The organism is Porticoccus sp. GXU_MW_L64, from assembly GCF_052983295.1.
The window spans coordinates 1-56,489 of sequence record NZ_JBRKJK010000006.1; the positions used below are offsets into that span (position 1 = coordinate 1).

Consider the following 56,489-nt stretch of genomic DNA (forward strand, 5'->3'; position numbering starts at 1 on the left):
TTTTGGGCAACACGTGCTGCAGCACCAGCGCCATAAACGTCTCGCCGGGCAAGGAGCGGGTTTTGAGGGTGTTGGTGGCACTGTCTTTGTACTGGAACGTCACCGTCTGCCCATCGTCAACGAGGATGTTGCGATCACTGATGACACCGCTTGAACCAGGCAAAGCACATGGAGGTAAGTTCCCTCCCCTTGACCCATATCATGTTGCCGACAGCCGACAGCCCGTAAGGTCACACTACCGATGTCCGCGCTGACCTGCCATGATTCCTCAACCGTCCACCCCACAACTGGCTGCTATTCCCGTCAACTACCACTTTGTGACCAATCCCCCTGCCTGTCACAAACCTCTGGAGCGGATACAGTTGTCGGCAGACCGAGGGGAGTTTGGCCTTTCGTTTTCGATCAACGGCAACGATTGCCAGCAACAACTGGAATTATTGCCCCGTGAACTGGCCCTGTACAAACAACAATTGAGAGACACAGCCGTCAGCCAGATATGGCTTACCGGCGGCCAGCTGCACAACATCGCCCCCGCCGACCTCACCTGTTTCTGCTACCTGATCAACAATCACCTGCGCGGCAACACCCACAAGGCCATTTATGGCATCGAAATAAACCACGACCATATTGACCCAGAAACCCTTGCCCTGCTCCACGGCCTGCATTTTCGCCGCCTGAAAATCCGCTTCGACTACAGTGCGGAACTGGACAAAGGGGGCTGGATGCAGCGGGTGGACAACACCATATCCACCCTGGACAACGCCGGGTTCAGAGATATTATCTGTCAGATCAACCTGGCAAATTTCAGCGGCCCCGATGCCCTTAATCGCCTGCTGCTCAGCCTGCAACTGTACAACCCGCAACAGATTGAACTGGTGGGCATACCGGAAGACTCGGCGCACGCCCCTATTGAAAGCCAAAAGACCTACCTGAACCTGCTCAAACGCGCTCAACAAAGGGGCTATCAAATATTGGGCAATCAAGTGCTGGCCGCCCCCGACAGCCGTCTGCAGCATTTATATCAGCAGCGGAAACTGCGCTTTACCCCCTGGGGTTACTGCTCTGATCAACTGACAGGCTGGCTGGGACTGGGTTTGTCTGCCCAGGGCAATACCGGCAACCTGTACTACCGCAATTGTGGTGATCTGAATTGTTACCGCACAAAACTGGAAAATGGCTCCCCACCCCTGCACTGGTACGGCCAGCTGCCGGAGCAGCGGGCTGGCACGGAAAGCATCGTGCAGTCCCTGCTGTGCTACGGCGAAGTCAGCAATGATCAACTGACCCGCCTTGCCGGTGATGGCCACCAGCACGCCTCTGCTGCCATAGCCCGTGCCTGCGAACGCCTGTGGCTGGAACCGAATCAGCAACAGTGGCAATTGACCTCATCAGGCCGAGTGGGGCTGCGGCAGCTCCTCCGGGACCTTCAGCAGACAACTCTCAAACCATAGCCAGTCAATTGGCAGGATAACGGTTGGTGAACACGGAATTACCCCCTATAATTCCCTGCAAATCAACACTGTGGACGCCAGATGAATAATCCAGCCGTAGACCAGAAGTGCCCCCACAGCCAGGTGAGCTGTGGCGACTGCCGTATGAACGCCCTGTGTCTGCCCCTGGCACTGCAAAATGACGAAATCGACCGTCTGGATAACATCGTGCAGCGCGGTCGCCCCTTCCACAAGGAAGACCACATTTACAACGCTGGCGGTGATTTCAAATCCGTTTACGCGGTACGCAGTGGCTGCATCAAGTCTTACTACATCAACGACGATGGCCAGGAGCAGGTCACCGGTTTTCACCTGCCGGGGGAGATTTTTGGCGTCGATGGCATCGGCCACAGCCGCTACGTAAACTCTGCTATTGCCCTGGAAACCTCTGCCATCTGCGAAATCCCCTTTTCCCGGCTGGAGGAATTGAGTATGCAAATCCCCTCCCTGCAACGGCACTTTTTCCAGCTGATGAGCCGGGAAATCACCAACGACCAGCAATTGATCACCCAACTCAGCAAAAACAGCGCTGAAGAGCGCATTGCCACCCTGATACTCAGCATCTCCAGCCGCAACGCCCGCCGCAAACTGTCCAGCACCCAAATTCGCCTGCCCATGTCACGAGCAGATATTGGCAATTATCTGGGCCTGACTGTGGAAACCGTCAGCCGGGTATTCAGCCGCTTCCAGAAACAGGAAATTCTGGCGGTGGATAAAAAGGAAATTGAAATACTGGATGTGGATAAACTGCGGGAATTGTCGAACGGCTAAACACTGAACGAGATTGCCACACGGCGATGACGGATTACTTTTCTCCCGTCATTGCGAAGGAGCGGAGCGACTGCGGCAATCTCCATCCAATTACGACATTCTCTCGATCCCTCTGTCACACCAAACGAGATTGCCACATCGCCTACGGCTCCTCGCAATGACGAAAATGTGGTTCTTACTGCGTCATTGCGAGGTAAGCGATTTCAGAACTTGTAACCCACCGAAATCATAAACACCACCGGATCAATATCCACTTTCTTGGCCAGCGCGCCCAGACCCTCAAGCTGGAAAGTGGCATCCGCGTCGATATCCGCGTACCAGACGCCCGCATTCACCAGCCAGTTGTCATCGATGCTGTAATCCACACCCACCTGGGCAGCAATACCAATGGAATCGTCAATATCCAGTGTGGTTGGCGCCACACCTTGCAAGGTGCTGGATGCCTGCTCCGAGAAGAACAGCGTGTAATTCACACCCAGGCCCACGTAGGGCTGCCAGGCACTGCTGTTATCCATAGGGAAGTACTGCACACTCAAAGTCGGTGGCAGGTGTTTGGTGCTGCCGGCGTTGATAACGCCAAAACCCAAAGCGCCGGTATCCGAGGTAATGTCGTGCTCAAAGGGCGTGGCAGCCAGCAATTCAATGGCCCAGTTGTCGGTGAGCATATAGGTGGCGGTAATGCCAAAAGACTCGTCGCTTTCCACCGATGCTGAGGAATTTGCAATGTCTGCACCGTCCAGCGCCAGGGGGCCGCTACCGCTGCCCGGTTGTACCGATGCAACACCGGCACGGACAAAAAAATCACCGGCTTCGTGAGCGGTTGCAGCGGTGGCGCCCAGTAACAGAGCACCCCCCAGAGCGGCGTTGACAGCCAGTGACAGAGCTTTGCGATTTTTCATGGTTCTTTCTCCAGAAGATGATCAATATTTCTGGCGTCATTAAACTGCCGATAGGAGTTTTGGTAATTGATCTGGATTAAAAACCCGCTATAAAAAGTACTCGAAAGAGGTACAAATATTTTCACTTTTTAGCGGTCAAAGGCAGGAACAATAACAGGAGAACTGTATGTGTCGTTTTGCGCTTTATCTGGGTAATCGGTCCATTCCTGTGAGTGCCCTGGTGACGGAACCGGAGCACTCGCTGATTCACCAGAGCTACCAAAGCCGCGAACGCAGCGAGCCGCTGAATGGCGATGGCTTTGGCGTTGCCTGGTACGCGGATAAAGACCCGCAGCCCGCCCTTTTTAAAGACATATCCCCCGCCTGGAGCAATACCAACCTGCGCCACCTGGCCAGGGTCACGCAAAGCCGCTGCATTCTCGCCCACGTACGCGCCGCCACTGCCGGGCTGCCAGTGACCTACACCAACTGCCACCCGTTTGCCGAACAGCAGTTAAGTTTTATGCACAACGGTGAGTTGAGTTGCTTTACCCACAAGCGCCGACAGTGCCTGGCCATGCTGTCCGACCGCGCTTATCGGGTGATCAAAGGCACTACTGATTCGGAATTTCTGTTCGCCTTGTTTTTGGACAACTACTGGCAGCTGCAGAACGACGAGCCATTACAGCGGCTGCAACGGGCCATAACAGCCACTATTCAACAGACCAGGGAGTTGTGCGATAAAAACGACTACGGCACCAGCACCCTCAATCTGGTGGTTGCCGACGGCAGCCGGGTTGTGGCCAGCCGTTACACCGATGGCACACCGGAAGAAGCCAATTCGCTGTACGTGCAGTGCGGCGGCAGCTATTGCTGCAAGAACGGTCATTGCAGTATGGAAAGCAAAAATGACCAACACCGTGCGGTGATTATTACCTCGGAAGGGTTAAACGATGATCCGCAGTGGCAGCAGGTGCCGGTAAATTGTTTGGTGACAGTGAGCGATGGGCTTGAGGTGGAGATAACAGAGATTTAGGGTTGCAGATTGCTCAGATTCTAATAATGCGGCACAGGGATATGCCGCCGCTGGCGAAGCCAGCGCAAGATCAATAAAATCAAGCACTTCCGCGCAAGTGCGTTACTTTCTTTTATGTGAAAGTATTGCCGGGTTAATAGTCGGACTACTTTTTACGTCGCAGCGGTGTAAAGCCTTCTTCTTTGGTGCTGTCGTGCAGCGGTTTTTTCCCTGTGCGGCGTCTGGCAAGCGGTTTTTTAACACCACCGGTTTTGGCACTTTTCTTTGCCAGCTTTTTCTTTTTGCTACCCGCCGCCTTGCCAGAGGCCTTGAGTTTTTTGGGCCCCTTGTATTTACCGGTCAGCCCTTCCACCGTGCGGCGTTCAAAACGGATTTTCAGATAGCGTTCGATGGAGGACATCAGGTTCCATTCGGTGGAGGTAATAAACGATATCGCCGTGCCCTGCTCCCCGGCGCGACCGGTGCGGCCAATGCGGTGTACGTAGTCGTCACCGCTGCGGGCCATATCAAAATTCACCACCAGGCCAACCCCCTGCACATCCAGGCCGCGAGCCGCCACATCGGTGGCCACCAGCACGTCCAGTTGACCGCGACGCATTTGCTGCATGACGTGGTTGCGTTCGTCCTGCAACAAGTCGCCGTGCAAAATACCGGCGCGCAAATCGCTGTTGTACAGCCAACCCGCCAGTTTTTCCGCCCCCGCTATGGTGTTGGTGAACACTACAGTTTTTTGCACATTCTCCTGGGCAAGCAGTTTCAGCAGCAGTTTTTGTTTGTGCTCGATGTCATCCGCCAGCACAATTTGCTGCTGAATACTGCTGTGGCGGGAGCGCACATTGTCCACGGCTATGGTCTGCGGGTTATTCAGCACAGCATCCGCCACTTTGCGAATACCGCGATGCTTCAGAGTTGCCGACAGCAACAGGGTCTGGCAATCCGGATTACAGGCATTGGCAATGGTCAGCACATCGTCGCTAAAGCCCATATCCAGCATGCGGTCGGCTTCGTCCAGCACCAGCACTTCCAGATCGGAAAAATCTGCCGAGCCTTTTTCCAGGTGTTCGAGAATGCGCCCCGGCGTGGCGATAACAATTTCCGGATTTTTGCGCAACATGGCTTTTTGAAAGCGAAACTCCTGGCCACCGGTAATCACATCCGCCTTCAGGTGGGTCATTTTTTTCAGCTTGATGCAGTGCGCCAACACCTGCCGCGCCAGCTCCCGGGTGGGGGTCAATACCAGCGCCCGAGTGCCGGTTTTGGGAGCATCGGTTTGCAAAAAGCGTTGCAACATGGGCAGCAGAAATGCGGCACTTTTACCACTGCCGGTTTCAGCGGTAACCAGCAAATCATCGCCTTTTAAGGCGGCGGGAATTACCTGTTGCTGCACCGGGGTGGGTTGCTTGAAGTCCTCTTTGTCCAGCGCCTGCAACAAGCGGGAATCCAGGCCATGGTTTTCAAACGCTGCAAAGCTGGAGTCGCTCACTTTTCGCCCCCCATACAATTTGGCGATGCCGGTGCCTCACCACTGCTGGCCCATTCCTCAGGGCTAAAGGTATGCAGAGCCAGGGCATGCACACCGGCAGCCAATTCATCCGCCAACAGTGCGTACACCGCCTGATGACGTTGCACCGGGCGCTTGTTGTCAAAGTCCTGTGTCACCACTACCACCTTAAAGTGGGTTTCGGAATTCGGCGGTACAGCGTGCATATGGCTTTCGTTGAGCACTTGCAGATGCTGCGGCTGGAATTCAGCTTGCAGCTTTTGTTCAATGATATGTTGTACAGACATGAGCGGGTTCAGGGCAGCGCCTTTTAAGAAAAAGAAAGGCGCGCATTATACATGTTGTTCCGGCTCTGCCAGCCATCGGCGCAATTGCTGTATGGGCAGTCGAGCGGATTTTTCTTCCGGCACTGCCAGGTAGTAAGCCTGGTCGCACATCAAATCGGCGCTGCAAGCTCGCACCAGTTGTTGGCCGGCCAACTCATCACGGACAAAATAAGACGGCAAAACCGCCACTCCCAACCCCTGCAATGCCGCCTCCAGCAACAGCTGGAAATACTCAAGCCTGGGGCCCGGAAAGTCATTTATCTGGTCGCTGCTAAAGCCCGATTTTTGCAACCACAAATGGGATGAAGATAACTCCCCGGTCTGGTGCAGCAACGGCAATTTGGCAATATCCTTGCGCTCGGTAAAGGCTTTGCCGCCGGTTTTGGCCAATAGCTGCGGCTTGCACACAGCCAACAGGGTTTCGGTCATCAGCAGTTGGCTTTGCAAACCCGGCCAGTGGCCACTGCCAAACAAAATAGCCAGGTCGTAATCCCGCGACGCCCCGTAAATCCGTGCCATATCCGTATTCAATTCGAATTCTACCGGGGGTTGCTGGCCGCCTTTGCCCATACGGGGCAACAACCAGCGGCTGACCAGGGCGGGTTCCACCGCCAAAACCAGAGGCCGAACCTGGCCACTGGCGGCGTCCCGGGAAATAGATTCCAGCCTATCCAGCAAAGGCTTTAGCTCCGCTGCATAACTCGCCCCTTCTACAGTCAGGCTTACCCCCTGCTTGCTGCGCATAAATAGTTGCAGGCCAAGGAACTGTTCCAGATTCTTGATTTGGCGACTTACCGCGCTTTGAGTCAGGCACAGTTCATCCCCGGCTTTGGTAAAACTCAAATTCCTGGCGGCGGCTTCAAAGCATTCCAGGGACATCAAGCTGGGGATATGTCTACTCATACTCGTTTACCGCTATAAATCGCACACTACACTGTAAGCATGATTTCAATATTGCTTGCTGTGACCGTATGCAGCATGGATGCTGCATCCGAGCCTACAGGGATGTACTTGCGGCGTGTCACAGCAAGCAATATTGGAATCATGCGCTTACGGAGTGCAACATTATCCATGACTTTTTGGAATGACCCTACCACAAACAATCGCTTGCCCGCCATGCTCGCTTCGCTAAAGTAACCACACCTGAAACTTCTCCGGAAACAAACCATGGCAACTTGCGGTGAATTACTGGCGAAATACTTGGAGGCCTACGGCATCGATACCGCCTTTGGCATTCCCGGCACCCACACCATCGAGCTGTACCGTGGCCTGCCACAAACCAACATTCGCCACCTTACCCCCCGCCACGAACAGGGCGCGGGCTTTATGGCCGATGGCTATGCCCGAGTCACCGGCAAGCCCGCCGCCTGCCTTACCGTATCCGGCCCCGGCGCCTACAACATCGCTACAGCCATGGGCCAGGCGTTGCAGGATTCCGTACCCATGCTGGTGATTTCCGCCGACAACAACAGCTGGGAAAAAGGCCTTGGTGAAGGCCGTTTGCACGAAACCCGCAACCTGCAAGCGGCCATGGCCGAGTGTTCGGTGTGGAGCCACACCCTCAGCCGCCCGGACGAACTGCCCAAAGTGATGGCTCGCACCTTCGCCATTTTTGCCAGCCAGCGCCCCGGCCCGGTGCACATCAGCGTACCGCTGAACGTGATTACCGCCAACGCCGATCATGTAGCGCTGGAAACCTGGCCGCTGCCCAGCCGCCCGGCTCCTTCCAATCTAGCCTTATTTGAAGCCATCCCCCTGCTAAACAGCGCCCAACGTCCGGTTCTGGCTTTAGGCGGTGGCGCTGCTGATGCAGTGCAGGCCATTCGCGCACTGGCAGAAAAACTGGATGCCCCGGTAACCCTCACCCACAATGCCAAAGGGCTGTTACCACCGGGCCACCCACTGTTGGTCAACACCAGTCCTTCTTATCAGCCGGTTCGCGAGCTGTATCAAAACGCGGATGTCATTCTCGCGATCGGTACCGAATTCAGCGAAACCGATTACGACTTTTTCTTTAACGGCGAATTTCATTTAGGCAAGGCCAAGCTGATACGCATCGATATCGACAGCACCCAGCTTACCCGCAATGTACGCCCGGATGTGGCCATTTGCGCCGATGCCCGCCACGCCATTGGCGGCCTGTTGCCCCTGATGGATCTGACGGAGCGCAATGGCGCAAACCGTACTGCACAGGTCAAAAAACAACTGGCCTCACTGAACCACAGTGGCTATCAGGCCTTTCTGGACAGCATCCAACAAGCCCTGCCCGGCGCCATCCTGATTGGCGACTCCACTCAACCCGCGTATTTTGCCGCCGCCCAATACGACGCCCCGGCACCGCGCCGTTTTGCCAGCGCCGCCACCGGTTACGGCACCCTGGGCTACGCCCTGCCCGCCGCCTTTGGCGCAAAACTGGCACAGCCGGAATTACCGGTGGTGTGCCTGATTGGTGATGGCGGTTTGCAATTTACCATCAACGATTTATCCACTGCGGTGGAAGCAGAAATTCCTGTGGTGGTGTTGGTGTGGAACAACCAGCGCTACGAAATGATCGCCCAGAATTTTGAAAGCGCGGGCATGGAGCCCATCGCCTGCGACATTCACACGCCGGACTTTTTAACCATCGCCAAAGGCTACGGCTGCCCGGCATACCGGGCTCGCAATCTGCAAGAACTGGGTGAACAAATGCAGCTGGCACAGCAACAAAAAGTGCCGACGATTATTGAAGTTTGCGAGAAAGATTTTATTTGATTTGTTTGACGTTGGAAGTTGGACGTTCGACGAATGCCGAATCGCACTTTTGTCCAGCATCCAACGGCCAGCATTGAAACGAAGCTTGAGGCCAGGAATACGCTACTGCTTGCCGTGACACGCCGTGCATACATCCCTGTAGGCTCGTCGCCAGCATCCATGCTGGCCACGGTCACAGCAAGCAGTACCGCATTCCAGGCCGGTGCCCAAGTTAAACAATAAACGGACAAAATATGACCTTTGAAACCAAAATCAGCGATGTAGCCAAACGCCTGGACGGTGATGCCAGCGACGTCTGGGCGGTGCACGATAAAGCCTGCGCCATGGCCTACAACGGTGACGATGTGATTTTGCTGTCGGTGGGCGACCCGGACCTGGACACCCACCCGGACACCATCGAACACGTTGTTGGCAAGCTGCGCGAAGGTCGCACCCACTACTCCCCCAGCAATGGCGAAGACAGCCTGCGCCGCATTATCGCCGATGTGGAAGACCGCGCCGCCCGCCGCCCCTGCTCCGTGGACGAAGTGCTGATATTCCCCGGCGCCACCAACGCCATATACGCGGTTATGCGCACCCTGCTTAATGAGGGAGACGAAGTCATTCTGGCGGAGCCCATGTACATCGGCTACCACGGCATTTTCGACAGCATTGGCGCCCGACAGGTACGCATACCCCTGAACGCCGCCGATAATTTTTCTCTGAACATGGAAAAACTGAAAGCCGCTGTCACCGACAAAACCAAGGTGATTTTTATCAACACCCCGGGAAATCCGGCGGGCAATATGCTCAGCGAAGCGGAGCTGCGAGAGTTGGCAAATTTCAGCTACCGCCATAATATCTGGCTGGTGAGCGACGAAGTGTATTCCATGATCACATTCAAAGAACGCCACAGCTCCCTGCGCAGGGCGGCTGAACGATTGGATAACATTATTATTATCGACGGCCTGTCAAAATCCCACGCCATGACTGGCTGGCGTATGGGCTGGACCGTGGCACCGGAAAGTATCAGCAAGCACCTGCTGAATTTCTCCGCCTCCACCATCTTCGGCTGCTGCCAGTTTGTGCAAGACGCCGCCGCCTACGCCCTGCAAAACGATTCGCAATATATGGAAGAAATGCGCAGCGAATACAAAACCCGCCGCGACTACGTGTGCCAGCGAATCGCCAACATACCCAAATTGAGCTGCCCTACCCCGGATGCGGGCATGTTTGTGATGATGGACATCAGCGCAGTGGCCAACGATGGCCAGGACTTCGCCCACCGATTGCTGGACGCGCAAGGGGTATCGGTATTACCGGGTATTGGTTTTGGTGAGGTGACGCGCAATTTTGTGCGTATTTCGTTGGCGCAACCCATCGAAATTTTGCAACCAGCGTTTGATCGGATTGAACGCTTTATTACTGATTTATAGCGTACCCGTAGCCCGGGTAAAGCGCAGTGGCACCCGGGAACACAGCTCAAACAAAAAACCACCCCGGGTTTCGCTGCGCTTCACCCGGGCTACTGGCTACTGGCTACTGTAAGTGCGCAATGCGCACGCTCTGTTGTCTGTAGCGCGAAGCGCGTCCTATCCCTTACCCAACCATCGACAACATAACCCCCGCCGCAACCGCCGAGCCAATCACACCGGCCACATTGGGCCCCATGGCGTGCATCAGCAGGAAGTTGTGGGGGTTGGCTTCCAGGCCCACTTTGTTGGATACCCGCGCCGCCATGGGTACGGCGGACACACCGGCGGAGCCTATCAGTGGGTTGATGGGGGTCTTGCCGAATTTGTTCATGGCTTTGGCCATCAGCACGCCGCAGGCGGTGCCGATGCAGAAGGCCACCATGCCCAGAGCCAGAATGCCCAGGGTTTCGCCGTTGAGGAATTTATCCGCGCTCATTTTTGAGCCCACACCCAAACCCAGGAAAATGGTAACGATGTTGATCAGCGCGTTCTGGGTAGTATCGCTGAGGCGCGCCACCACGCCACATTCCTTCATCAGGTTACCGAAACAGAACATGCCCAACAGGGGTGCTGCACTGGGCAGGAACAGGGCCACCAGTACCAACAGCGTCAGCGGGAAAACAATTTTTTCCGCCTTGGATACGTGGCGCAGTTGCTCCATTTTGATCTGGCGTTCTTCCGGCGTAGTCAGCGCCTTCATAATGGGCGGCTGGATAATGGGCACCAACGCCATATAGGAGTACGCCGCCACCGCAATGGCTCCCAATAAATCCGGCGACAGTTTACTGGTGACAAAAATCGCCGTTGGCCCATCGGCACCGCCGATAATGCCGATAGAGGCGGCGTCCTGAATGCTGAAATCAAAAATACCGGCAGCACTCAACGCCACCGCACCAATTACCGTGGTAAAAATACCGAACTGGGCAGCCGCCCCCAGGAACAGGGTTTTGGGGTTGGCCAGCATGGGGCCGAAGTCGGTCATGGCCCCAACTCCCATAAAGATAATCAGCGGGAAGATGCCGGATTCAATGCCTACGTGGTAGATGTAGTACATCAACCCGCCGGGGCTCTCCAGATGGCCCAGGGCGTCGTACACCGGTGCCGCTTCAAAACCGGCACCGGGAATGTTGACCAGTACAGTACCGAAACCAATGGGCACCAATAGCAGTGGTTCAAAGCCTTTTTTGATGGCCAGAAACAGCAGGCCAAGGCCCACCACAATCATCACACACTGGCCACCGGTAAGCTGCGACAGGCCGGAGTCGGCCCACAAATTGATCAGGGAGTCCATAGTTGCCTCCCTTAAGCGATGGTGGCCAGAGTAGCACCAACAGCGACCGAGTCGCCCTCCGCCACTTTGATGTCACCGATGGTTCCGGCCCGGGGTGCAGAGACTGCGGTTTCCATTTTCATGGCTTCCAGAACAATAATGGTCTCCCCTTCTGCCACTTGTTGTCCGGGTTTTACCTGCACCTTAAAGATATTGCCAGCCAGGGGGGATGGTATCGGTTCACCACCAGTCACTGGAACGGATGCTTGCGGTGTGGATGCATCGGCAGCATGACCAGACAGCGGCACAATACCGCTGACATCGCCACCGGCATTTACGGTAACGGTGTAGTCGTTACCTTCTACATTGACAGTGTAGATTTCTTCGCCGCTGTCGGTGGTGGCGACATCTTTACCAGTAGGGACGGGCTCAAAGGCCGCCGGATTGTCGCGGTTCTCCAGGAATTTCAAGCCGATTTGCGGGAACAGTGCATAGGTGAGCACATCGTCGATACGGTTATCGCCGCCCACCAGTTCAATGCCTTTTTCGCTGGCCAGCTGTTCCACTTCAGCGCTCAACTTGTCCAGCTCCGGTTCCAGCAGGTCCGCGGGGCGGCAGGTAATGGCCTCTGCGCCATCCAGCACTTTGGCTTGCAGTTCGGCATTCACCGGAGCGGGCGTGGCGCCGTACTCCCCTTTTAGAACACCCTGGGTTTCCTTGGAAATAGACTTGTAGCGCTCGCCGGTCAATACATTGAGCACCGCCTGAGTGCCGACAATTTGCGAGGTGGGGGTGACCAGGGGAATAAAGCCCAGGTCTTCGCGCACTTTGGGAATTTCTGCCAGTACGTCGTCGAATTTGTCCTCAGCGCCCTGATCGCGCAACTGGTTTTCCATATTGGTAAGCATGCCGCCGGGCACCTGCGCCACCAGAATGCGGGAGTCCACGCCTTTCAGGGATCCTTCAAATTTGGCGTACTTTTTACGCACTTCGCGGAAGTACGCGGCGATGTCTTCCAGGGGCTCCAGTTTCAAACCGCTGTCCCTGTCGGTGCCTTCCAAAATAGCCACCAGGGTTTCCGTGGGACTGTGGCCGTAGGTCATGGACATGGAAGAAATGGCGGTGTCTACATTGTCGATGCCCGCCTCGATGCATTTCAGGGCAGTGGCGGTGGACAAACCGGTGGTGGCGTGAGCGTGCAGATGCACCCGCAAATCCGTCTCCGCCTTCAGGCGTTTCACCAGCTCGTAGCCCACATAAGGTTTGAGCAAACCCGCCATATCTTTAATACAAATGGAATCTGCGCCCATATCTTCAATGCGCTTGGCCATTTCCATCCAGGTGTCGATGGTGTGTACCGAGCTGAGCGTGTAAGACAGGGTGCCCTGAGCGTGCTTGCCCACCGTCTTCACCGCTTTGAGCGCGGTTTCCAGGTTGCGCATGTCGTTCATGGCGTCGAATACACGGAACACATCCACGCCGTTGACTGCACAGCGCTCCACAAATTTTTCCACCACATCGTCGGCATAGTGGCGGTAACCGAGAATGTTCTGCCCCCGGAACAGCATTTGCTGAGGGGTGTTGGGCATGGCTTTTTTCAGCTCGCGAATGCGCTCCCAGGGGTCTTCCCCCAGGTAGCGAATGCAGGAATCAAAGGTGGCCCCGCCCCAGGTTTCCAGCGACCAGAAGCCCACCTGATCGAGTTTTTCGGCAATGGGCAGCATATCGTCGATGCGCAGCCGGGTGGCAAACAGTGACTGGTGTGCGTCTCGCAGCACCACATCGGTAATGGAAACTGGATTGTTTGCGGAAGTCGCTTCGGACATAACGTGTTTATCCCCCGGATATATCTACCAATAAAGGCGTAATGTTTAAGACAGTTATAAATTGTTATTGACGACCACGGTGTTTATCCAGCGCGGCCTGGATGATGTTCACCACGCGGGCATCCACAGTGGCGGGGCTGGAACCCGGCTGTGCATCGACCTCACTGGTCAAATCCTCTGGAGACAGGCGATTGACAAGCAGGGACATCACCGTGGTGGCAACCACCAATATGGCAAGGAATACGAATACGGTTCCCATGCCCATAAGCATCAAGTCGGTTCCCTGCTGGATAAGTGAGTCTTTCATTGGTTGCCCTGTGTTTTTGCCGAACTGGTCGGATACTGTAATTAATAACCCGCCAACCCCCTAATAGCAAAAGGTTATGGCGTGCAAACCGAGTGAATATAGCCTTAAGCTTGTCGCAAATGCAATCCCTGCCAAAGTCCAACGCAGGCATTGAGACCATGTCCGAGGAATCATGCCCGGCCTGTATTTGGTACTGGAAAAGCCCTACAATGCGGCCCTTTTTATCGCCCTACTTTTATCGCCACTACCCCAACCAATCTGACAGCATGAGCATCAAACAACAACTTTCCCAGCGCATTCAGGCGGCCATGGCTGCCTGCGACATCCCCACCGACTGCGGCGCCAATATCACCCGCAGCACCAAACCGGAGTTTGGCGACTTTCAGGCCAATGGTGTGCTGGCCGCAGCCAAACGCCTGAAGACCAATCCCCGCGAATTGGCCCAACGGGTATTGGCCGGATTGGACATCAGCGATATGGCATCAAAAGTCGAACTGGCCGGCCCCGGTTTTATCAATATCCACTTGAGCGATGAATTTTTGGGCAATCAGTTGAACGCCCTGTCCGGGGATCAACGCCTGGGCATCGCCGAGCACAGATCACAGACCGTGGTGGTGGATTACTCCGCCCCCAACCTGGCCAAAGAAATGCACGTGGGCCACCTGCGCAGCACCATTATTGGCGATGCGGTGGTGCGCGCCCTGGAGTTTTTGGGCCACAAAGTGATTCGCCAAAATCATATGGGCGACTGGGGCACTCAATTCGGCATGCTGATTGCGGAATTGGAAGAACAGCTGGGTGAAGGGGAGCAGGCAGCGCTGGCGCTGAAAGATCTGGAAAGTTTTTACCAACAGTCGAAAAAACATTTTGACGACGACGAGACCTTTGCCCAAAAAGCACGGGATTACGTGGTCAAGCTGCAAAGCGGAGACGCTCATTGCCTGGCATTGTGGCAGCAGTTTATCGACATCTCCGTGCAGCACAGCGAGGAGATTTACCGCACCCTCAATGTCACCCTCAACCACGACCACATCAAGCCGGAAAGCGCCTACAACGACGCTCTGGCCGGTGTAATTCAAACCCTGGAAGAAAAGGGCCTGGCGGTGGACGACGACGGCGCCAAGGTGGTGTTTCTGCAAGAACTGGCGGACAAAAACGGCAACCCCAGCCCGATGATTGTGCAGAAATCCGGCGGTGGCTACCTGTACGCCACCACCGATTTGGCGGCTCTGGATTACCGCTGCAACCAACTCGACGCCAACCGCATTCTGCTGTTCATCGACGCACGCCAATCCCTGCATATGAAGCAGGTAATTACCGCTGGGCGCAAAGCCGGGTTTGCCGGTGAGCAAGTCAGCTTTGAGCACCACCCTTTCGGTACCATGATGGGTGCCGATGGCAAACCGTTCAAAACCCGCAGCGGCGGCACAGTAAAACTGGCGGACTTATTGGTGGAAGCGGTTGAGCGTGCCGACAAACTGGTGGCAGAAAAGAACCCGGAAATGCCTGCCGCGCTACGCAATGAGGTTGCCAGAAAGGTGGGGATAGGCGCGGTGAAATACGCAGACCTCAGCAAGACCCGCACCAACGATTATATCTTCAGCTGGGACAGCATGCTCAGCTTCGAAGGTAATACGGCCCCGTATCTGCAATACGCCTACGCGCGTATCAATAGTATTTTCCGCAAGGCGGAAGTGACGCCGGAGCAACTGCAAGGCGCTGTTGCCATTGCCGAGCCCCAGGAAAAAGCCCTGGCACTGAAATTACTGCAATTTGGCGAAGCCGTGGAACAAGTAGCGGTTGAAGCCTACCCCCACGTGCTTTGTAACTACCTATATGAACTGGCCAGCCAGTTTATGAGCTTCTACGAACATTGCCCGGTGCTGCGCAGTGATGTGGACGACAGCACCCGCAACAGCCGCTTGCTGCTGTGCAAACAAACCGCAGCGACCCTGGCCAAAGGATTGGATTTGTTGGGTATTGAGGTGATGGAGCAGATGTAAGACCCTGCTTCCCGGGTAAAGCGCAGCGGCACCCGGGAAATTTATTGCAACAATTCATGGTCCTCCGGCAGCTGCCGGGATATCCACAGCGCCAGTTTGTGTTTCATATTGGGTTCGTCTTCGTGCTGTTTGGGCAGTGGTTGCAGCAATTTATCGTGCACCAGCAGGCGGTAGATGTATTCGATTTTGGTGTGGGATGAGTCGGTAGCCTCAAATTTGGCCACGCCGCGTTTTTCCGCGTAAATGATACCTACGCGAATAGCCTCTTTCACCAGTTGATTTTCGTTTTTCAGTTTTTTATGCATCGCCCTGCCCTCTGGCCACATGGAGTTTTTGGCGGTAACGCTCTGCCATGGCTTCATCGAAGCAGCAAAATATCACCTCCTGCAAATGCTCATTTCCCGCCAGGGCCGCCACCACTTCGCGCACCGCAATATCCACCGCGTGCTCAGCCGGAAAACGGTAAACCCCGCAACTGATGGCAGGAAAGGCAATACTCTGGAACTGCTCGTCGGCGGCTATATCCAGAGCGTTGCGATAACAGCTGGCCAGCAGGTCCGGTTCGCTGTGGTTGCCGCCCTGCCATATGGGGCCAACCGCGTGCAACACGTAGCGCGCGGGCAAATCAAAGCCGTGGGTCATTTTCACTTGCCCGGTTGGGCAGCCGTTGAGTTGCAGGCAGGTGTCCAGCAGTTGCGGCCCGGCGGCTCGGTGAATGGCTCCATCCACTCCGCCGCCACCGTTAAGGCTGCTGTTGGCGGCATTGACGATGGCGTCTACAGTTAGCTGAGTAATATCGCCCTGGTAAACCTGGATTCTGTGCATGGCAAATTCCTCCTTGCCATGAGTATAGCCAATTACAGCCTATAACAAGGAGGTGTCGAACTCCGCCTGTTTGGATTCCAGCAATTCTTGCAACTCCATCCAGCGCCCTTCCCGTTCGTCCATAGCAGTTTTCAAAGTACCTTGCTGTTTCAAAAGCTGGGTCATTTGACCGGCATTATCCTGCTCATAGAGGGTTGGATCGGCCAGCTGCTGCTCCAGTGCTTCAAGGGTTTTCTGGTCTTTTTCCAACTGCTTTTCCAGTTGATTGATTTCATTTTTAATGGGGCTGAGGGTGGCGCGAAATTCAGCTTCCAGGCGTTTGCGTTCCTTTCGCTGTATGGCTGGCTGGGCAACTTGATGCGATACATCAGTGTTTTTTTCCGCCTTCAGCAACAACCTGTGATAGCTTTCCAGGTCGCCATCAAAAGGGGTCACACTGCCATCGGCCACCAGGTAAAATTCATCCACTACCGTATTGAGCAAGTGGCGGTCGTGCGACACCACCACCACCGCGCCGGTAAAGGCCTGAATAGCGAATACCAGCGCTTCGCGCATATCCAGGTCCAGGTGGTTGGTGGGTTCGTCCAGCAACAACAGGTTGGGTTGTTGCCACACCAGTAATGCCAACGCCAGGCGCGCTTTTTCACCGCCGGAAAATGGCCCTACCGGATCGCTGGCTTTGTCGCCGCGAAAGCCAAAACCGCCGAGAAAATCCCGCAGCTGCTGCTCTCTGGCATCCGGAGCCAGACGTTGCAGATGCAGCAACGGCGAGCCGTTAATATCAAGCGCTTCCAGCTGATGCTGGGCAAAATAGCCCACCGCCAAATTGACGCCACGTATCAGTTCGCCAGTTTGCGATGGCAACGCACCAGCCAGTAGTTTGATCAGTGTGGATTTGCCGGCACCGTTGCGACCCAAGAGGCCAATTCGATGACCGGGCTGCAGGTTGAAACACACTTTTTCCAGAATGGTTTTTTCGCCATAGCCTGCGGTTACCTGATCCAGGGATAACAGCGGCGAACTGAGCACTTTGGGTTCGGCAAATTCAAAATCGAATCCACTGGCGGCCAACAGCGGCGCTGTGGCGGTGAGTTTTTCCAATGCCTTGATGCGGCTTTGAGCCTGACGAGCTTTGGTGGCTTTATAGCGAAACTTGTCGATGTAGGTTTGCAGGTGCGCTTTCTGGCGCTGTTCTTTTTCGTAAATCGCCTGCTGCTGAGCCAGGCGCTCACCGCGCTGGCGCTCAAAACTCGAATAATTGCCGCTGTAACTGAACAGCTGTTGATGTTCTACATGGAGAATGCCGTTGATTACCCGGTCGAGAAATTCCCGGTCGTGGGAAATCAGTAACAAGGTGCCCGCGTAGTTTTGCAGCCAGTCTTCCAGCCAGTAAATAGCATCCAGGTCCAGGTGGTTGGTGGGCTCGTCCAGTAACAGCAGCTCGGAAGGCACCAGCAGCGCCCTGGCCAGATTGACTCGCATGCGCCAGCCACCGGAAAAACTGGCAATGGAACGCTTTTGATCAGCGTCGGAGAAGCCCAGGCCATGCAATAGCTTGCCCGCGCGGGCTTCCATGGCATAGCCATCAATGGCTTCGAACTGATGAATCAACTCCGCCAGACACTCAGCTTCTGCAGAGTTTATGGCCTGTTGAATTTTTCGATAGTGCGTGTCTGCATCGAGAGTGTGTTCCAACACGGATTTTTCCAGTGCCGGCGTTTCCTGTGCCACATCCGCAATACGCCATTGTGCCGGCAAATACAGGTGACCCTGATCCAATTCCAGCTCGCCGCGCAACAGGGCAAACAGCGTGGATTTTCCACAACCGTTGGCACCCACCAAGCCAAATCGCTGGCCGGGATGAATGGTGGCAGAGCTGTTTTCCAACAGCGCGCGACCACCCCGGCGCAGTTCTATTTCTTCCAGACGGAGCATATTCAGAGGACAGTAGCCAGAGGACAGAAGGCAGAAAGCTGTCGCTTATACATTGAGTACATCGATGCGTTCGAACAGGGATTCGTCTACTTCCACACGGCCCAGTTGCAGGCCTTTGAAGTCGAACAGTTCTGTGTCCGCCAACTGTGACGGAGCAACATTTTTGATGCTGGAAAAAATGCTTTCAATGCGGCCGGGAAATTGTTTATTCCAGGCATTGAGCATTTCTTTGATCACTTGCCGTTGCAGGTTTTCCTGGGAGCCACAGAGATTGCAGGGAATAATGGGAAATGCTTTGGCATCGGCGTAGCGAATCAAATCCGCCTCTTTGCAGTAGGCCAGTGGCCGAATCACAATATTTTGTTTGTCGTCAGACAGCAGTTTTGGTGGCATCGCCTTGAGTTTGCCGTTGTAAAACATATTCAGAAACAGGGTTTCGATAATGTCGTCGCGGTGGTGGCCCAGGGCAATTTTGGTGGCACCGATTTCCTGGGCATAACCGTACAGCGTGCCACGGCGCAAACGTGAACAGAGCCCACAGGTGGTTTTGCCTTCGGGAATAACCGACTTCACCACGCTGTAGGTGTCTTTCTCCAGAATGGTGTAAGGGATACCGATGCTGTCCAGATACTCCGGCAGAATGTGCTCCGGAAAACCCGGCTGTTTCTGATCCAGGTTGACCGCAACAATTTCAAAATCCACCGGCGCGCTCTGTTGCAGGCCACGCAGAATATCCAGCATGGCGTAGGAATCTTTGCCACCGGACAGGCACACCATCACCTTGTCGCCGTCTTCAATCATGTTGTAGTCGGCGATGGCCTCACCCACATGGCGACGCAGGCGTTTTTGCAATTTATTGAATTCCAGGCGTTGTTTGCGGGTGTCGGCCTGTGCTTGGGCAGAGCTGGACATGGTCGGGCGGCAGTAATGAAAAGGGCGCTATTGTAGCGGAACCAACAGCCGCGGGCTACGCGCTTCCGGTAGTGCCTGCCACTGTCATCCTGAGCGTAGCGAAGGATCTCGAAATTGCTGCAAGTAAGGGATTCTTCGCTGCGCTCAGAATAACAAACATGCTTGATCTACCCGTTGCCCGCAGCAGGTTTTACGGCGCGTTTAAGGCCAAGTCCTGCTGGTATTCAATCTCGCCCTGAAAGCCCAGCAAGTAAAGCGCTTTACGGTCGTCCACGTAGTAGGCAAATAATTTCAGCAAACCCGCCTGGTTTTCGGCAAAGTCGGAGGGATGATCGGCAAATACCCGCGAAGCCTGCATTTTGCCTTTTTCCAGCTTCAGGCCACGGGGATGGTTGAGAAACTCCCGGCCCGCCTGCTTGAGCATGGCGCGCACGGTGCGGCCGGTATAGGCGCGGGGTTGCAGATTGGGAGCGCCCAGCGAGCCATCCACCAGGGCAAAGTGAATGCGGTGGTCGCGCCACAGGGGGCGCAGAATCTGGTGTTCAATATCGTTCAGGCTGATCTTCTGGCCTTGCACAACAATGCGCTTTTTATCCCAGTGGCTGGCAGACTGCATATCGGCGATGGACGCAATGGGGTAATTGGCCAGAATTTGCTGCACCACCAAGGCGTTGTACAGATTGATCCAATAAGCCTTTTGTTCGGTTCTGCGGTACTGGCGTGGGTCTGCAGATGTCAGCTGGGCAATGTAATTATCCAGTGCCTTTTTATCGGTATTGCTTACATCCCCGTAGCGGAAGCGATTGATCTTCGATGGGTGATTGGCCACTACGTACTTGCCCAGCAGACGATTCCAACGACTGTGATCAATGGTTGCTGCACTCTGCTCGTTGGAAACGGTCCAGTACGGTTGGGAAAATTCACCACTGGGTTTGGTGCTGCTGTTGCAGCCAACCAACACTGCGGTAACGAGAAAAGCGACAAGAATTGAAGATAGTTTCACAAGATACTCCCACTTGTTGTTATTTTAGGCCAAAAATTCGGGCGCATCCGGCACCGCCTTTGGCATATTCCTGAATCCGTAACTTCAGAGCAGCGCATAACACAAGCTCTTGATTCCACAGCGGTTTGAAAAATACCCACTTAACCGACGGGTGAAGCTAAGATTTTTCAATTCCACTGTGAAACCAATATCTTACGTTCTGCATCCACTCTGAGGTCACGGGTTCAGGATATTTTTAATGTGAACAGTCAACAGCTACCTTACAATTGCCCTTTCCATTTTTCCGGCAGCGCCCCACCATGGCATCGTTAACTTCATCACAAATTGAACGCATTGACCGCGACCACACCTGGCACCCCTACTCTGCGGTGGGCAGCCCGAACCTGCCGGTGGCCAGCGCCAGTGGCGTGCGGTTGAAACTGGCGGATGGACGGGAGCTGATTGATGGCATGGCGTCCTGGTGGTCTGCCATGCATGGCTACAATCACCCGGAATTAAACAAGGCTGTTGAAACCCAACTGGGGAACATGGCCCATGTGATGTTTGGCGGCCTGTGCCATGAACCCGCCGCCCGCCTGGTGCAAACACTGGTGGATATCACACCAGAACCCTTGCAGAAGGTATTTCTGGCAGACTCGGGCTCGGTAAGTGTGGAAGTGGCCCTGAAGATGGCCATACAGTTTTGGCAATCCCGTGGGCAGCCACAGAAAAGTAAAATTCTATCCCTGCGCAACGGCTATCACGGCGACACTTTTGGCGCCATGTCGGTTTGCGACCCGGTGACGGGCATGCACCATCTGTTTGCCAACAGCCTGCCACAACAACTGTTCAGCGAAGCGCCACAATGTGGCTTTTCTGAGGCCTGGGATGAAAAATACATCGCTGATTTTTCCCGGCAAATATCCGAACACCATCAAACACTGGCGGCGGTGATTCTGGAACCCATCGTTCAGGGCACCGGTGGTATGCGCTTTTATTCCCCACACTATTTAAAGCGCGTCCGGGAATTGTGCGATCAATACAGTGTGCTGCTGATTGCCGATGAAATTGCCACCGGCTTTGGTCGCACCGGAAAATTGTTTGCCTGTGAGTGGGTGGAGGAGCCTTTAGCGAATAAAGAGCCTTTAGCGAATAAAGAGCCTTCAGCGAATATAAAAATGTCGCCAGATATTCTCTGCGTCGGCAAAGCCCTTACTGGCGGCTATATGACCCTGGCGGCCACCCTCTGCACCAACAAAGTGGCACAGGGCATCTGCGATGGCGAAGCCGGTGTATTTATGCACGGCCCCACCTTTATGGGCAACCCCCTCGCCTGCGCCGCCGCCAATGCCAACCTGAAATTACTCTTGGAAAGCGACTGGCAGGCCAATATCCAACGTATTCAGCAAGGACTCGAAGCGGGCCTGGCCCCTTGCAAACAGCTGGGCTCGGTGGCGGATGTTCGCGTACTGGGGGCTATTGGTGTGATAGAAATGAAGCAGCCAGTGGATATGAAAAGCATCGTGCCCAGGTTTGTAGAAGCCGGTATCTGGATACGGCCATTTGGCAAGTTGGTTTATACCATGCCGCCTTATGTGATCGGCAACGATGATTTGCGAGATCTGACCGACAAAATGGTATCGGTCATCGCGAAGACAAATTGACGGGAAAGCCAACTTATTAAGATTTAAGGTCAGAGATGGACAGCGCTGTCCATCTCTAACCGCCACCCAGAGTGGTTCGCTACGCAATCTCGCAATAACAATAGTTGATTGAATGACCGCAAAAAATCAAAAACAGGCGTTTCTTTTTGCCATCGGTGCCGTGCTGCTGTGGTCGACGGTTGCCACTGCCTTCAAAATCACCCTGAGCTATCTGACGCCGACGCAAATGGTATTTTACGCCAGTGTGGTATCGGCGTTGGCACTGTTGGTGATAGCCTCAGCACAAGGCAAACTGCACCTGCTGCCCGGATACCTGAAACAGCGCCCGCTGTTTTATTTGGGCCTTGGCTTGCTCAACCCGCTGATCTACTACCTGGTGCTGTTTAAAGCCTACGAGCTGCTGCCCGCATCTCAGGCGCAACCGCTCAACTACACCTGGGCCATCGCCTTGACTCTGCTATCCGGCCCTTTTCTGGGCCAGAAAATTCGCAACCGCGACTGGCTGGCCTGCGGGCTGGGCTATTTGGGCGTGGTGGTAATTGCCACTCAGGGGAATCTGCTGGCACTGAAATTTGAAAACCCGCTGGGTGTCGCACTGGCGCTGTTAAGTACCTTGCTGTGGGCCAGCTACTGGATTATCAATACCCGCAATAGCGGTGACCCTGTGATCAGTGTTTTATTGGCGTTTTTGCTGTCACTGCCCTTCTCCGCTGTAATTTGTGGGCTCGGTGATGGCTTTGGACATCTGAACTGGCACGCCCTGGCAGCGGTTAGCTACGTGGGCCTGTTTGAAATGGGCGTGACCTTTGTACTGTGGCTGATGGCCATGAAGAAAGCCGTGAATACCTCACGGGTCAGCAACCTGATTTTTATCTCGCCGTTTATTTCACTGGTGTTGTTGGCGACGGTGATCGGCGAAACCATTCACCTGTCAACCATCGCCGGCTTGTTGCTGATAGTCTGCGGATTATTTATTCAGAACCGTTCAACCTAGGGGCCGAATCCCCACCGCCTCACGCAATTTCTGCAAAAACGGCGCGCTGAATTCACGGGCTTTTTCGGCGCCTTTTATCAGTTCTGCCTCGATATAATCGGGGTTTTCCAGCAGTTCGTTGTAGCGTTCGCGAGCGTCTTTCAATTCGTCATTCACCAGTTCAAATAACTGCTTTTTCGCTTCGCCCCAGGCTATGCCATTTGCAAACTCTGTGCGCATGTATTCGCTTTGTTGCTGAGTGGCAAAAGCACGCCAAATCTGGAATACAGTTGCGGTGTCCGGGTCTTTGGGTTCACCGGGTTCCAGCAAGTTGGTCTTGATTTTATTGATGTGCTTTTTCAGCTGTTTTTCCGGCAGGAACAAGGGGATGGTATTGCCGTAGCTCTTGCTCATCTTGCGACCATCCAACCCTTGCAATACGGCTACGTGGTCATCTACTTTTGCTTCTGGCAGCACAAAATGCTCGCCGTAATGGTGGTTAAAACGGGCAGCGATATCCCGGGCCATTTCCACGTGTTGTATCTGATCTTTACCCACCGGTACGTCGGTGGCATTAAACATCAAAATATCCGCCGCCATTAACACCGGATAACTGAACAAGCCCATGGTAATGGCGTAATCCGGGTCTTCACCGGATTCTTCATTGGCCTGCACCGCCGCTTTGTAAGCGTGGGCGCGGTTCATCAGGCCCTTTGCGGCCTGACAGGTCAGCAGCCAGGTGAGCTCGGGAATTTCCGGGATGTCCGACTGGCGATAAAACACCGCATTATCCGTATCCAGCCCCAGTGCCAGCCAGGTAGCGGCTACTTCACGGGTGGATTGATGCACCGCTTGTGGATCTTTGGATTTGATCAGAGCATGAAAATCCGCCAAAAAATAATAGGGGCGAACATCCTCGCGACGGCTGCTTTCAATGGCAGGTTTGATCGCACCAACGTAATTGCCCAGGTGCGGTGTTCCGGTGGTGGTAATGCCGGTTAAAACGGTTTTCATTGTGTATGGCTCTACGGTTACAAATTGATTACTGGTGGATTAATCCACCTTACGGAATGATTGTAAACGGGCAAGCAAGCTGGATGTATCCCAGCGGTTGCCACCCATTTGTTGTACTTCGCAGTAAAACTGATCTACCAATGCAGTGAGAGGCAAATTTATTCCGCTGGCGCGGGCTTGCTCCAGAACAATACCCAGGTCCTTACGCATCCAGTCTACGGCAAAACCAAAATCGTATTCGCCGTCGATCATGGTGCTGTGGCGGTTCTCCATCTGCCAGGACCCTGCGGCCCCTTGAGCCAGCAAGGGGAACAATTGTTTGCCGTCCAGACCCGCCTGTTCAGCAAACAATACCGCTTCCGACAAGCCCTGTACCACACCGGCAATACATATCTGATTGACCATTTTGGCCAGTTGGCCACTACCCACAGGGCCCAGCAGTTGAGCTGCGCGGGAATAATGCTCCAATACCGGGCGCGCGCGCTGAAAATGTTCCGCTTTGCCACCGCACATAACGGTTAAAATGCCATTTTCAGCACCGGCCTGACCACCGGAAACCGGAGCGTCCATAAAGCCGATCTGTCGCCGCTGGGCCTCGTCAGCAAGCTCCCTGGCCAGCTGCGCCGAAGTGGTGGTGTGGTCAACAAACATAGAACCGGGGGCCATTGCCTGAAGAGCACCCTCGTTACCCAGGGCCACCTCACGCACATCGTCGTCATTGCCAACGCAGGTAAAAACCAATTCAGCGCTCGCTGCCGCTTGCGCCGGAGTAGCCGCACTATCGCCGCCATATTGGGCGGCCCATTGTTCGGCTTTTGAAGCGGTGCGGTTGTACACCACTACATCCAGCCCCGCCTGCTTGATATGCCCGGCCATGGGGTAACCCATTACCCCTAGCCCCAAAAATGCAACGCGCGTCATCCGTTCTTACCCCAAGGCTATAAATAACAACACCGCGCCCAACGCCAGCCGGTACCAAACGAAGGGCATCATGCCTACTTTTTCTATCCAGCGCAGAAACAAGGCGATACAGATATAAGCGGTCATTCCCGACAACAAGGCACCGATGGCAATTTCCAGCCAGGGCGTGTTCTCCTGCCCCAGAAGGTCCAGGGTTTTCAGGCCACCGCTCAGCAAAATCACCGGTATGCTCAGCAAAAAAGAGAAACGCGCTGCGCTCACCCGGTTAAACCCCAGCGCCAGCGCTGCGGTCATGGTAATGCCTGATCGCGATGTACCGGGTATCAAAGCCAGTGCCTGGGCTGCGCCAATAAACAGCACAGAGCGCCAGTTCAGCTGGCTGATATCGCGGTTTTCGCTGGCTTTGCGATCTGCCAACCCTAACAGCACACCAAATACAATGGTTATCGCTGCAATCACCAGTACGCTGCGCAGATGGTTTTCAATCAGGTCGCCCAACAACAGACCACAAAGGCCAGCGGGCACCGTACCGAGAACAATGTACCAGCAAAGGTGGCTCTGCCTGCTGTGTTGGCGGTACACCACACTGGCAAAGAACGCGGCAATGAGTTCCTGCAAATCCCGGCGGAAATAAATCACCACTGCAGCCAACGAGCCCACATGCACCGCCACGTCAAACGCCAAACCCTGATCTGGCCACCCTAAAACTTTGGACGGTAAAATCAGGTGCGCAGAGCTGGAGATGGGCAAAAATTCTGACAAGCCCTGGACAATGGCCAGGATGATTACTTGCAATAGATCCACGGTTATTTCCTCAAGCGTTCGCGCTTCTTCCAGGAAACGGTATCTCTGAGATAAACAAGCTGCGCCTGCTCAACAGCAACTGCAGCTTCCATATTGTCGGCTGCCAGTGCCAGTGCATCTATCGCCTGGGGATACAGGGATTCATCTACAGCACCTGGTTGCCACGGGAACTGCTGCGCCAGATGCCAGCCCTCTCCCACACCCACAGCATTCTCCGCCGCCACCTCAGCGACGATATTCGCTGCCACCGCGTCAGGGGCAGTGAGGCAGTCGGATACGACCGTTTTCGCAACTTCTGATGTTGTCTGATAAGCGCCCCAATACACCTCGGACATGCGGGCATCAAAAGCGGGGATGATTACAGCTCCCTCAGCAATCGGCAATTGACGCTGTGCACCCAGCGCCAGTGTGTGCAGGGAAGACACCGGAATAACCGGCAGGTCGCAGGCAAACGCCAGCCCCTGAACCACACCAAAACCGATGCGCAAGCCGGTAAATGAGCCCGGCCCTGCGGTATAGGCAATAGCATCCAACTGCGAAGGGAGCAAATCGGCGTCTGCCAGCAGTTTGTCCACCATAGGCAGCAACAAACGGGTGTGTGAACGGGGTTCCAGGGTAATTTCCTGCCGTGTTTCACTACCCACCTTCAGAGCAGCTGAGCAAGCCTGGGTCGCGGTATCTATAGCCAGTAAGACAGACAAAAAAATCCCCCAATACAAAATCCCCCGATACAGGGTACCGGGGGATTCTAACGGTTTGGCGCCCTGAAAAGAACGCCAATTACTGCCTATTTACTTTTTCTTGGCCGGGCGACCGCGCTTGGCCGGGGCCTTCTTCGCAGGCGCTTTTTTGGCTACTGGCTTTTTGGCTGGTGCTTTCTTGGCTACTGCTTTTTTAGCCGGTGCTTTTTTAGCTGGAGCCTTGTTAGCCGGTGCTTTTTTCACAGCAGCTGCTTTGGCGGGGCGACCGCGCTTGGCTGGGGCCTTGGCTGCGGCGGGTTTGGCCTTGGCGGGGCGACCCCGTTTGGCGGGGGCTTTTTTGGGAGCCGCAGCTTTTTTCGCCTTGACAGCCGCTTGTTTGGCAATGGCTTTGGCGCTTTGCTCAGCTTTCTTCTCTGCGGCTTTTACGGAAGCGGTGGCTTTTTTCTGGGCCGCTTTTACTTTTTTGGCATCGGCAGCGCTGCGGGTTTTCTCCCAGCGTGTAGCAAATTTTTCTACCGCAGCTTTCAGGTCGGCCTTGCTCTTGGCAGCCAGGCGCTTCTCAGTTGCAGCAACTTTGGCAGCGGCTTTTTTCTCAACTGCAGCAACAGCGGCTTTGGCCTTGGCAATTTTTGCGTCCACTTTTGCCTGATTCAGTTTGTCGCGCAAAGCGGCAACAGCTACTGCACCGGTTTTGACATCAGCACGGGCTTTAACCAGGGCTGCTTCGCGGGCTTTTGTGGATTTCTGGGCCACTTGAGTACGCAGGGTTTTCACTTTGGCACGAGCGCGAGTAAGGCTGGAGCTTTGTGCTTTGAGTTCTTTTTGTGCCGCAGTCAATACTTTTGCAGCAGCGACATCAGGAGATACTGCTTTAGCAGGTGCTTTTTTAGCAGCGGTTTTTTTCGCAGGTGATTTGCGAGCGGTTTTCTTGGGGGCCGGTTTTTTGGCCGCCGGTTTCTTAGGGGAAGGTTTTTTTGCGGCAGCTGCCATTTTTATCTCCTCAGACTTTTGAAAATTGTCAGTAAAAAAATAACCCTACTGCAAACGGACTGACAACAATTGGGATGAAATAGTCACTACCGCTCGGGTTTGGATAAAGTGTAAGGAATATTTTTTTTATTTCCACTAAAAAGCGGCTCTGGCGCACAAAAAATACGCTTTTTTTGCGATTTATTTAAAAATTTTTGTCCTTTCTGATCGTTTTTTTACTTTTTACTTTTTCTCGGTCGAAAATTCGCTATTTCAGTCACCTGTAAAAAAGGCTCCCGAAGGAGCCTTTTTCATGCTTTGCTGAGGTTTATTTCAGAGCACTGAGCACCCGTTCCTGAACCTCTGGCAAACTGCCAACACCATCGATCCTGGCATAACCGGGAGCATTTTGTGGCTGTGCGGATTTCAGGTTTTGGTAAAAATCCACCAGTGGTTTGGTCTGTTCGTGATACACCGAAAGTCGGTTGCGTACGGTTTCTTCCCTGTCGTCGTCGCGCTGCACCAAGGGCTCACCGGTTTCGTTATCCAGCCCTTCCTGAGTGGGTGGGTTGTGGACAATGTGATATACCCGCCCGGAGGATTCGTGTACCCGCCGGCCGCTGAGACGGGCAACAATTTCTTCATCAGCTACGGAAATTTCCACCACGTGATCGATGGCAATGCCAGAATCTGCCAGTGCCTCTGCCTGGGGGATGGTACGCGGGAAACCGTCAAACAGAAAACCGTTGGTGCAATCCGGCTGGGAAACCCGTTCTTTCACCAGGGCGATAATCAGATCATCGGAGACCAGGCCTCCAGAGGCCATCACATCCTTTACCTGCAAACCCAGTTCGGTGCCCGCTTTAATGGCAGCACGCAGCATATCGCCAGTGGATATTTGCGGAATACCGTACTGCTCGGTAATAAATTTTGCCTGAGTGCCTTTGCCGGCACCCGGTGGGCCAAGCAGGATAATGCGCATAGTGTTTCCTCTTTAACATGGGCAGGCCGATGGCTGAGATAGCGGGCCGCAAAAAAGCGCTGATGTTACCCCCAATACCCCGCCACCACAACCGAGACAATGGTCGTATCTTGTTGAGTGGCAATCAGGGGCCAGTAGTGCTTTTCCGGACCGTATGCAACAAGGATGTTGCATCCGAGCTTACACGGACGTATGAACAGCGTGTCCGGGAAAGCACTACTGGCCCCTGATTTTCATATCAAAGTGTTGACTCAATGAACCTGTAGGGTGGATTAGCCAAAGGCGTAATCCACCGGGGCATGGCACTGCGTTCAGAAAGAAATGGCGGATTACGCCGCTGCGCGACTAATCCGCCCTACCCACTATTTTTAGAAGTACCCTCAGGTTTTTTTCGCTTTTTCCCAAAGACGATCCATTTCATCAAGACTGAGTTCTTCCACGGTTTTTCCCTGACTACATGCCGCCTTTTCGATACTGTGAAAACGTTGCTCAAACTTCGCTGTTGTAGCTCGCAAAGCAGATTCGCACTCCACGCCCAGACGTCGCCCCAGATTAATGCAGCTGAACAACAGGTCGCCAAACTCCGCCTTTATATCCACCTCATTTCCAGAGGCAACAGCGGCTTCCAGTTCCGCGGCTTCTTCACTGATTTTTGCCACCACCCCGGAGGTATCGGGCCAATCAAAACCAACACCGGAGGCACGCTTCTGAATTTTCTGCGCGCGAGTCACCGCTGGCAGGCCCAGGGGAATATCGTCCAGCACACTGACCTTACCCTTGGCGCCACGCTCCTCCTTCTTCAAGGCTTCCCATGTCTGTTTGATGGTGGACTCGTCCGCCTGTTCACCTTGCCCGCGACGGCTGGATAAAGTGCCATCGGGAAATACATGAGGGTGGCGGGACACCAGTTTTTCCACCAGAGCCGCAACCACTTGGTGAAAATCAAAGCGGCCCTCCTCTACACCCAACTGGCTGTAAAAAACTACCTGAAACAGCAGATCGCCCAGCTCTTCTTTCAAGTGGTCATAATCACCGCGCTCGATGGTGTCGGCCACTTCATAGGCTTCTTCCAGGGTGTAGGGAACAATGGTTTTATAACTTTGCTGGCAGTCCCATGGGCAACCGTCTTCCCGGTCACGCAAACGCGCCATCAAATAGAGCATGTCATCGACGCTGTAACCAGTAGCATCACCGGAAGAACCACTCATGATTCCTGCACTCGTTCTATATCAATCAAGTTTGCCAGCTGCCGCAGGTTCCCCATTACGTCACTGAGCTGCTCCAGGCCGGTGACTTCCAGACGCATATTGATGTTGAAAACCAAATCGCCATCGTCAATGTTACGACGTGCCGACAGGTCCACAATCTGCACGCCAAGGCGATCCAGCACAGCGGAAATATCGCGCATCAACCCGGAGCGTTCGTAAGCCGTGGCTCGTATGCTCACCGGGTACACTTGCTGGGGTGCACCGCCCCACTGCACCTGAATAACCCTTTCCGGCTCCTCGACTTGCAGGCGCAACAGGTTGCCACAATCTGCGCGGTGAACGCTGACACCGCGCCCCTGGGTAATATAACCACTGATGGCTTCCCCCGGCACCGGATTGCAGCACTGGGCCATATGAGACATGAGATTGCCAACGCCGTGGATATAAACATCGGATTGCTGGTAGCGGCTGGTGCCTTCGGCCCGTTTGATGGGCAGAAATTCGGATTCATCATCATTACCCAACTGCGCCTGCACCGCGTTGAGAAACTGCACCAGGCCAACATCACCGGCACCGATGGCGGCGTAAATGCCCTCTTCTCCCTGCTTGTTAAAGCGTTTTGCCAGAGGCTCGAAATCCGGGCTGCCAACGCCGAGCTGCTTCAGTTCGCGATTGACGATAGCGCGCCCGGCCTGAATGTTTTTATCGCGGTCCTGATGGCGGAACCATTGCTGCACCTTGCCGCGAGCACTGGCGGTGTGCAAATACCCCAGCGATGGCAGCAGCCAATCGCGACTGGGGGCTTCTTTGGAACCGGTAATAATGGTGACTTGATCCGATGTTTTCAGGGGCGTATTCAGGGGCAACATACGGCCATTCACCTTGGAGCCGCGACAGCTGTGGCCTACCTGGGTGTGAATGCGATAGGCAAAGTCCAGAGGGGTAGAGCCCAACGGCAAATCGATCACATGGCCGTCGGGGGTAAATACGTAGATGCGGTCCGGTTGGCTCTCTGTCTGCAGCAAATCCTGCACTTCCTGGCCGCCTTCAATCTCCTCATGCCATTCCAGCACCTGACGCAACCAGGAGACTTTTTCCTCGTAACTGTCTGCGGCGGTTTTTTTATCACTGCCTTTATAGCGCCAGTGGGCACAAACCCCCAGCTCTGCTTCTTCGTGCATTTCGTGGGTGCGAATTTGCACTTCCAGCACTTTATTGTGAGGGCCGATAACCGCAGTATGCAGCGAGCGGTAGCCGTTTTCTTTGGGCGAGGCAATATAGTCATCAAATTCGTGGGGCACATTGCGCCACAGGGAGTGAACTATGCCGAGCACGCCATAGCACTCCGCCTGGCTATACACCAAAACCCGAACCGCGCGAATGTCGTAAACCTGGGAAAAGCTAATCTGCTTGCGCTGCATTTTTCGCCAAATACTGTAAATATGTTTGGCACGGCCATTGATCTCCCCTTCAATACCCGCTTCCGCCAGTTCGCGATTTAGGGTATTCAACACGTCTGCGATAAAGTCCTGACGGTCGATACGGCGCTCATCCAGCAAGCGGGCAATGTGCTTGTATTGCTCTGGATTGAGATAGCGGAACGCCATATCCTCCAATTCCCACTTGAGGTGGCCGATACCCAGGCGATGAGCCAGAGGCGCGTAAACATCAAAGAGCTCCCGAGCCACCCGCACGCGTTTTTCTTCAGGAGCATTTTTGGCGGCGCGTATGGCACAGGCGCGCTCGGAAATTTTGATCAGCGCGACCCGCACATCATCAATCACTGACACCAACATTTCGCGCACTTTGGCCGCCTGCTGACCGCGCTCATGGCCAAATACCCCATCGCCAGAGTCGTTGCGCAGGGTGCTGATCACCGCCATTTGCAAAACGCTGCCAATCAGCTTCGCCACCGTGCTGCCAAAATACTTTTCCACCACCTGCAAAGGCACTTTGTCTTCACGAACCGCGCGGTACAGAATGGCTGCCGCCAGGCCGGGGCAGTCCAGATGCAGGTCGGCGAGAATAACCGCCATTTCCAGCCCCGCCAGAAAACTGCTGACGCCGGGGGCCAGCGCCTTACTGTCGTCGCTGTTTTGTTGCTCTATCTGATAAACAAATTCGCAGGCGCGCAGTAACTCGGCACGTTCATCATCTTCCAGGCGCGCCTTGTCTGCCAGTAAATCCACCCAGTAACCGAGGTCGATATCACCGGTGTGATTCAGCGGGTGGTTATCGCGTATTTGAACCATGATTATTCCTGTGCAGACTGACGAAACAGCTCCCGACTCTGCAGCGGTTTGCCACCAAGATGAGGCGCCAGTGCCGCCCGCAACAAACGTTTGGCACTGTGTAAAACGCCTCGCCCGGTATACTCCGACCGCGCAATTGCCACTAAGTGCTCACCGCAGAACAGGCGCTGTCTGTCAGCAGTGCGCGGATCAAATTCACCCAGCAGCCCCAGTTGCGGGTTGTACAGATAATTCCGCGATGCCTCTATGGGCGCGCCACTGTCTGCCGTTGTTGTCAATACCAGCTCATAACCCAGGGAGTGCAACAGCGCCATTTCAAACTGACGCAATGGCGGCTGTATATCCGCGCCACTGGCCAGTATGGGCAACAGGCGACTGTAGTGATAAAACACATTGCTGTGTGCGTCCTGCTCCGGCAGCGTGCGCAACAGCAATTCATTGAGATAAAAACCGGTAAAAAGCTGTTCACCCTTGAGGACAACCGCTACACCTTCCGCTTCAGTGGAATACAGACTTTTCAGATCGCTGCGGCCACCCCAAGAAACATTCAACTGCACAAAAGGCGACAGCGGTGTGCCACCCTTGCGGCGTTGACTGCCCTTGGCCACCGCGCGAATCCGCCCGTAGTTAAAGCTGAACAGCTCCACCAATTGGCTGGTTTCCCGGTAAGGCCGGGTGTGCAGTACGTAGGCAGGTTCGGCTTCGATTCTCATTGTGTACCTTCCCCTTCCCTGTCATCCTGAGTGCAACGAAGGATATCTAGGGGGTGTTAACAATTAATGAGCCGCTACTGCTGGAGTTCATTTTTTGCTCCAGCAAGGCAGAGGGAGTGCCGTGTAGTCATTCTACATAAGCGACCGATAACGCAGCTGGGGCGACTTTCGTTTAAAAGTAAGTGAGCCCAGCCCTTCGGGTTGTCCCTGAAAAGGCGTCATCCTGCGTTATTCGTCGCTACTCCCCATTATAGAGAGGGGAGTGACCAAACCGCACTCCTCATGCCTTGACTGACGCCTTTACAGGGACAACAGTAGTGACTCATTAATTGTTAACACCCCATAAGCTTCCAGGTCTGAGATCCTCACGTCGCTGCGTTCCTCAGGATGACAGCAATCGTTTTCGCCATTGAAAACGATCAACAGAACGATTATTCATCCCGAAAACCCAAGCTGTGCAATGCGCGCTCGTCGTCAGACCAACCACTGCGCACTTTCACCCACAGATTGAGCATGACTTTTTCATCGAACAGGGCCTCCATATCCGTGCGCGACTGTTGGCCAATTTTTTTGATGCGGTCGCCCTTGTCGCCGATAATGATTTTTTTCTGGCCATCCCGTTCCACCAAAATCAGCGCGCTGATATGGATAACCGGCTTGCCTTTGCTGCTGGTTTCGCGACGAAATTCTTCAACTTCCACCGCCACTTGATAGGGCAGTTCTGCCCCCAGTTGCCGGGTAATTTTTTCCCGTACCAGTTCCGCCGCCAAAAAACGTTCGGTGCGATCGGTAATCTGGTCCTCAGGGAAATAATAATCCCCTTCGGGGATATGCTTGTTGATCTCTCTTTCCAGCACACCCAGGTTATGCCCATGCAGTGCCGAGATCGGCACAATAGCAGCAGGTTGCAAGTCCTTTTCCAAAGACTGCAACCAGGGCAGCATGTTTTTTTTATCGTCTACTCTATCCACTTTATTGAGCGCCAGAATAATCGGCGAACGCACATTGTGTAGCTGATCGATCACCGCCTGGTCCGCTTCCGTCCAGGTGGTGCGATCCAGCACCACCACCACCACATCCACATCTCGTACAGCACTGCTGGCGGCGCGGTTCATATAGCGGTTGATGGCCTTGTCCTGGTTGGTGTGCATGCCGGGGGTATCCACAAAAATCAGCTGGCTGTCGTTTTCGGTTTTAATACCCAGCAGGTTGTGGCGGGTGGTTTGCGGCTTGCGGGAGGTGATACTGAGTTTCTGACCCATCAGGTGATTCAGCAGTGTGGACTTGCCCACATTGGGGCGGCCAACAATGGCCACAAAACCACATTTTTGGGGAGCATTTGCTTCAGACATAGTGTTTTCAGGGTTGTAGTTTTTTCAAAACCAGAGCAGCGGCACGCTGCTCGGCTTTACGGCGGTTAGAGCCTGTGGCAGTGACCGGTTGAGGCAGCAGAGTAACCTGGCAACTAACGGTAAATTGTTGGTTGTGGGCCTCTCCGCTGACAGCTTCCACATCGTATTCGGGCAGCGCTTTGCCCCGCGCCTGCAAAAATTCCTGAAGGCGGGTTTTGGCGTCTTTGGCGCTGTTCTCCAGAGCGCCATCGTCGAGCAATAGTTGCAAACGCGGCTGCAACCATTGTTCGATACAGGTTCTCGCAGCTTCCAGCCCCGCATCCAGATAAATAGCGCCGATAATGGCTTCCACCGCGTCGGCGAGAATCGAGTCACGGCGGTGGCCGCCACTTTTGCGCTCGCCGCCGCCCAGACGAAGATGCTCACCCAATTCCAGGTCGAGCGCCACTTGAGCCAATGAAGTGCCTTTTACCAGAGAGGAGCGCACCCGGCTCATGTCCCCTTCCCGAGCCAGCGGGAAGGCGCGGTACAGGTAGTCGCTGATCACCACACCCAGCACTGAATCGCCGAGAAATTCCAAACGTTCGTTGTTGTGGCTGCCGTGGCTGCGATGGGTCAGTGCCAGGTCGAGAAGAGCCGGGTCAGCAAAAGAATGACCGAGTCGATTGAGCAAGCGTTGGCGGGTTATATCCATTGAGAGTCGGCAGCAGTACAGGCTACTTCTTTTTGCCTTCGCTGCTGTCGATTTTGTGGCTGAAACGAACCGCCACATCCAGATTGCCAAGAAACTCTACGCGCTTTTCATAGTCCAGGCTGAGGATGACCGTATCCCTTTTGCGATCAATCTTGATTTGTTTGGTGGAAATATCGCGCACTCCGTCCACGGTAAAATAGCGGCTGATCTGACTGCGAATTTCACTGTTGGACATGTCTGCCAAGTCGTCGTCTCTGAGCTTGTCCAATGAGCTGCCCACAAAGGAGTCATCCAGATACAGAGGCCCTACCCGAAAGGCGCAAAGCAGAAAAAAGGCGGCGATGCCGATAATCAGCAACAGCCCCAGACTGGACATGCCCGCTTGTGTTTTCAAGGTGTAATATGAATTCATTGTCGCCTCCATCCTGTTGTTATTGTCTAAGCACCTGTTACTTGATTGAACGAGCCTGAGTGAAATCAGGCCAGCTTAAAAACTTGTCCCAGTGCATCCATACTGCTACTGCTTTGCCGACGATGTTCTTTTCAGGAACAGTTTTCACGTCCCAGGAGCGACTATCAGTACTGTTATCTCGATTATCACCCATCATAAAGTAACGTCCCTCAGGCACTGTAGCCGCAAAAGAAAAGCTAACCCGAGAGGTCGGGTATTTTACTCGCTGTATTGCGTGCTCGACACCATCAATATTTTCCAGCTGAACCACACAGTCTTTTAACCCCATTTGGGTACAAGTTCTATTATCAGGGGCAATATCAGGGTGTTCTGTTTGCTTCATTTCTTTTCCATTTACAAAAAGAATACCTTGACGCACTTCTACTGTATCCCCAGGTAATCCTATAACCCGCTTAATATAATGCTGCTTTTTGTGGGGCGGAATAAACACCATTACATCGCCGCGCTTTGGCTCGTCAATGTCTATCACTTTAGTACCGCTTACCGGCAGGCGCAAACCGTAGGCGTACTTATTCACCAGAATAAAGTCCCCCACTTTCAGAGTGGGAATCATGGAGCCCGAGGGAATCTTGAAAGGCTCGAACAAAAATGATCGCAACACCAATACCAGCGCCACAACACCAAACAACGAACCCAAAAACTCCACAGTTTTACCGGCAATTTCGACGTTCAGTTTGTACAGCACCCAGCAAACGCCCGTTACAAAAAAGGCGATTACCAGTATCAGGGAAAAATCAAAATCCATTATTTTTTATCCGTTGTCTCTAAATTTTCGTCATTGCGAGGAGCCGTAGGCGACGCGGCAATCTTCTGGTTTCGGAGCGCTTAGATTGAGATCGCCACAGTCGCTCCGCTCCCTCGCGATGACAACCAACTCAACTATCAGTTTTCAGCACAGCAAGGAAGGCATCTTGTGGAATCTCCACATTACCTACCTGCTTCATGCGCTTTTTGCCCGCTTTTTGCTTCTCAAGCAGCTTTTTCTTGCGCGACACATCGCCACCATAACACTTTGCGGTGACATTTTTGCGTAACGCCTTCACAGTGGTGCGGGCGATAATATGCCCGCCCAATGCCGCCTGGATAGCCACGTCGAACATTTGCCGGGGGATCAGCTCTTTCATTTTTTCGGTGAGCACCCTGCCCTTCGACTGGGCCAGGTCCCGGTGTACGATCAGCGCCAAAGCGTCTACCTTATCGCCATTGATCAGCACATCCATCTTCACCAGCGGCGCCGCCTGAAAGTGGGAAAAGCTGTAATCCAGTGAGGCGAAGCCCCGGCTCACAGACTTCAGGCGATCAAAGAAGTCCATCACCACTTCGCTCATGGGCAGGTCATACTGAATTTGCACCTGGCCGCCAACAAATTGCATGTCTTTCTGCACGCCGCGCTTTTCCACACACAGGGAAATCACGTTGCCCACGTAATCTTTGGGCACCAGAATATTGGCTTCGCAGATGGGTTCGCGCATTTCGTCGATACGACCCGGGTCTGGCAGCGCCGAAGGGCTGGATACCTGCACCACTTCGCCATCGCTTGTTACCACTTCGTACACCACCGTTGGCGCGGTGGTAATCAGGTCGAGGTCGTATTCCCGTTCCAGACGCTCCTGGATAATCTCCATATGCAGCATGCCCAAAAAGCCGCAACGGAAGCCAAAGCCCAAGGCATCGGAGGATTCCGGTTCAAAAAACAGCGAGGCATCATTGAGGGTCAGTTTGGCCAGCGCTTCGCGGAAGTCTTCAAAGTCATCAGAACTGACCGGGAACATGCCAGCGTACACCTGGGGTTTGACTTTCTGGAAGCCGGGCACCGCTTCCACGTCCGGGCTCTGCTGGTGGGTAATGGTATCTCCCACCGGGGCACCGTGAATGTCTTTAATGCCCGCCACCACAAAGCCCACTTCGCCGGCTTTCAATTCGCCGGTTTCGTGGCGCTTGGGGGTAAACACGCCGATGCTGTCCACAACATGGGCCTTGCCCAGGGTTTTGGTGATAATGCGATCTTTTTTGCGCAAGGTGCCCTGTTTGACCCGCACCAGTGACACAACACCCAGGTAGTTATCGAACCAGGAGTCGATAATCAATGCCTGCAGTGGTGCTTCTGTATCCCCTTCCGGCGGCGGCACTTTGGTGACCAGTTCTTCCAGAACATCGTCGATACCCAGGCCTGACTTGGCGCTGCAGCGCACCGCGTCGGTGGCGTCGATGCCGATAATGTCTTCGATTTCCTCACTTACCCGCTCCGGTTCCGCCTGGGGCAAGTCCATTTTATTGAGTACCGGAATCACTTCCAGCCCCTCTGCAATGGCGGTGTAGCAGTTGGCTACGGACTGGGCTTCAACACCCTGGGCCGCATCCACCACCAGCAGCGCTCCTTCACAGGCGGACAGGGAGCGGGATACCTCGTAGGTAAAGTCCACGTGGCCGGGGGTGTCGATAAAGTTCAGCTGATAGGTTTTGCCGTCTCGGGCGGTGTAGTCCAGAGTCACACTCTGGGCCTTGATTGTAATGCCCCGCTCCCGCTCAATATCCATGGAGTCCAGCACCTGAGCAGCCATCTCCCGCTCGCTGAGACCGCCGCACACCTGAATAAACCGGTCGGCAATGGTGGACTTGCCGTGGTCGATATGGGCGATGATGGAGAAATTGCGAATATGGCTGAGGTCTGACACTGAGTGGGACTTCCAGTTAGGTAAATGGCGGGTGGGCAAATAAGGCGGGGATTTTAGAGGAAAGGCCTTGTTATATCTACTAATGCTGTGATCAGTAGTGGTGGCGGTCAGACGCGGGAGCCACCTTCCCAGACACGCTGTACTTTCGTTGTTAAGTAGGCGTCCATGTAAGCTCGGATACGACATCCTTGTCGCATACGGTCTGGATAGGCGGCTCCCGCGCCTGGCCTTCATATTTAACATCTTTGTCAAGGCACAAACCAAAACGCCACCGGGAAATCCGATGGCGTTTTTGGTAGCGCGTTGTTAAACCGGCTTACAGAGTAACTACAATATAGCCGGGGCGACCGTTGCGATATACTTTGAAAGCAACCCCGCGACCTTTGGGCATGGCCTGTGCCAGCGTGCGGTAGTCGCTGACACTGGTCACCCGGCCACGGCCTATTTTTACAATCACATCACCGGGGCGGATATCCGCCTTCGCCGCCGCTGAGTCGTCCCCTACTTCAGTGACTTTGACACCGTAACGAATGCGCCACTGGGCCAGTTCATCCGCCGACATGGAGGTTACCGCCAGCCCCAGGCGATCCAGGTTGCTGCCCGCTGTGCCACCGGCACCAGCCAACTCTGCACGGGAGCCCACGGTGACATCAATGGTTTTCTTTTTGCCGTTGCGAATCACCACTACGTCCACTTCCTTGCCGGGGGCGATATTGCTGACGATGTGGAATACATCCCGATCGGTGACGACTTTTTTTCCGTCGATGGAAATAATAACGTCTTCTTCCTCAAGGCCGGCTTTTTCTGCCGGGGTTCCCTCGTTTACGCTGTTAATAATAGCGCCTTGGGCTTTCTTCAAACCAAAGGCTTCCGCCAGCTCCGCCGTAACCGGCTCAATGCCTACACCCAGATAGCCTCGGTCAACGGAGCCACCGTCTTTCAATTGCTCGATCACCCGTGTTGCCACGTGAGAGGGAATGGAAAAGGAAATACCGTTAGAGCCACCGGAACGGGTGTAAATCTGGGAGTTGATGCCCACCACTTCGCCGTCCAGGTTAAACAGTGGGCCACCGGAGTTGCCGGGGTTAATGGCCACATCTGTCTGAATAAAGGGTACGAAGTTGTCATCCGGCAAGCTGCGACCAATGGCACTGACAATACCGACACTGGCGGAGTAATCCAGTCCGAAAGGCGAACCGATGGCAACTACCCACTCGCCGACTTTCAGGCTTTCCGAGTCACCAAACTCAAGGGTTGGCAGGTCTTTGGCATCAATTTTCAGCAAGGCCAAATCCGTTTCCCGATCCGTGCCGATGATTTCAGCGGTAAATTCCTCGCGATCGCTGAAACGCACGGTGATGGTGTCGCCATTTTCCACCACGTGATTATTGGTCAGAATGTAGCCGTCTTCTGACACCACAAAACCAGAACCGGAGGATCGCCGCAAACGCTGCCGGGGCATGCCCCGTTGACCGAAAAAGCGTCGCAGCATTTCTTCCATTTGCTCTTGTTGAGAGCTGCTGGCCGCCTTGCCCTCCACTTCGATTTTTACCACTGCGGGAGAACTCTCCTCAATCAGCTTGGTGAAGTCCGGCAACTCCGCAGAAGCACTGACAGATACCATTACCAAAGCCACAAAAAACAGTTTTACCCATTTGTTCAGCATACATTTACTCCATCAAAGAACAATCATTATTAATCAGCACAGGGCTGTAATCTTTGCTGCGGCGCAAGGCATAACGGTGTACACCCCAGGCCCCCAAAAACAAACCTGACAAAGCACTGGTGGCCACCTGCCAATCATTCCAACCTGTTACGGTGGCGGCACCACTGAGGACCATCATAGCCAGTACAGGCACCAGATATAAAATGGCAGAAGCGGATACCAACATTGCCTCCGGCACCCCTACTTGCACTTGATCGCCAACTTTCAGGGAACCGTTAAAACCGGCGTCCAAAGGTACTCGTACCAAATTGGGTTTGGCCATCAATTTCCCCAACAGGCGCTGGCCACAACCGCTACGAGCGGCACAGGCTCCACAAGCACTTTTGGGAGCGGCCTCCACCCAAATGCAATTTTTTTCAACGGCGCCAATAGTAACGGTTTCGCAAATCATCTGTGCACATTTATCTGGTAAAAATATGTAAATCAATCAACAAGTTATGATATTTCAACAATAAAAAAGCCTGTAAAGCAGAGGGTAATGTACCCCGGCTTTACAGGCTGTAGTGTAAAAGGCAAACGCTTACTTTTCGACAGCAGTATCTTCTTGTGAATCCTGTCGTAATTTTTCAAAGCGCTCTTTCAAGTCTTGTTCGAAAGCCTCATCCAAATTGCTGGGTGGCTCCAGAACCAATTGGCTAACCGGTGCGGTGGGTATGGGCTGAGAGAACTCGCTGGCAACCGGAGGTACAGTGTCGTTGCTGGAAGCGATTCCCACATTGCCGGCAGGATTGCCCGGCAGGTTTGCCTGCTGTACACCAATCACGATAGCCAGGGTCACCGAGGCGGCAATGGCCACACGACCCAGGGTTTTCAGCACGCCGCCAGTGGCTTTGTGAGCGGGCTCTGCATCCAGGGCCGCAGCCACAGAAGCAGACAGGTCCAGAGTGCGTGCCGGGGCATCATTATGCAAGGCACTGCGGGCCAGCTGATAGCGTTCCCAGGTATTGCGCAGCTCACCATCATCGGCGGCGGCTTTGAGTACGCGCTGGAGTTCCAGTTCGTCAGCCGAGTCGTCCATCAATGCCGACAGTGATTCTCTCAGGCGATTGTCGTGGTCGCTCATTAAATCTGTACCTCTGTTGAGTCGTAAAACGGTTTCAAAATTGGGTTAATCAGTGCCTGACGGCGTTGTTACAGCTGATCAGACACAGCTTGTTGCAATTGGTTCCAGCGAACTGCAATTTTTTGTAAAAATCTTTGCAGCACTGGTTACCCCACTACAGGGCACCACTCATCAATGCCTTGACCTTTTGATCAATGGCCTCCCGGGCGCGGAAAATGCGCGAACGCACGGTACCCACCGGGCAGTCCATTACATTGGCGATGTCTTCGTAGCTAAGCCCTTCAAACTCTCGCAGAGTCACCGCCGAACGCAGCTCCTCTGGCAGGTTGGCAATGGCTTCGTCCACCACCACCTTGAGCTCATCCCGAAACAGTTGTTGCTCCGGGCTGGCGATGTCCTTGAGGCTGTCACTTCCGGAGTAATACTCCGCATCGCCCACATCCACATCGCTGGCCGGGGGGCGTCGACTGCGGGCCACCAGGTGGTTTTTGGCCGTATTGACAGCAATGCGATACAACCAGGTATAAAACTGGCTGTCACCGCGAAAATTCTTCAGTGCCCGGTAAGCCTTGATAAAAGCCTCTTGGGACACGTCGTTCACTTCCTCAAAGTCGTTGATGTAACGACTGACGATGGCACCTACCTTGTGCTGGTATTTCAACACCAACAGGTCGAAGGCGCGCTTGTCTCCCTTCTGAACTCGGCTGACCAACTGTTTGTCCGTCATTTGCGCCGATTCTACTGCCATGGAAATTCCTTATTTTTATCGATCACTTACAAAGCGAAAAAGTGTGTCATGGGACTCGCAGCCAATCAATAAGTTCAACCTGAATCCGTGACTTCAGAGTGAGTGCAGAGTGCAAGATATTGATTTCACAGTGGAATTAAAAAATCTTAGCTTCACCCATCGGTTAAGTGGGTATTTTTTAAACCGCTGTGGGATCAAGAGCTTGTGCTGTGCGCCACTCTGTAGTCAGGGATTCAGGTTCGGCTGGCCAGACCCGCGTTGGCTATACTATCATGCCTGCCCTGACTCGCTGCAAGTAGCTTGAATATATGGCAAAACGGGATCAATTTGATGTACTGGTGGTTGGCAGTGGTGCCGCTGGCCTGACCGCGGCCCTGCAACTGGCAGAGCGTTTTCAGGTGGGGCTGATCTGCAAAGGCGAGCTGCTCAGCGGTTCCACCATGTGGGCCCAGGGAGGCATTGCCGGGGTATTCGACCAGGACGACAGCATAGAGATGCACGTGGCCGACACCGCCCGCGCCGGTGCCGGGTTGTGCCACCTGGATTCGGTGCGGTTTACTGCCGAGAATGGCCCCGCCGCCCTGCGCTGGCTGATCGACCAGCAGGTGGATTTTACCCGCAGCGACGATCCCGGCAGCAACGGCTACCACCTGACCAAAGAAGGTGGCCACAGCCACCGGCGAATACTCCACAGCGCAGATGCCACCGGCAAAGCCATCTCCAATGCCCTGGTCGACAAAGTCCGCCAGCACCCCAATATCCATATTCACCAGCACCACGCGGTGATTGACCTGATCACCGCCGCTGACCCCAACTCCCGCAAGCTGCGCTGTATCGGCGCCTATGTGCTGGATGTAAAGTCCGACAGCAGTGCTGTTGTGCAAGCCAAAGCAGTGGTGTTGGCCACCGGTGGCGCCAGCAAAGCCTACCTGTACACCAGCAATCCGGACGGCGCCAGCGGAGATGGCATTGCCGTGGCCTGGCGGCGGGGTTGCCGGGTAGCCAATATGGAATTTAACCAGTTCCACCCCACCTGCCTCTATCATCCAGAAGCCCGTACCTTTCTGATTACCGAGGCATTGCGCGGTGAAGGGGCCTACCTGCTGTTACCCAACGGCGAGCGCTTTATGGACAGATTCCACCCGGATGCGGAACTGGCACCCCGGGATATAGTGGCCCGCGCCATCGACCATGAAATGAAGCGACTTGGCTGTGAATGCCTGTATCTGGACATCTCCCACCGCCCGGCAGAATTTATCGAAAAACACTTCCCCACGGTACGCAAACGCTGTCTTAAATACGGCATCGACATCACCCGCGAACCCATTCCGGTGGTACCCGCCGCCCACTACACCTGTGGCGGCATTATGGTGGACCAGCACGGCCGCACCGACCTGCACAATCTCTATGCCGTGGGTGAAGCCGCCTTTACCGGCCTGCACGGAGCCAATCGCCTGGCCAGTAATTCACTGCTGGAATGTGTGGTGTACGCCCGCGCCGCCGCCGACCATATAGAACAGGTATTTGCCGACATTGCCGAAATGAGTGAAGCGCCCCTGTGGGATGAATCCCAGGTGACCCACTCCGACGAAGACGTGGTGTTGTCTCACAACTGGGATGAACTGCGGCGCTTTATGTGGGATTACGTGGGCATCGTGCGCACCGACAAGCGCCTGGAGCGCGCCCTGCACCGGGTACAGGTGTTGCAAAAAGAAATTCACGAGTACTACAGCAATTACAAGATCAGTAAAAACCTGCTGGAAGTGCGCAACCTCACAATGGTGGCGGAATTGATTATTCGCTCGGCGGCGCGGCGCAAAGAGAGTCGCGGATTGCACTACACCCTCGACTACCCCGGCCTGGCGGCGGTGGCCAAAGATACCATTATGGTGCCGGACAATTACGCCGGGCAGGATATTATTGTCAATGCATCCTGACAGCCACACCCAGGCGGCGATAGTCGTCGGCTTCCAGGCTGTCGAAGGGAATCACCAAATAGCGCCGCTTGCCATTGATCAGCGCGGGTAACACCGTCAGCCAGCGGGTGACATAACAGGGAACCAGTAATTCCATCAGCAGTTGCCTGCCAGACCTTTCCTGCAATGACCAGGTTTCATCAATAACCAGCTTTTGTGGCAATAGGTGATGGCGCTTTAACCCGAGACAAACACTGACAAGCAACGCCACACTGAGCGACATCGACACCCACAGAGACACCGGAAGCCACCAGACGGCCAGCAATATGAAACCGTGTATCAGGCACACAAACCACCGTAATACCTGTGAATCCCTGAGACAAAACTCCTGCCGCATCAGCGCTTAATTTGTGAGCGGCTATCACGAATAATGTGGACGATTTTCAACAGCTCCGTATCCTCCGGGTCAGTGCGCTTCATCAACCAGGCAAACAGGTCCTGGTCCTGTTCCTCAAGCAGTTGGTGATAGCGCTCTTTGTCTTGTTCCGCCAGTGTGGGGTAAATCTGTTCCACAAAAGGCAGCAGTATCAAATCCAGCTCCAGCATCCCCCGGCGGCTGCCCCAAAACAGGCGATTCTTGTCCATCTGCGTTTTACCAATCTGACAACGAAAAATTGAAGCCGCATTATAGGGCAAGGCTGGTAACATACGCCCCCACAATTACACGATTTTGGCGACTGTATGGATTCCTGGCATCAATTTCTACAACAGCAAGGCGCACATTTTGACGGTGAACGCTTGCTGGGCTTTGGCGAACAACTCGAACACTATGCGCAATTGTTAACAGATACCGTTGTCTGCCCACTGACAAACTGGGCCTCTGTTCTGGTGCAGGATGGTGCACTGCAAGGGGGCAGCCAAAAATTACTGCAGGGGCAGCTGACCTGCGACCTGGACAAACTGGGCCAGCAGACAACACTGTTTGGAGCCCACTGCACTCCAAAGGGCCGGGCAGTGGCCAACTTTTATTTGCTGCAGCAGGACAACAGCCAGGTCACCCTGGTGCTACCCCGGGACCAGATAAACAACACCACCTCCAGCTTGGGCAAGTACGCCCCTTTCTTTCGGGTCACTCTGACACAGGGCAACCATCAGTTGCTGGCGCTGGCCGGGCCTCAGGCTCAGGCACAATGCGCCGCACTGTTTGGTAGCGCACTGCAACAGCCCGGGCAATGCGCTCACAGTGACTACGGCCAGGCCCTGTGCGTAGCTGAACACCAAATGCTGCTGCTGTTGCACCCGGAACACTGTGAAACCGTTTGGCAAACCCTGGTGGACAATGCCAAACCCGCAGGCCCGGACCTCTGGGAGCTACTGACCATACAAGCCGGCATTGGCCACATCCGCGCCGCCACCTGTGAAGAATTTATTCCGCAAATGCTCAACATGCAGGCCAGCCACGGAAAAAATGGCGCCATCAGTTTTAAGAAAGGCTGTTACACCGGTCAGGAAGTGGTGGCGCGCATGCACTACCTGGGCAAACTGAAGCGCCGCATGTACCGCTTGCAAACCCATTATTCGCAAACCCAATGTGCAAACATCGCCATTGGCGACCACTGCTACCTGCCGCATCAAACCCAAAGCCAGGGCCGCGTGGTCAACAGCGCGCGCTGCGGTCAGGAAAAAATGGAACTACTGGTGGTACTGACGGAAAAAGCCGCCGCCAGCGAGCAACTGGCGTTTGGCCCCAGCCCGGACAGTGCCCAACCAATTGCCGTATCGCAACTGCCACTGCCCTACCCTCTGGAACCCTGACCCCATGGCAGACCTGCTGCACTATTTGCAACAGCACCAAGATCTGCTTGTCTGGCTGGGCGTGGCTTCGCTGCTTACCTTTGTGGTCAGCCTGCTATCCCTGCCCTGGCTGGTGTCACGCATACCGGAAGATTACTTTCTCCCCAAAAAGCGACAGCCCTCACAATGGAAAGAGCAGCGCCCGCTGACACGCAGCCTGTTGTTGATCGGCAAAAACTGTTTGGGAGCTGTATTGCTGATGGGCGGTGTTTTAATGCTGTTCCTGCCGGGCCAGGGATTGCTGACCATCGCCATGGGACTGCTGCTGATGGATTACCCCGGCAAATTCAGGCTGGAACGCCGCATCGCCACCATGCCCGCCATTTTTAACGGCCTGAACTGGTTGCGTGCCAAAGCCAAGCACCCGCCGCTGCGTTCGCCGAATAGCTAAATTCCTAACCCGTCATTGCGAGGCGCAGGCCACGGCAATCTCGTGATGCTCTCTGCCAGCCTAATAGAGATCGCCGCGCTGCGCTCGCGATGACTAATTTTCTACCCCACCGACCAATCAATTGGCACTTGCCCCCGATCCTGTAAATACTGGTTGGCTTTTGAAAAATGCCTGCAGCCGAGGAACCCCCGATGGGCCGACAAGGGCGATGGATGTGGTGCCTTTAAAACCAGGTGTTTATTGCCATCAATCAGCGCGCCTTTGCGCTGGGCATAACTGCCCCACAGCATAAATACCAACCCTTCCCGTTGCTGATTAAGCTCGGCGATGGCGCGGTCGGTAAACTCCTCCCAACCCTTGCCCTGGTGAGCCCCCGCCCTGCCTTGCTCGACGGTCAAGGTAGCGTTTAACAACAATACCCCCTGCTGTGCCCAGGATGTCAGGCAGCCGTGCTCAGGGAAAGGCGAACCGGTATCCGCTTCAATCTCCTTGTAGATATTCACCAGCGAAGGAGGAATACGCACACCGGGCAATACAGAAAAACACAGCCCGTGGGCCTGCCCAGGCCCGTGGTAAGGGTCCTGGCCAAGTATGACCACCTTCACTTGATCAAAAGGCGTATTGTCAAAGGCCGCAAACCACTGGCTGCCTTTGGGGTAAATTACCTTGCCCGCGTCTTTTTCCGCCTGAAGAAATGCCCTCAGATCGGTCATATAAGGCTGTTGAAAGTCCACCTCTAACACCCGCAACCAGGACTTATGCATCTGAATGGCCATGCCATCGTTCTCCGCTGTGTGATAAATTCAGGCAGCAAATGGTAACCCAACCGATGATTGATACACATCAAAAGGCACAGCGGCAACTGCTGCTGAAATAGCGTTAGATAACTTGGAGTAAAGAATGAAAACACACCTGATTGCTGCCACCCTGCTCACATTCCCGCTGATTACCAGCAACGCCCTCGCCGGTGATGCCGCCGCCGGAAAAGCCAAAGCCGTTACCTGCATGGCCTGCCACGGACCCCAGGGCATCAGCCCCAACGATCAGTGGCCCAATCTGGCCGGTCAGAAAAAAGGCTACCTGATTAAACAGATCAAAGCATTTCGAGACGGCGAGCGCAAAGAGCCACTGATGAAGCCCATGGTGCAGAATTTGAGCGATGAGGATATTGAAAATCTGGCGGAGTATTTTTCCGGGCTGAAAGGCAACTGATTAACGCCCCAACTTCGTCAAATACCAACCAACACCAAACGTGAACGTCAGCGCGGATTTACTTTCGACTAACGGGCTGTCTTCGAAGGCAGCCCCACCCAGATAATCAAAGCGCAGCGAACCGCCCATCCAAAGGCGCTCCACTCGCTGCCGCAAACCAATCCTGACAACAGACCCACTGTATCCTGAGCGGGCATTAAAGCGTTGACGACTGGCGGTTTCAAACACCGGGACTACCTCATAGAAGTAGTCGTGATAACGTTCGCTGCCGTAAAGCAGGCCCGCCTGGGCAACCACATCCCAATTGCCAATATAACGCTTTTGGCGAAAAGCAATTTGTGGATTCGCCACCCAGCCTATGTAGTCGATGTCACTGAAATCACTGGCCACCACCGTGCGCACGGGGAGATGCAATGCCCATCCCTCTCGCACCGTATCGCCACTGAGGTTTATCACAAAATCAGGCCCCAGCTCAAAGGTAGGCAGCAGTTCCGGCATACCGCGCCGCAATGAATCATCACCATCATCCTGTGCCAGCGACAGCTCGGCACTGACGTTTAGCTCAAAGCGATTATCGGCAAAAAACTCACCGCGAATACCTTCGTCATCCGCCTTGAGAAAATCTCCGTTGTACTTCACCAACGGGAATGGCGCCAGGCGCAGCTGGTATTCATCGGAACCGCGATAAGCCGGCAGTGCCTGCCCACCAATACCGACACCCAGCTCCCACTCCGGTTTGGTATTTTTTCCATCTTCAGCGACAACGGAAAACGATGTGCTGGCCAACAAAATCTTGAGCATCCACTTCAAAGGCCCAAGAGAACAACGATCATTCATAAAATATCCATTAACTCATTACTTGTTGTAACTATTCAGCATGTTCTGAAAAACCTGAAGGCGTGAATTTGGGGTGGCTTGCTGTGACCGTGGCCAGCAGGGATGCTGGCCTCGAGCTTACATGGAAGTACTTGCAGCGTGTCACAGCAAGCCACCCCAGATTTACGTCTCGCGACAAACCGCCACAAACAGCGCACGCGCCATTGTCACTTCAAAAAGTGCTGAATAGTTACTACTTGTTGTACGACGCGTATCGGGAAAAATCTTTGGCAATATCTTCCAGCATCTTGTTATCCGCGGCCCCCATTGACCAGGCGCCGTGGTTGGCTCTGCCGATACGCTGATACTCCGGCCAGGCCACTGATTCACCGGTACTGGTGTCAACAAACTGAGCTTCCATCACAACCACAGAACTGCCCGCCATGGCACCCACAAAATAACGGGCAGCACCACCGATAAATTTCACCTGGCGAATATGAGGTTTTATGACAAGTGCATGCTCTTTTTTGGCTTCCATCTTCTCCGCACTTTCAAGGGATATCTTCTCCAGCTTGGGGAATACCTGACGCATACTGCGGAATAACACCTCGCCAATTCTTTTCGCGGCTTTTTTATTGGCGCCCTGATCGGCGTATTTTTCCGCCATGGTGATGTCCGCCAGATAAACACTGTCAAAAGAACTCAGCGGCACGGTAGATCGCTCCGGTATACCCAGTGCGGGCTGTTCTATTTTCGTGGCACAGCCAGATAACAAAACAACAAGCGACGCGGCAAGAAATGCAAAACTGCAAATGAATTTTCTCATGGTAAATTTCCTTATTAATGGATTAATTTTTTATCGTTGCTGATCCACAAATCTTGAAGACATGAATCCGGGGGGTAGCTTGTTGTGACATCGAGCCTACATGGACGTATGCACGGCGTGTCACGACAAGCTGCCCGTCCGGCAACACATGGAGTTTATTGATAACTGTTCGTTTAGGGACAGCAGCGCCCTTAGCCTACCCAGACCGTTTAGCAACCAGATTGACCAGTGTTTCCTCTCGGTCTTCCGGAACTTTAAAACCGAGCTTTTCAAAAAGCCCCAAATCCTCCCGGCTCCACCACAAGTAGGGTCGGGAAATCTGTGCTTCTGGCACATCGAAGCCCGCACTGCGAATCAATGCTATATATTCATCATCGGTTTTCTGAACATCCATTGGATGACGAAACAGCAGGCGAATCATTAAAGAGTGGATATAGCGTTTGCAGGATTCCGCAAACAACATAACGCCTCCCGGCTTTAACACCCGATAAAACTCCTGAATAGCACGTTCGTGATCCACCAGATGATGAAAAGTCTGATGACAAAACAGCATATCCACAGATTGATCCGGCAGCGGCAATGCTGCCGCATCGCACAAATGAACTTCCACCCGGCTACGGCAGGCTTCGATATTAACTTTTGCCCGCCCCTCCGCTTTCGGGTCTACATCCACACCGATGAGCTTTTCCGGCGAATAGCGTTGATCAAGAAGTTTTAACGAGTGCCCATGACCATAGCCGATATCCAGAATTACGGGGAATTTTCGCTCCTTCAAAGGATACAATGATTCCAGACTATTGAGTGCGCGGGTCAATACATGCACGATCCAGGTGTCCGTACCCAGAAACCACACGCCGAAACGGGATTCTTTTACCCACGAAGCATCACTCTTGCTTAGCTCGCTCATATAACTACCCTCAAAATCCCGAATACAACCATCATTGCCCCAAATAAAGATCAACAATCAGTGTATTCCAACGGGCCTCTTTAGATTTTTCCCCAGCCCATCGCTCTTTCTGTTGCTGCAAAAACTCTTTACTTTGTGGGGAGCCAATATCACCAATGGCTTTCAATGCCATACCCCGATCCTGCCAACTGTCTGCGTCTTCATACACGGGTTTCAAAAATTCGATTTGATCGTCACCTCCCAAAATACCTATAGCAGATATGGCCGCCAGGCGAATGTATTCCTTTTTAGAGGTAGCAAATTCCAGCAAGTGAGGCAGCGCCTCTTTATTGTTGGAAAAGCCCAGTTCGTAAACATCCAGATAGGACAGCTTGTCTGTATCGCCATTTTCCCGAATGGTGTTGGCAATGGCATCCACTTCAGAGTTGGGCAATGAATAACCAAACAGCTGCTCATTTATTTTCGCAGCAATCTCTTTCACCAGCAGTTCCAGCGGCTCGTTGTAGCAGGGCTCGTTGATCTCTGTCATTGTCCATACAGGCAATTTTCCTCGTTTGACAAACGCGGCCAGTCGAGTGGAACCGCCCTGCTCATCCAGCAAGTCCACTTTGGCAGAAGACAGCGTTACCCAGGGCGAAAACCCGTTGGAGCGATGATTCAGAAAATTCAAATCTTTCAGTTCAACAACAACACCACTATTACCCGAAAAATCTACCGGCAGATTTCTCGCCAGAAGCTCTCTTTGCAGTGACTCGGTAAATACAGAACCGGCTTTCAGGGCTTTACCATCCAGCTTCAAATTCACGGTAACAACACCGGAAGACGCGTTATGCCCCGCAGGTAAAGCACTGCGCAATGTCATTTGCTGCTGTACAAGTTCACCTGACTGTTGATAGCCCCGAGACGATGCTACCGGAGTATCCAGAGGCACTGTTAACGAACAAGCCTGACAAAAAAGTAGAACCCCGGAACATAAAAGAAGACCAATTTTATTCATTATTTTCTCCATATATTTGTAACAGCGTTTGATTCAATAAAGATTAGCTATAAATTCATTGTTGTCCCACAAACTCGAACAACATGAATTGGGTATTGCTTGATGTGACCGTGGTCAGCAAGGATGCTGACCTCGAGCCCCCATGGATGGGTTTACGGCGCGTCACAGCAAGCAATACCCAATTCATGTCTGCCGCGAACCCAAACTCTTTGACGGCCTTATTTTTCCTGTGATTCAGGGATAAAAACTTAAAGTTTATGGGACAGCAGTGCTATAAATTATCAGTTTCGCTTAAAGATCAAAGACGTATTAATCCCACCAAAAGCAAAGTTATTACTCATCACATACTCGCAATCCAGGTTTCGCCCCTCTCCCACGATGTAGTCCAAATCTCCGCATTCCGGGTCGCGGTCGGTGAGATTTAGCGTGGCGTGAAACCAGCTTTCGTTCATCATTTGTATCGCTGTCCAGGCTTCCAATGCTCCGCAGGCTCCCAGTGTATGGCCGGTAAAACTTTTCAAAGCGCTGATGGGGGTGGCGCTGCCAAATATCTTTGCGGTCGCCTGGGTTTCCGCCACATCGCCCCGATCTGTGGCTGTTCCGTGGGCGCTGATATAACCAATGCTCTCCGGGGATAACTGCGCGTCCTGCAGCGCAAGCTCCATGGCCACCTGCATGGTATCCCGGGACGGCTGGGTAATGTGGGCACCATCGGAATTGCTGCCAAAGCCTACAATCTCGGCGTATATGGTCGCACCTCTGGCCTGGGCATGTTCCAGCTCCTCCAAAATCAGCGTGCCAGCGCCCTCCCCGATCACCAAGCCATCGCGGTTGCGGTCAAAGGGTGACGGGGTCGAGTGTGGGGAATCATTGCGGGTACTGGTGGCAAACAGTGTGTCAAAAACCGCCGCCTCGGTAGCACAAAGTTCTTCTGCTCCCCCGGCAACCATCAACAACTGGCGTCCATTTTTGATGGCTTCGTAGGCATAACCAATCCCCTGACTGCCGGATGTACAAGCACTGGAAGTGGTAATAACACGGCCTTTCAAGCCAAAGAAAACGCCGATATTAACCGCAGCGGTATGGCTCATCATGCGGATATAAGACGAGGCATTGAGACCGTCGGTAGAATGATGAAGCAGCATTTTTCCGAAATCTGCAATCGCATCGGTACTGCCTGTGGAAGACCCATAGGAAACTCCCATGCGGCCATCCTGTATGCTCGGGTCGCCCAGTAGTCCCGCATCTTCCAGCGCCAGCTCAGTAGCGCGAGTGGCCATTATCGCCACCCGGCCCATTCCGCGGGTCGCCTTGCGGCTGTAGTGGGCGGGTTTTTGAAAATCGCAAACCGGCCCGCCCAACCGGGTATTCAAACCTTCGTATTTGTCCCAGTCTTCTATATAGCGGATACCGCTTTGCCTGGCGCGAAGGCTGGCCGACACGCTGGGCCAATCCTGTCCGATGGGCGACAGCCCTGCCATTCCGGTAACGACCACTCTTTTCATTAACACATACCACCATTAACTGATATAACCTGACGGGTGATGTAAGCCGCATCCTCCGACATCAAAAAGCTGACCGCAGAAGCCACTTCTTCCGGCTTCCCCAGGCGGCGACAGGGAATCATCTTGCTGACTTCATCCATTGGCAAATCGCTGAGCATATCTGTTTCAATCAATCCCGGTGCCACGCAATTGACTGTGATTTTGCGTTTCGCCAACTCCAGTGCCAACGCTTTGGTGGCGCCGATAATACCTGCTTTTGCCGCGCTGTAGTTCACCTGGCCCCGATTGCCCATAACTCCGGAAACCGATGATATGGTCACCACCCTGCCGGGTTTGCGGCGACGAACCATGGGCATCACCAGTGGATTTAGAACATTGTAGAAACTGTCCAGATTGGTGCGCAGCACTTGGTCCCATTCCTCCCCTGTCAAACTGGGGAACGCATTATCACGGGCGACTCCGGCATTGCACACCACGCCATAATAAGCACCGTGCTTTTCTACATCCGCCAGTAATGTCGCTTCCGTTGTCGCCCGGTCAGATACATCAAAACCCAGTATGCGGGCTTCGCCCCCCATGGCAACAATAGCTTCCTGAACCTCTTTAGCGGCAGCGGCGGAATTGCGATGGTGAATAACCAGATTGTAGCCATCGCTGGCCAGCTTGAGTGCCACAGCACGGCCAATACCTCTGCTGGAACCGGTAACCAAAACTGTTTTTGTCATATGTTTTTATTCCGTTCAAGGTGTCCGTAATTCTTCGACTTAATTTTATCGAGCTCATTGGTGCAGTGCCTGGAAAAATTAATCTGCAACACTACAAGAAGGCGTTAACACCCTCTATTGCTGCTCCAGAAATTGCTCGACATCCTCGGGCTGAAACACATTCAGATTCGCCGTGAGAGAGCAATCATCAGCGCTGATTTCACAGGCAAACACACTCAGGCCATTTTCCCCTTCCAGCACTTCATCCACGCTGACTGTCAGCTGCTCACCGCACCGAAAATGATCTCGAGGGCTTTGATAGCGACGAGTACCCACCAAAAAACCCAACTTGACCGGCTCTCCCGCTTTCCGGGCCTTGATTCCGGCGAAGGCGGCGATGGTTTGGGCCATATACTCAATACCCAACCAGGCAGGCACACGGCCATCCGTGTCAAACAAACCGTCCTGACGAACCGTAAGAGCAACGGTGACACCTGTGTCGCGAGACTCCAGCACCCTATCCAGCAGTATCATATCGCCGCTGTGCGGGATCAGCTCGTCTATGGGCCATAAGCCCACTTTTTGCCTACTCATACTGACCTAACAATTGGTTTATCACAGGTGTCATTTTACTTTTCACACTGGCCCACTTATTTAGAGCAAACCCGCCTTTACCTTTTAAATGATAATCCGCGTAACCAATTCTGGAATGATCTTTAAACAATCGTAACTCGGCATGAGAAAGGTATGGACTGAAATCCCACGATCTTAACGCAGTGTACGTTAGCCAAAACTTGCAATGAGCAGGCCTCTGCCCCATATATACTTCAGTCGTTATCAAGTGATCTTGAAAGCCATCTTCAATCACTTGAACAAAGTTTTTCACGATCACTTTGGGGTTATTCTTTATGCATACATGTGTCATTTGGTGCGACTTATCCACCTCAGACACATCGATTGAAGTGCAACCAGAAATCATTACCAAAAGCATCAATAATGCAATTTTTTTCATCTTAATTACTCCCTATTAATTATTTTCAACCATGCAACCTGGCTGGCCTAGCATTATAGAAATATTATTGCCACCAAAGGCAAAAGAGTTACTCAAACAGAGCTTAACAGCAGTCTCAAGACGCCCTCCTTGCGCTACAAAATTCAATTCTGGCAGAGACTCATCTCTGACGCCATCCCACAGATGTGGGGGCAACGCACCATCTCTGCGGTTCAGCGTCAGCCAGCATAAAGCCGCTTCTATCGCCCCGGCAGCACCCAGGGTGTGGCCAATCATCGGTTTGCTTGAACTGCATGCCAGACCACTGCCGAATAACTGCTCCACCGCCAAACTTTCCATGGCGTCATTCTGCCGGGTGGCGGTGCCGTGGAGGTTGAGATAGTCTACCTGATCGGCAGATACTCCGGCATCCTGCAATGCCAGTTGCATGGCGCGAAAAGCGCCGTTACCGGTGGGGTCCGGGCCAGAGATATGGTGGGCATCGGAGCTTGAGCCCGCCCCCAGAAAAGCAACCTCTGAAGGTTCTTTTGTTACCAAAAAAAGCGCCGCACCCTCACCGATGTTAATACCGTCCCGGTTGGCGCTGAACGGGTTGCAGTGGCCAGCAGACACCGCCTCCAGTGCCGAAAACCCTTGCACAGTCATACCGCACAGGCTGTCCGCACCACCGGCTATTACCGCATCGCACAGGCCCAGTGCCAACAACCGGCGGGCGGATAGCAGCGCCCGGGCACCGGATGAACAGGCGGTGGAAAGGGTGTACGCCGGCCCACGAGTTCCCAGGTATTGCCGCAAAAATTCCGCCGGAGCACCAATGGCCTGTTGGCGATAACTGTACCCTTCAGGTAATGCTCCGGTGCTGTGGTACGCTCTGTGGGCGGCTTCACCCTGTGCAATCCCCGAGGTACTGGTACCAATCACAATACCGATACGGTGACTTTCAACCTGTGACAGGCAAACATCCACTGAGGCCTTCATATCTTGCAACGCCGCCAACAACAATTGGCAGTTGCGGCTTTGGTAGTCAGACAGCGCCTCTGGCACAGCGGGCAAACCCCCTTTCACTTCACCCACCACCACATCAGCGGGCAGCCCCTCTCCCTGGGCACCGTATTGGGTGCTTGTGCCCATACCTTTGCGACACCCATGGAATAAGGCCGCCGATACCTGCTCCCTGCCCTGTCCCAGTGCGCAGACTACGCCAAGATCATTGAGATAACAGTTTGTCACAGTGCAACGGCCTCCAGGGTTTTCACTTGAAGCCTGTAACCGTAGAGGTGGTTCACCAATTGATACTCTCCGTCTTTTGCTGTGGGTTTTCCCTGGGTATAGATCACCGCAGCCCGCAACTGCCCCCCTTCAAACAGGTTGCGTTCGCTGTTTTTATCGACCAGCTGCCAGCCATTGGGCAGGCGGGCAATAATTGCCTCCGCAGGCCACAGTGCCAGCTGTATATCGTTCAACACCTGAATCGGCTGCAGCTGTTCCGGTATCCAGCGGCTGCGACTCTGTTGCAGGGTTTGGCCATCGTACTGCAAGCCAAACAGCTTTATCCCCTGCGGGGACAATGCGGCCAGGCTGAGGGTATCTGAATTGACCTCCAGAACACACAGCATTTTGTGTTGCTTGCCCGCATATTCCCCGGTCACCCGCTGTTGCAATTGCACAGAACCGACAAAATCAGCGGGGGCCAAAACAGGCATTGCCCGATGTTCTGGCACAGCTGGCCGGGGGTTGTTTTGGCACCCGGCCAACAACAAAATGGCAAACAACAAAACGGCAAAAGGCATGTGCAGATTCACACTAACTCCTCACAGCAAACATTCGCCAATACATCCAGCCGCCTCCGTGTGCTGTGCACAAAGGGGTTATCGTTGTCCCAGGCATAACCGGCCAAAATGGAACAAATCTGCGCGCGCACAGAGGGATCTGCACCGGGGTAGAAAAATATATCCTGCAATTTACCCTCGTACCACATTTCAACAAAGGCTCGAAATGTCTCTACCCCGGACTGCAATGGCCGGGCGTAGTCCGCATCCCAGTCTACCGCTTCACCTCGCAGTTGCCTGGCCAGCGCAGCCGCCGCCAGGGTCGCCGATTTCATGGCGATGGTGACCCCGGAGGAGAATATCGGATCTAGAAATTCACCGGCATTCCCCAACAGGGCGAAACGCTCGCCCCACAAACGAGATACCGTGGCAGAGTAACCAACAATGGTGTTGACCGGGGTGTCATAAACAGCGTGCTTCAAATGGCGTGACAATACCGGGTCCTGGTTAAGCAAATTCCGTAAAATTGTCTGCTTGTCGCCGTCGAGTTGCGCAAAAAAAGCGTCCTCGGCAACAACACCCACGGAGCTTCTGCCATTGGCAAATGGAATCAACCAATACCACAGATCACGGTGATCCGGGTGCACGGTGGCCAGTATTTTGCGGCGGTCAAAATCCGGGGAGTCAATGCGATCTTCCACATGGGTAAAAATGGATCGCCTTGACGGAAAATCAGACGGCCTGTCCAGTTTCAAAAGACGCGGCAATACCCGACCAAAACCGCTGGCATCCAATAAAAATCGAGCGGTGTGCACATATTGTTCACCACTGCCACTGCGGGCATACACTGTGCAGCCCTGGTCGTCGAAAGCAACCTGTTGAATTGTCCGGCCGTAATGAATCTCCACGCCCTGAGCAGCGGCACAGTCTGCCAGAATTTTGTCAAAGCTGGCACGCTCTACCTGGTAGGTGAGGTTCGAGCCAGGAGAAAACTTATCGCTGAAATCAAAATCGGTGTAGCGCCCACGCCAGTTAAAGGCAGCGCCATTTTTGGCTTGAAAGCCAGCCGCTTTAACCGCTTCCAGCATACCGGCGTCTTTAATCAATTCCATGCATTGAGGCAGCAAACTCTCGCCGATAGAAAATCTTGGAAAGTGCTCTTTTTCGACAACAGTAACATCAAAGCCCTGCTGTTTAAGCAACGCCGCTGCCAGTGCACCGGACGGCCCTGCGCCAATGACCAGCACATCGCTGTGCCGTTTATTTTCCATTTCCATGCTCCTGCAATTTGGCCGCTACCGGTGCCAGCAACAGCGCAGCGGCAATGCCGATTAACAGCGTTTGCCCAAACGACCTTACCGCCTCGGTATCACTGACCGACA

The 56,489-nt window shown here is 53.9% G+C and carries 58 protein-coding genes and 1 pseudogene (1 of these 59 running past the window's edge); 12 read left to right on the top strand and 47 right to left on the bottom strand.

Annotated elements, in window-relative coordinates; translation table 11 throughout:
• Window positions 1-148: pseudogene (locus tag ACVBEJ_RS05475) on the bottom strand (transposase); the annotation flags it as partial.
• A gap of 112 nt (window positions 149-260) precedes the next feature.
• Here ACVBEJ_RS05475 and ACVBEJ_RS05480 point away from each other — a divergent pair.
• Together ACVBEJ_RS05480 and fnr are read left to right on the top strand one after the other, a co-directional pair.
• Complete coding sequence (locus tag ACVBEJ_RS05480; RefSeq protein ID WP_447128603.1) at window positions 261-1,451, top strand: hypothetical protein; 1,191 nt, start codon at window positions 261-263, stop codon at window positions 1,449-1,451.
• A gap of 81 nt (window positions 1,452-1,532) precedes the next feature.
• Window positions 1,533-2,261 carry a fumarate/nitrate reduction transcriptional regulator Fnr gene (fnr, locus tag ACVBEJ_RS05485; RefSeq protein WP_447128604.1) on the top strand — a complete coding sequence of 243 codons (729 nt, stop codon included), beginning with the start codon at window positions 1,533-1,535 and terminating at the stop codon, window positions 2,259-2,261.
• 203 nt (window positions 2,262-2,464) lie between these two features.
• Here fnr and ACVBEJ_RS05490 read toward each other — a convergent pair whose 3' ends face one another.
• Entirely contained in the window at window positions 2,465-3,160 is a 696-nt protein-coding gene (locus ACVBEJ_RS05490) for an OmpW/AlkL family protein (RefSeq protein ID WP_447128605.1), read from the bottom strand.
• A gap of 166 nt (window positions 3,161-3,326) precedes the next feature.
• Between ACVBEJ_RS05490 and ACVBEJ_RS05495 the strand changes: the two genes are divergently transcribed.
• The gene (locus tag ACVBEJ_RS05495; protein WP_447128606.1) at window positions 3,327-4,175 is read left to right on the top strand and encodes a class II glutamine amidotransferase; all 849 of its coding nucleotides are present in this window, start codon (window positions 3,327-3,329) and stop codon (window positions 4,173-4,175) included.
• A 145-nt stretch (window positions 4,176-4,320) separates the two neighbouring features.
• On the opposite strand, the gene ACVBEJ_RS05500 is transcribed toward ACVBEJ_RS05495, so the two are convergent.
• The 4 genes from ACVBEJ_RS05500 to ACVBEJ_RS05515 are packed head-to-tail and all read right to left on the bottom strand — an operon-like array spanning window position 4,321 to window position 7,120.
• Window positions 4,321-5,658, bottom strand: a complete 1,338-nt coding sequence (locus tag ACVBEJ_RS05500) for a DEAD/DEAH box helicase (RefSeq protein WP_447128607.1) — start codon at window positions 5,656-5,658, stop codon at window positions 4,321-4,323.
• Window positions 5,655-5,963 (bottom strand): BolA family protein, encoded by a 309-nt coding sequence (locus tag ACVBEJ_RS05505; RefSeq protein WP_447128608.1) that lies wholly within the window; start codon window positions 5,961-5,963, stop codon window positions 5,655-5,657. Before ACVBEJ_RS05505 ends, ACVBEJ_RS05500 begins: the two co-directional genes overlap by 4 nt.
• A 45-nt stretch (window positions 5,964-6,008) precedes the next feature.
• Window positions 6,009-6,905: a LysR substrate-binding domain-containing protein gene (locus tag ACVBEJ_RS05510; protein WP_447128609.1), complete on the bottom strand. Its 897-nt coding sequence runs from the start codon at window positions 6,903-6,905 to the stop codon at window positions 6,009-6,011.
• Window positions 6,906-6,931: 26 nt separating this feature from the next.
• Window positions 6,932-7,120: a hypothetical protein gene (locus ACVBEJ_RS05515; RefSeq protein ID WP_447128610.1), complete on the bottom strand. Its 189-nt coding sequence runs from the start codon at window positions 7,118-7,120 to the stop codon at window positions 6,932-6,934.
• A gap of 49 nt (window positions 7,121-7,169) precedes the next feature.
• Here ACVBEJ_RS05515 and ACVBEJ_RS05520 point away from each other — a divergent pair, with 49 nt between their 5' ends.
• Window positions 7,170-8,753 carry a 5-guanidino-2-oxopentanoate decarboxylase gene (locus ACVBEJ_RS05520; protein ID WP_447128611.1) on the top strand — a complete coding sequence of 528 codons (1,584 nt, stop codon included), beginning with the start codon at window positions 7,170-7,172 and terminating at the stop codon, window positions 8,751-8,753.
• Between the two features lie 233 nt (window positions 8,754-8,986).
• Window positions 8,987-10,168 carry a pyridoxal phosphate-dependent aminotransferase gene (locus ACVBEJ_RS05525; RefSeq protein WP_447128612.1) on the top strand — a complete coding sequence of 394 codons (1,182 nt, stop codon included), beginning with the start codon at window positions 8,987-8,989 and terminating at the stop codon, window positions 10,166-10,168.
• A gap of 163 nt (window positions 10,169-10,331) precedes the next feature.
• Here ACVBEJ_RS05525 and ACVBEJ_RS05530 read toward each other — a convergent pair whose 3' ends face one another.
• The 3 genes from ACVBEJ_RS05530 to ACVBEJ_RS05540 all read right to left on the bottom strand — a co-directional run bounded on the left by ACVBEJ_RS05530 (window position 10,332) and on the right by ACVBEJ_RS05540 (window position 13,610).
• Window positions 10,332-11,498, bottom strand: coding sequence for a sodium ion-translocating decarboxylase subunit beta (locus tag ACVBEJ_RS05530; protein WP_447128613.1), 1,167 nt, complete (start codon window positions 11,496-11,498; stop codon window positions 10,332-10,334).
• 11 nt (window positions 11,499-11,509) lie between these two features.
• A complete protein-coding gene (oadA, locus tag ACVBEJ_RS05535) occupies window positions 11,510-13,303 on the bottom strand; it encodes a sodium-extruding oxaloacetate decarboxylase subunit alpha (protein ID WP_447128614.1) in 1,794 nt (597 codons plus the stop codon).
• A 64-nt stretch (window positions 13,304-13,367) separates the two neighbouring features.
• Window positions 13,368-13,610 carry an OadG family protein gene (locus ACVBEJ_RS05540; RefSeq protein WP_447128615.1) on the bottom strand — a complete coding sequence of 81 codons (243 nt, stop codon included), beginning with the start codon at window positions 13,608-13,610 and terminating at the stop codon, window positions 13,368-13,370.
• A 266-nt stretch (window positions 13,611-13,876) separates the two neighbouring features.
• Between ACVBEJ_RS05540 and argS the strand changes: the two genes are divergently transcribed.
• On the top strand, window positions 13,877-15,613 hold the full coding sequence (gene argS, locus ACVBEJ_RS05545) for an arginine--tRNA ligase (RefSeq protein WP_447128813.1): 1,737 nt from the start codon (window positions 13,877-13,879) through the stop codon (window positions 15,611-15,613).
• Window positions 15,614-15,654: 41 nt separating this feature from the next.
• Here the strand turns inward: argS and ACVBEJ_RS05550 are convergent, their stop codons facing one another.
• The 5 genes from ACVBEJ_RS05550 to ACVBEJ_RS05570 form a co-directional block, all read right to left on the bottom strand.
• The gene (locus ACVBEJ_RS05550) at window positions 15,655-15,918 is read right to left on the bottom strand and encodes a DUF5062 family protein (protein WP_447128616.1); all 264 of its coding nucleotides are present in this window, start codon (window positions 15,916-15,918) and stop codon (window positions 15,655-15,657) included.
• Window positions 15,911-16,438 (bottom strand): O-acetyl-ADP-ribose deacetylase, encoded by a 528-nt coding sequence (locus ACVBEJ_RS05555; RefSeq protein WP_447128617.1) that lies wholly within the window; start codon window positions 16,436-16,438, stop codon window positions 15,911-15,913. Before ACVBEJ_RS05555 ends, ACVBEJ_RS05550 begins: the two co-directional genes overlap by 8 nt.
• Window positions 16,439-16,477: 39 nt before the next feature.
• Window positions 16,478-18,373 (bottom strand): ATP-binding cassette domain-containing protein, encoded by a 1,896-nt coding sequence (locus ACVBEJ_RS05560; protein WP_447128618.1) that lies wholly within the window; start codon window positions 18,371-18,373, stop codon window positions 16,478-16,480.
• 45 nt (window positions 18,374-18,418) lie between these two features.
• Window positions 18,419-19,285 (bottom strand): tRNA 2-thiocytidine(32) synthetase TtcA, encoded by an 867-nt coding sequence (gene ttcA / locus ACVBEJ_RS05565; protein ID WP_447128619.1) that lies wholly within the window; start codon window positions 19,283-19,285, stop codon window positions 18,419-18,421.
• A gap of 190 nt (window positions 19,286-19,475) precedes the next feature.
• Window positions 19,476-20,288 carry a DUF547 domain-containing protein gene (locus ACVBEJ_RS05570; protein ID WP_447128620.1) on the bottom strand — a complete coding sequence of 271 codons (813 nt, stop codon included), beginning with the start codon at window positions 20,286-20,288 and terminating at the stop codon, window positions 19,476-19,478.
• 299 nt (window positions 20,289-20,587) lie between these two features.
• On the opposite strand from ACVBEJ_RS05570, the gene bioA reads away from it, so the two are divergent.
• Window positions 20,588-21,931: an adenosylmethionine--8-amino-7-oxononanoate transaminase gene (bioA, locus tag ACVBEJ_RS05575; protein ID WP_447128621.1), complete on the top strand. Its 1,344-nt coding sequence runs from the start codon at window positions 20,588-20,590 to the stop codon at window positions 21,929-21,931.
• 112 nt (window positions 21,932-22,043) lie between these two features.
• Entirely contained in the window at window positions 22,044-22,925 is an 882-nt protein-coding gene (locus tag ACVBEJ_RS05580) for a DMT family transporter (RefSeq protein ID WP_447128622.1), read from the top strand.
• Here ACVBEJ_RS05580 and ACVBEJ_RS05585 read toward each other — a convergent pair.
• The 18 genes from ACVBEJ_RS05585 to rpoE all read right to left on the bottom strand — a co-directional run bounded on the left by ACVBEJ_RS05585 (window position 22,917) and on the right by rpoE (window position 41,198).
• Window positions 22,917-23,918, bottom strand: coding sequence for a tryptophan--tRNA ligase (locus ACVBEJ_RS05585; RefSeq protein ID WP_447128623.1), 1,002 nt, complete (start codon window positions 23,916-23,918; stop codon window positions 22,917-22,919). The two genes, ACVBEJ_RS05580 and ACVBEJ_RS05585, sit on opposite strands and share 9 nt — an antisense overlap.
• Window positions 23,919-23,957: 39 nt before the next feature.
• Window positions 23,958-24,839 carry an NAD(P)-dependent oxidoreductase gene (locus ACVBEJ_RS05590; RefSeq protein WP_447128624.1) on the bottom strand — a complete coding sequence of 294 codons (882 nt, stop codon included), beginning with the start codon at window positions 24,837-24,839 and terminating at the stop codon, window positions 23,958-23,960.
• Window positions 24,840-24,845: 6 nt separating this feature from the next.
• Window positions 24,846-25,643, bottom strand: a complete 798-nt coding sequence (locus ACVBEJ_RS05595) for an undecaprenyl-diphosphate phosphatase (protein WP_447128625.1) — start codon at window positions 25,641-25,643, stop codon at window positions 24,846-24,848.
• Window positions 25,644-25,645: 2 nt separating this feature from the next.
• Window positions 25,646-26,344 (bottom strand): tRNA (adenosine(37)-N6)-threonylcarbamoyltransferase complex dimerization subunit type 1 TsaB, encoded by a 699-nt coding sequence (tsaB, locus tag ACVBEJ_RS05600; protein ID WP_447128626.1) that lies wholly within the window; start codon window positions 26,342-26,344, stop codon window positions 25,646-25,648.
• Between the two features lie 90 nt (window positions 26,345-26,434).
• A complete protein-coding gene (locus ACVBEJ_RS05605) occupies window positions 26,435-27,334 on the bottom strand; it encodes a hypothetical protein (RefSeq protein WP_447128627.1) in 900 nt (299 codons plus the stop codon).
• A 307-nt stretch (window positions 27,335-27,641) separates the two neighbouring features.
• Window positions 27,642-28,295, bottom strand: coding sequence for an adenylate kinase (gene adk, locus ACVBEJ_RS05610; RefSeq protein WP_447128628.1), 654 nt, complete (start codon window positions 28,293-28,295; stop codon window positions 27,642-27,644).
• Between the two features lie 380 nt (window positions 28,296-28,675).
• Entirely contained in the window at window positions 28,676-29,503 is an 828-nt protein-coding gene (gene mazG / locus ACVBEJ_RS05615; RefSeq protein WP_447128629.1) for a nucleoside triphosphate pyrophosphohydrolase, read from the bottom strand.
• Entirely contained in the window at window positions 29,500-31,755 is a 2,256-nt protein-coding gene (gene relA / locus ACVBEJ_RS05620) for a GTP diphosphokinase (protein ID WP_447128630.1), read from the bottom strand. The genes mazG and relA overlap by 4 nt, the downstream gene beginning before the upstream one ends.
• Window positions 31,756-31,757: 2 nt before the next feature.
• On the bottom strand, window positions 31,758-32,468 hold the full coding sequence (gene recO, locus ACVBEJ_RS05625) for a DNA repair protein RecO (protein ID WP_447128631.1): 711 nt from the start codon (window positions 32,466-32,468) through the stop codon (window positions 31,758-31,760).
• Window positions 32,469-32,899: 431 nt separating this feature from the next.
• Entirely contained in the window at window positions 32,900-33,820 is a 921-nt protein-coding gene (gene era, locus ACVBEJ_RS05630) for a GTPase Era (RefSeq protein WP_447128632.1), read from the bottom strand.
• A 7-nt stretch (window positions 33,821-33,827) separates the two neighbouring features.
• Window positions 33,828-34,514 carry a ribonuclease III gene (gene rnc / locus ACVBEJ_RS05635; protein WP_447128633.1) on the bottom strand — a complete coding sequence of 229 codons (687 nt, stop codon included), beginning with the start codon at window positions 34,512-34,514 and terminating at the stop codon, window positions 33,828-33,830.
• Between the two features lie 22 nt (window positions 34,515-34,536).
• Complete coding sequence (locus ACVBEJ_RS05640) at window positions 34,537-34,926, bottom strand: DUF4845 domain-containing protein (protein WP_447128634.1); 390 nt, start codon at window positions 34,924-34,926, stop codon at window positions 34,537-34,539.
• 37 nt (window positions 34,927-34,963) lie between these two features.
• A complete protein-coding gene (gene lepB, locus ACVBEJ_RS05645) occupies window positions 34,964-35,731 on the bottom strand; it encodes a signal peptidase I (RefSeq protein ID WP_447128635.1) in 768 nt (255 codons plus the stop codon).
• Window positions 35,732-35,861: 130 nt separating this feature from the next.
• Window positions 35,862-37,661, bottom strand: a complete 1,800-nt coding sequence (gene lepA, locus ACVBEJ_RS05650; RefSeq protein WP_447128636.1) for a translation elongation factor 4 — start codon at window positions 37,659-37,661, stop codon at window positions 35,862-35,864.
• 316 nt (window positions 37,662-37,977) lie between these two features.
• A complete protein-coding gene (locus ACVBEJ_RS05655) occupies window positions 37,978-39,327 on the bottom strand; it encodes a DegQ family serine endoprotease (protein WP_447128637.1) in 1,350 nt (449 codons plus the stop codon).
• 4 nt (window positions 39,328-39,331) lie between these two features.
• The gene (locus ACVBEJ_RS05660) at window positions 39,332-39,778 is read right to left on the bottom strand and encodes a SoxR reducing system RseC family protein (protein WP_447128638.1); all 447 of its coding nucleotides are present in this window, start codon (window positions 39,776-39,778) and stop codon (window positions 39,332-39,334) included.
• Between the two features lie 129 nt (window positions 39,779-39,907).
• Complete coding sequence (locus tag ACVBEJ_RS05665) at window positions 39,908-40,450, bottom strand: sigma-E factor negative regulatory protein (RefSeq protein WP_447128639.1); 543 nt, start codon at window positions 40,448-40,450, stop codon at window positions 39,908-39,910.
• Window positions 40,451-40,604: 154 nt separating this feature from the next.
• Window positions 40,605-41,198, bottom strand: coding sequence for an RNA polymerase sigma factor RpoE (gene rpoE / locus ACVBEJ_RS05670; RefSeq protein ID WP_447128640.1), 594 nt, complete (start codon window positions 41,196-41,198; stop codon window positions 40,605-40,607).
• A 308-nt stretch (window positions 41,199-41,506) separates the two neighbouring features.
• Here rpoE and nadB point away from each other — a divergent pair, with 308 nt between their 5' ends.
• Entirely contained in the window at window positions 41,507-43,135 is a 1,629-nt protein-coding gene (gene nadB / locus ACVBEJ_RS05675) for an L-aspartate oxidase (RefSeq protein ID WP_447128641.1), read from the top strand.
• On the opposite strand, the gene ACVBEJ_RS05680 is transcribed toward nadB, so the two are convergent.
• The gene (locus tag ACVBEJ_RS05680) at window positions 43,122-43,511 is read right to left on the bottom strand and encodes a protein YgfX (protein ID WP_447128642.1); all 390 of its coding nucleotides are present in this window, start codon (window positions 43,509-43,511) and stop codon (window positions 43,122-43,124) included. The genes nadB and ACVBEJ_RS05680 overlap by 14 nt on opposite strands.
• The gene (locus ACVBEJ_RS05685; protein WP_447128643.1) at window positions 43,511-43,759 is read right to left on the bottom strand and encodes an FAD assembly factor SdhE; all 249 of its coding nucleotides are present in this window, start codon (window positions 43,757-43,759) and stop codon (window positions 43,511-43,513) included. The genes ACVBEJ_RS05680 and ACVBEJ_RS05685 overlap by 1 nt, the downstream gene beginning before the upstream one ends.
• A gap of 96 nt (window positions 43,760-43,855) precedes the next feature.
• On the opposite strand from ACVBEJ_RS05685, the gene ygfZ reads away from it, so the two are divergent.
• Complete coding sequence (ygfZ, locus tag ACVBEJ_RS05690; RefSeq protein ID WP_447128644.1) at window positions 43,856-44,929, top strand: CAF17-like 4Fe-4S cluster assembly/insertion protein YgfZ; 1,074 nt, start codon at window positions 43,856-43,858, stop codon at window positions 44,927-44,929.
• A 4-nt stretch (window positions 44,930-44,933) separates the two neighbouring features.
• On the top strand, window positions 44,934-45,359 hold the full coding sequence (locus ACVBEJ_RS05695; RefSeq protein WP_447128645.1) for a PGPGW domain-containing protein: 426 nt from the start codon (window positions 44,934-44,936) through the stop codon (window positions 45,357-45,359).
• Window positions 45,360-45,460: 101 nt separating this feature from the next.
• Here ACVBEJ_RS05695 and ung read toward each other — a convergent pair whose 3' ends face one another.
• On the bottom strand, window positions 45,461-46,135 hold the full coding sequence (ung, locus tag ACVBEJ_RS05700; RefSeq protein ID WP_447128646.1) for a uracil-DNA glycosylase: 675 nt from the start codon (window positions 46,133-46,135) through the stop codon (window positions 45,461-45,463).
• 124 nt (window positions 46,136-46,259) lie between these two features.
• Between ung and ACVBEJ_RS05705 the strand changes: the two genes are divergently transcribed.
• Window positions 46,260-46,571 (top strand): c-type cytochrome, encoded by a 312-nt coding sequence (locus ACVBEJ_RS05705; protein ID WP_447128647.1) that lies wholly within the window; start codon window positions 46,260-46,262, stop codon window positions 46,569-46,571.
• Here the strand turns inward: ACVBEJ_RS05705 and ACVBEJ_RS05710 are convergent, their stop codons facing one another.
• The 12 genes from ACVBEJ_RS05710 to ACVBEJ_RS05765 form a co-directional block, all read right to left on the bottom strand.
• Window positions 46,572-47,408 (bottom strand): MipA/OmpV family protein, encoded by an 837-nt coding sequence (locus ACVBEJ_RS05710; protein ID WP_447128648.1) that lies wholly within the window; start codon window positions 47,406-47,408, stop codon window positions 46,572-46,574.
• 232 nt (window positions 47,409-47,640) lie between these two features.
• A complete protein-coding gene (locus ACVBEJ_RS05715) occupies window positions 47,641-48,213 on the bottom strand; it encodes a hypothetical protein (protein WP_447128649.1) in 573 nt (190 codons plus the stop codon).
• Between the two features lie 196 nt (window positions 48,214-48,409).
• On the bottom strand, window positions 48,410-49,177 hold the full coding sequence (locus ACVBEJ_RS05720) for a class I SAM-dependent methyltransferase (protein WP_447128650.1): 768 nt from the start codon (window positions 49,175-49,177) through the stop codon (window positions 48,410-48,412).
• Window positions 49,152-50,117 carry a HEAT repeat domain-containing protein gene (locus tag ACVBEJ_RS05725; protein ID WP_447128651.1) on the bottom strand — a complete coding sequence of 322 codons (966 nt, stop codon included), beginning with the start codon at window positions 50,115-50,117 and terminating at the stop codon, window positions 49,152-49,154. The genes ACVBEJ_RS05720 and ACVBEJ_RS05725 overlap by 26 nt, the downstream gene beginning before the upstream one ends.
• A 281-nt stretch (window positions 50,118-50,398) precedes the next feature.
• Window positions 50,399-51,622 carry a beta-ketoacyl-ACP synthase gene (locus ACVBEJ_RS05730; RefSeq protein WP_447128652.1) on the bottom strand — a complete coding sequence of 408 codons (1,224 nt, stop codon included), beginning with the start codon at window positions 51,620-51,622 and terminating at the stop codon, window positions 50,399-50,401.
• Entirely contained in the window at window positions 51,622-52,347 is a 726-nt protein-coding gene (fabG, locus tag ACVBEJ_RS05735) for a 3-oxoacyl-ACP reductase FabG (protein WP_447128653.1), read from the bottom strand. Before fabG ends, ACVBEJ_RS05730 begins: the two co-directional genes overlap by 1 nt.
• Window positions 52,348-52,461: 114 nt before the next feature.
• Entirely contained in the window at window positions 52,462-52,920 is a 459-nt protein-coding gene (locus ACVBEJ_RS05740) for an ApeP family dehydratase (protein ID WP_447128654.1), read from the bottom strand.
• On the bottom strand, window positions 52,913-53,338 hold the full coding sequence (locus ACVBEJ_RS05745) for an Sbal_3080 family lipoprotein (protein WP_447128655.1): 426 nt from the start codon (window positions 53,336-53,338) through the stop codon (window positions 52,913-52,915). The genes ACVBEJ_RS05740 and ACVBEJ_RS05745 overlap by 8 nt, the downstream gene beginning before the upstream one ends.
• Before the next feature lie 15 nt (window positions 53,339-53,353).
• Window positions 53,354-54,568 (bottom strand): beta-ketoacyl-[acyl-carrier-protein] synthase family protein, encoded by a 1,215-nt coding sequence (locus ACVBEJ_RS05750; protein ID WP_447128656.1) that lies wholly within the window; start codon window positions 54,566-54,568, stop codon window positions 53,354-53,356.
• The gene (locus ACVBEJ_RS05755) at window positions 54,565-55,140 is read right to left on the bottom strand and encodes a DUF3261 domain-containing protein (protein WP_447128657.1); all 576 of its coding nucleotides are present in this window, start codon (window positions 55,138-55,140) and stop codon (window positions 54,565-54,567) included. Before ACVBEJ_RS05755 ends, ACVBEJ_RS05750 begins: the two co-directional genes overlap by 4 nt.
• On the bottom strand, window positions 55,137-56,378 hold the full coding sequence (locus tag ACVBEJ_RS05760) for an NAD(P)/FAD-dependent oxidoreductase (protein ID WP_447128658.1): 1,242 nt from the start codon (window positions 56,376-56,378) through the stop codon (window positions 55,137-55,139). The genes ACVBEJ_RS05755 and ACVBEJ_RS05760 overlap by 4 nt, the downstream gene beginning before the upstream one ends.
• Window positions 56,368-56,489: the end of an MMPL family transporter gene (locus tag ACVBEJ_RS05765; protein ID WP_447128659.1), read on the bottom strand. Its footprint extends 2,164 nt past the window's final position; only the last 122 of its 2,286 coding nucleotides appear in the window; its start codon lies off the right edge, out of view; its stop codon occupies window positions 56,368-56,370. The genes ACVBEJ_RS05760 and ACVBEJ_RS05765 overlap by 11 nt, the downstream gene beginning before the upstream one ends.

Excerpts from the sequence above, each read along its gene's own strand:
- ACVBEJ_RS05555 (WP_447128617.1), bottom strand. The coding sequence starts at position 16,438 with ATGCACAGAATCCAGGTTTACCAGGGCGATATTACTCAGCTAACTGTA.
- mazG (WP_447128629.1), bottom strand. The coding sequence starts at position 29,503 with ATGAGTGGTTCTTCCGGTGATGCTACTGGTTACAGCGTCGATGACATG.
- ygfZ (WP_447128644.1), top strand. The coding sequence starts at position 43,856 with ATGGATTCCTGGCATCAATTTCTACAACAGCAAGGCGCACATTTTGAC.
- ACVBEJ_RS05530 (WP_447128613.1), bottom strand. The coding sequence starts at position 11,498 with ATGGACTCCCTGATCAATTTGTGGGCCGACTCCGGCCTGTCGCAGCTT.
- ACVBEJ_RS05725 (WP_447128651.1), bottom strand. The coding sequence starts at position 50,117 with ATGAATAAAATTGGTCTTCTTTTATGTTCCGGGGTTCTACTTTTTTGT.
- ACVBEJ_RS05605 (WP_447128627.1), bottom strand. The coding sequence starts at position 27,334 with ATGGCAGCTGCCGCAAAAAAACCTTCCCCTAAGAAACCGGCGGCCAAA.
- ACVBEJ_RS05745 (WP_447128655.1), bottom strand. The coding sequence starts at position 53,338 with ATGAAAAAAATTGCATTATTGATGCTTTTGGTAATGATTTCTGGTTGC.
- ACVBEJ_RS05665 (WP_447128639.1), bottom strand. The coding sequence starts at position 40,450 with ATGAGCGACCACGACAATCGCCTGAGAGAATCACTGTCGGCATTGATG.
- recO (WP_447128631.1), bottom strand. The coding sequence starts at position 32,468 with ATGAGAATCGAAGCCGAACCTGCCTACGTACTGCACACCCGGCCTTAC.
- ACVBEJ_RS05550 (WP_447128616.1), bottom strand. The coding sequence starts at position 15,918 with ATGCATAAAAAACTGAAAAACGAAAATCAACTGGTGAAAGAGGCTATT.
- ung (WP_447128646.1), bottom strand. The coding sequence starts at position 46,135 with ATGGCCATTCAGATGCATAAGTCCTGGTTGCGGGTGTTAGAGGTGGAC.
- ACVBEJ_RS05490 (WP_447128605.1), bottom strand. The coding sequence starts at position 3,160 with ATGAAAAATCGCAAAGCTCTGTCACTGGCTGTCAACGCCGCTCTGGGG.
- rpoE (WP_447128640.1), bottom strand. The coding sequence starts at position 41,198 with ATGGCAGTAGAATCGGCGCAAATGACGGACAAACAGTTGGTCAGCCGA.
- oadA (WP_447128614.1), bottom strand. The coding sequence starts at position 13,303 with ATGTCCGAAGCGACTTCCGCAAACAATCCAGTTTCCATTACCGATGTG.
- bioA (WP_447128621.1), top strand. The coding sequence starts at position 20,588 with ATGGCATCGTTAACTTCATCACAAATTGAACGCATTGACCGCGACCAC.
- ACVBEJ_RS05590 (WP_447128624.1), bottom strand. The coding sequence starts at position 24,839 with ATGACGCGCGTTGCATTTTTGGGGCTAGGGGTAATGGGTTACCCCATG.
- lepB (WP_447128635.1), bottom strand. The coding sequence starts at position 35,731 with ATGGATTTTGATTTTTCCCTGATACTGGTAATCGCCTTTTTTGTAACG.
- fnr (WP_447128604.1), top strand. The coding sequence starts at position 1,533 with ATGAATAATCCAGCCGTAGACCAGAAGTGCCCCCACAGCCAGGTGAGC.
- ACVBEJ_RS05505 (WP_447128608.1), bottom strand. The coding sequence starts at position 5,963 with ATGTCTGTACAACATATCATTGAACAAAAGCTGCAAGCTGAATTCCAG.
- relA (WP_447128630.1), bottom strand. The coding sequence starts at position 31,755 with ATGGTTCAAATACGCGATAACCACCCGCTGAATCACACCGGTGATATC.
- era (WP_447128632.1), bottom strand. The coding sequence starts at position 33,820 with ATGTCTGAAGCAAATGCTCCCCAAAAATGTGGTTTTGTGGCCATTGTT.
- ACVBEJ_RS05760 (WP_447128658.1), bottom strand. The coding sequence starts at position 56,378 with ATGGAAAATAAACGGCACAGCGATGTGCTGGTCATTGGCGCAGGGCCG.
- ACVBEJ_RS05510 (WP_447128609.1), bottom strand. The coding sequence starts at position 6,905 with ATGAGTAGACATATCCCCAGCTTGATGTCCCTGGAATGCTTTGAAGCC.
- argS (WP_447128813.1), top strand. The coding sequence starts at position 13,877 with ATGAGCATCAAACAACAACTTTCCCAGCGCATTCAGGCGGCCATGGCT.
- ACVBEJ_RS05495 (WP_447128606.1), top strand. The coding sequence starts at position 3,327 with ATGTGTCGTTTTGCGCTTTATCTGGGTAATCGGTCCATTCCTGTGAGT.
- ACVBEJ_RS05730 (WP_447128652.1), bottom strand. The coding sequence starts at position 51,622 with ATGAAAAGAGTGGTCGTTACCGGAATGGCAGGGCTGTCGCCCATCGGA.
- ACVBEJ_RS05685 (WP_447128643.1), bottom strand. The coding sequence starts at position 43,759 with ATGGACAAGAATCGCCTGTTTTGGGGCAGCCGCCGGGGGATGCTGGAG.
- ACVBEJ_RS05680 (WP_447128642.1), bottom strand. The coding sequence starts at position 43,511 with ATGCGGCAGGAGTTTTGTCTCAGGGATTCACAGGTATTACGGTGGTTT.
- ACVBEJ_RS05715 (WP_447128649.1), bottom strand. The coding sequence starts at position 48,213 with ATGAGAAAATTCATTTGCAGTTTTGCATTTCTTGCCGCGTCGCTTGTT.
- adk (WP_447128628.1), bottom strand. The coding sequence starts at position 28,295 with ATGCGCATTATCCTGCTTGGCCCACCGGGTGCCGGCAAAGGCACTCAG.
- ACVBEJ_RS05695 (WP_447128645.1), top strand. The coding sequence starts at position 44,934 with ATGGCAGACCTGCTGCACTATTTGCAACAGCACCAAGATCTGCTTGTC.
- rnc (WP_447128633.1), bottom strand. The coding sequence starts at position 34,514 with ATGGATATAACCCGCCAACGCTTGCTCAATCGACTCGGTCATTCTTTT.
- ACVBEJ_RS05660 (WP_447128638.1), bottom strand. The coding sequence starts at position 39,778 with ATGATTTGCGAAACCGTTACTATTGGCGCCGTTGAAAAAAATTGCATT.
- ACVBEJ_RS05520 (WP_447128611.1), top strand. The coding sequence starts at position 7,170 with ATGGCAACTTGCGGTGAATTACTGGCGAAATACTTGGAGGCCTACGGC.
- ACVBEJ_RS05525 (WP_447128612.1), top strand. The coding sequence starts at position 8,987 with ATGACCTTTGAAACCAAAATCAGCGATGTAGCCAAACGCCTGGACGGT.
- ACVBEJ_RS05740 (WP_447128654.1), bottom strand. The coding sequence starts at position 52,920 with ATGAGTAGGCAAAAAGTGGGCTTATGGCCCATAGACGAGCTGATCCCG.
- ACVBEJ_RS05560 (WP_447128618.1), bottom strand. The coding sequence starts at position 18,373 with ATGCTCCGTCTGGAAGAAATAGAACTGCGCCGGGGTGGTCGCGCGCTG.
- ttcA (WP_447128619.1), bottom strand. The coding sequence starts at position 19,285 with ATGTCCAGCTCTGCCCAAGCACAGGCCGACACCCGCAAACAACGCCTG.
- ACVBEJ_RS05580 (WP_447128622.1), top strand. The coding sequence starts at position 22,044 with ATGACCGCAAAAAATCAAAAACAGGCGTTTCTTTTTGCCATCGGTGCC.
- ACVBEJ_RS05705 (WP_447128647.1), top strand. The coding sequence starts at position 46,260 with ATGAAAACACACCTGATTGCTGCCACCCTGCTCACATTCCCGCTGATT.
- nadB (WP_447128641.1), top strand. The coding sequence starts at position 41,507 with ATGGCAAAACGGGATCAATTTGATGTACTGGTGGTTGGCAGTGGTGCC.
- ACVBEJ_RS05540 (WP_447128615.1), bottom strand. The coding sequence starts at position 13,610 with ATGAAAGACTCACTTATCCAGCAGGGAACCGACTTGATGCTTATGGGC.
- ACVBEJ_RS05480 (WP_447128603.1), top strand. The coding sequence starts at position 261 with ATGATTCCTCAACCGTCCACCCCACAACTGGCTGCTATTCCCGTCAAC.
- ACVBEJ_RS05585 (WP_447128623.1), bottom strand. The coding sequence starts at position 23,918 with ATGAAAACCGTTTTAACCGGCATTACCACCACCGGAACACCGCACCTG.
- ACVBEJ_RS05710 (WP_447128648.1), bottom strand. The coding sequence starts at position 47,408 with ATGAATGATCGTTGTTCTCTTGGGCCTTTGAAGTGGATGCTCAAGATT.
- ACVBEJ_RS05640 (WP_447128634.1), bottom strand. The coding sequence starts at position 34,926 with ATGAATTCATATTACACCTTGAAAACACAAGCGGGCATGTCCAGTCTG.
- ACVBEJ_RS05515 (WP_447128610.1), bottom strand. The coding sequence starts at position 7,120 with ATGGCGGGCAAGCGATTGTTTGTGGTAGGGTCATTCCAAAAAGTCATG.
- ACVBEJ_RS05655 (WP_447128637.1), bottom strand. The coding sequence starts at position 39,327 with ATGCTGAACAAATGGGTAAAACTGTTTTTTGTGGCTTTGGTAATGGTA.
- fabG (WP_447128653.1), bottom strand. The coding sequence starts at position 52,347 with ATGACAAAAACAGTTTTGGTTACCGGTTCCAGCAGAGGTATTGGCCGT.